At 42.9% G+C, this 57,671-nt stretch carries 52 protein-coding genes (1 of these 52 running past the window's edge); 36 read left to right on the plus strand and 16 right to left on the minus strand.

The window, feature by feature from the left end:
- The first annotated feature begins 477 nt into the window (after positions 1-477).
- The 16 genes from AACW75_RS06170 (at position 478) to AACW75_RS06245 (ending at position 15,758) form a co-directional block, all read left to right on the plus strand.
- Positions 478-987 carry a hypothetical protein gene (locus AACW75_RS06170; RefSeq protein WP_017076026.1) on the plus strand — a complete coding sequence of 170 codons (510 nt, stop codon included), beginning with the start codon at positions 478-480 and terminating at the stop codon, positions 985-987.
- A 77-nt stretch (positions 988-1,064) separates the two neighbouring features.
- The gene (locus AACW75_RS06175; protein ID WP_017076027.1) at positions 1,065-1,562 is read left to right on the plus strand and encodes a hypothetical protein; all 498 of its coding nucleotides are present in this window, start codon (positions 1,065-1,067) and stop codon (positions 1,560-1,562) included.
- Positions 1,563-1,676: 114 nt separating this feature from the next.
- Positions 1,677-2,402, plus strand: coding sequence for a molecular chaperone (locus AACW75_RS06180; RefSeq protein WP_145565680.1), 726 nt, complete (start codon positions 1,677-1,679; stop codon positions 2,400-2,402).
- Positions 2,403-2,404: 2 nt separating this feature from the next.
- Complete coding sequence (locus tag AACW75_RS06185) at positions 2,405-3,091, plus strand: fimbria/pilus periplasmic chaperone (RefSeq protein WP_017080974.1); 687 nt, start codon at positions 2,405-2,407, stop codon at positions 3,089-3,091.
- Positions 3,075-5,567 carry a fimbria/pilus outer membrane usher protein gene (locus AACW75_RS06190; protein WP_445329513.1) on the plus strand — a complete coding sequence of 831 codons (2,493 nt, stop codon included), beginning with the start codon at positions 3,075-3,077 and terminating at the stop codon, positions 5,565-5,567. The genes AACW75_RS06185 and AACW75_RS06190 overlap by 17 nt, the downstream gene beginning before the upstream one ends.
- On the plus strand, positions 5,557-6,438 hold the full coding sequence (locus tag AACW75_RS06195) for a hypothetical protein (protein WP_145565678.1): 882 nt from the start codon (positions 5,557-5,559) through the stop codon (positions 6,436-6,438). Before AACW75_RS06190 ends, AACW75_RS06195 begins: the two co-directional genes overlap by 11 nt.
- A 95-nt stretch (positions 6,439-6,533) precedes the next feature.
- The gene (locus AACW75_RS06200; RefSeq protein ID WP_017076032.1) at positions 6,534-7,229 is read left to right on the plus strand and encodes a helix-turn-helix domain-containing protein; all 696 of its coding nucleotides are present in this window, start codon (positions 6,534-6,536) and stop codon (positions 7,227-7,229) included.
- Positions 7,230-7,871: 642 nt separating this feature from the next.
- Entirely contained in the window at positions 7,872-8,840 is a 969-nt protein-coding gene (locus AACW75_RS06205; RefSeq protein WP_145570809.1) for a DUF2860 family protein, read from the plus strand.
- Between the two features lie 434 nt (positions 8,841-9,274).
- Positions 9,275-9,748: a hypothetical protein gene (locus tag AACW75_RS06210; RefSeq protein WP_237297684.1), complete on the plus strand. Its 474-nt coding sequence runs from the start codon at positions 9,275-9,277 to the stop codon at positions 9,746-9,748.
- 4 nt (positions 9,749-9,752) lie between these two features.
- Positions 9,753-10,781 carry a hypothetical protein gene (locus AACW75_RS06215; protein WP_237297686.1) on the plus strand — a complete coding sequence of 343 codons (1,029 nt, stop codon included), beginning with the start codon at positions 9,753-9,755 and terminating at the stop codon, positions 10,779-10,781.
- 96 nt (positions 10,782-10,877) lie between these two features.
- Complete coding sequence (locus AACW75_RS06220) at positions 10,878-11,918, plus strand: amidohydrolase family protein (RefSeq protein ID WP_145570807.1); 1,041 nt, start codon at positions 10,878-10,880, stop codon at positions 11,916-11,918.
- Positions 11,852-12,106, plus strand: coding sequence for a hypothetical protein (locus AACW75_RS06225; protein WP_145570805.1), 255 nt, complete (start codon positions 11,852-11,854; stop codon positions 12,104-12,106). The genes AACW75_RS06220 and AACW75_RS06225 overlap by 67 nt, the downstream gene beginning before the upstream one ends.
- A gap of 30 nt (positions 12,107-12,136) precedes the next feature.
- Positions 12,137-12,868 carry a winged helix-turn-helix domain-containing protein gene (locus AACW75_RS06230; RefSeq protein ID WP_145570803.1) on the plus strand — a complete coding sequence of 244 codons (732 nt, stop codon included), beginning with the start codon at positions 12,137-12,139 and terminating at the stop codon, positions 12,866-12,868.
- Positions 12,859-13,353: a hypothetical protein gene (locus AACW75_RS06235; protein ID WP_145570801.1), complete on the plus strand. Its 495-nt coding sequence runs from the start codon at positions 12,859-12,861 to the stop codon at positions 13,351-13,353. Before AACW75_RS06230 ends, AACW75_RS06235 begins: the two co-directional genes overlap by 10 nt.
- A gap of 179 nt (positions 13,354-13,532) precedes the next feature.
- Positions 13,533-14,468 carry a ribosome biogenesis GTPase YlqF gene (gene ylqF, locus AACW75_RS06240; RefSeq protein WP_145565673.1) on the plus strand — a complete coding sequence of 312 codons (936 nt, stop codon included), beginning with the start codon at positions 13,533-13,535 and terminating at the stop codon, positions 14,466-14,468.
- Positions 14,469-14,732: 264 nt separating this feature from the next.
- A complete protein-coding gene (locus AACW75_RS06245) occupies positions 14,733-15,758 on the plus strand; it encodes a GGDEF domain-containing protein (protein ID WP_145565672.1) in 1,026 nt (341 codons plus the stop codon).
- Between the two features lie 137 nt (positions 15,759-15,895).
- On the opposite strand, the gene AACW75_RS06250 is transcribed toward AACW75_RS06245, so the two are convergent.
- Positions 15,896-16,441, minus strand: coding sequence for a GNAT family N-acetyltransferase (locus AACW75_RS06250; RefSeq protein ID WP_135455114.1), 546 nt, complete (start codon positions 16,439-16,441; stop codon positions 15,896-15,898).
- Positions 16,442-16,607: 166 nt separating this feature from the next.
- Here AACW75_RS06250 and AACW75_RS06255 point away from each other — a divergent pair, with 166 nt between their 5' ends.
- From AACW75_RS06255 to AACW75_RS06265, 3 genes are all read left to right on the plus strand, one after another.
- Entirely contained in the window at positions 16,608-17,750 is a 1,143-nt protein-coding gene (locus tag AACW75_RS06255; RefSeq protein ID WP_135455116.1) for an acyl-CoA desaturase, read from the plus strand.
- A 280-nt stretch (positions 17,751-18,030) separates the two neighbouring features.
- The gene (locus AACW75_RS06260) at positions 18,031-19,401 is read left to right on the plus strand and encodes an endonuclease/exonuclease/phosphatase family protein (RefSeq protein ID WP_145570800.1); all 1,371 of its coding nucleotides are present in this window, start codon (positions 18,031-18,033) and stop codon (positions 19,399-19,401) included.
- Between the two features lie 203 nt (positions 19,402-19,604).
- Positions 19,605-19,895, plus strand: coding sequence for a putative quinol monooxygenase (locus AACW75_RS06265; RefSeq protein ID WP_145570798.1), 291 nt, complete (start codon positions 19,605-19,607; stop codon positions 19,893-19,895).
- Between the two features lie 231 nt (positions 19,896-20,126).
- On the opposite strand, the gene manA is transcribed toward AACW75_RS06265, so the two are convergent.
- The 4 genes from manA to mngA all read right to left on the minus strand — a co-directional run bounded on the left by manA (position 20,127) and on the right by mngA (position 27,370).
- Positions 20,127-21,314: a mannose-6-phosphate isomerase, class I gene (gene manA, locus AACW75_RS06270; RefSeq protein ID WP_145570795.1), complete on the minus strand. Its 1,188-nt coding sequence runs from the start codon at positions 21,312-21,314 to the stop codon at positions 20,127-20,129.
- Between the two features lie 2 nt (positions 21,315-21,316).
- The gene (locus tag AACW75_RS06275) at positions 21,317-22,483 is read right to left on the minus strand and encodes a glycerate kinase (protein ID WP_145570793.1); all 1,167 of its coding nucleotides are present in this window, start codon (positions 22,481-22,483) and stop codon (positions 21,317-21,319) included.
- A 45-nt stretch (positions 22,484-22,528) separates the two neighbouring features.
- A complete protein-coding gene (gene mngB, locus AACW75_RS06280; RefSeq protein ID WP_145570791.1) occupies positions 22,529-25,198 on the minus strand; it encodes a mannosylglycerate hydrolase in 2,670 nt (889 codons plus the stop codon).
- Positions 25,199-25,435: 237 nt separating this feature from the next.
- Positions 25,436-27,370, minus strand: coding sequence for a PTS 2-O-a-mannosyl-D-glycerate transporter subunit IIABC (mngA, locus tag AACW75_RS06285; RefSeq protein WP_145570789.1), 1,935 nt, complete (start codon positions 27,368-27,370; stop codon positions 25,436-25,438).
- A gap of 318 nt (positions 27,371-27,688) precedes the next feature.
- Here mngA and AACW75_RS06290 point away from each other — a divergent pair, with 318 nt between their 5' ends.
- The 4 genes from AACW75_RS06290 to AACW75_RS06305 all read left to right on the plus strand — a co-directional run bounded on the left by AACW75_RS06290 (position 27,689) and on the right by AACW75_RS06305 (position 31,672).
- Positions 27,689-28,405 (plus strand): GntR family transcriptional regulator, encoded by a 717-nt coding sequence (locus tag AACW75_RS06290; protein ID WP_017076046.1) that lies wholly within the window; start codon positions 27,689-27,691, stop codon positions 28,403-28,405.
- Between the two features lie 220 nt (positions 28,406-28,625).
- Positions 28,626-29,522 carry a hypothetical protein gene (locus AACW75_RS06295; protein WP_017076047.1) on the plus strand — a complete coding sequence of 299 codons (897 nt, stop codon included), beginning with the start codon at positions 28,626-28,628 and terminating at the stop codon, positions 29,520-29,522.
- A 179-nt stretch (positions 29,523-29,701) separates the two neighbouring features.
- On the plus strand, positions 29,702-30,526 hold the full coding sequence (locus AACW75_RS06300; RefSeq protein WP_102447735.1) for a DUF481 domain-containing protein: 825 nt from the start codon (positions 29,702-29,704) through the stop codon (positions 30,524-30,526).
- Positions 30,527-30,760: 234 nt separating this feature from the next.
- A complete protein-coding gene (locus AACW75_RS06305; RefSeq protein WP_145570787.1) occupies positions 30,761-31,672 on the plus strand; it encodes a 2OG-Fe(II) oxygenase in 912 nt (303 codons plus the stop codon).
- A gap of 185 nt (positions 31,673-31,857) precedes the next feature.
- Here AACW75_RS06305 and AACW75_RS06310 read toward each other — a convergent pair whose 3' ends face one another.
- The 4 genes from AACW75_RS06310 to AACW75_RS06325 all read right to left on the minus strand — a co-directional run bounded on the left by AACW75_RS06310 (position 31,858) and on the right by AACW75_RS06325 (position 39,898).
- The gene (locus tag AACW75_RS06310; protein WP_145570785.1) at positions 31,858-34,935 is read right to left on the minus strand and encodes an efflux RND transporter permease subunit; all 3,078 of its coding nucleotides are present in this window, start codon (positions 34,933-34,935) and stop codon (positions 31,858-31,860) included.
- Positions 34,922-36,274: an efflux RND transporter periplasmic adaptor subunit gene (locus AACW75_RS06315; RefSeq protein ID WP_237297687.1), complete on the minus strand. Its 1,353-nt coding sequence runs from the start codon at positions 36,272-36,274 to the stop codon at positions 34,922-34,924. Before AACW75_RS06315 ends, AACW75_RS06310 begins: the two co-directional genes overlap by 14 nt.
- A 194-nt stretch (positions 36,275-36,468) precedes the next feature.
- Positions 36,469-37,662: an outer membrane protein transport protein gene (locus AACW75_RS06320; protein ID WP_145570780.1), complete on the minus strand. Its 1,194-nt coding sequence runs from the start codon at positions 37,660-37,662 to the stop codon at positions 36,469-36,471.
- Positions 37,652-39,898: a lipase gene (locus AACW75_RS06325; protein ID WP_145570778.1), complete on the minus strand. Its 2,247-nt coding sequence runs from the start codon at positions 39,896-39,898 to the stop codon at positions 37,652-37,654. Before AACW75_RS06325 ends, AACW75_RS06320 begins: the two co-directional genes overlap by 11 nt.
- A 356-nt stretch (positions 39,899-40,254) precedes the next feature.
- On the opposite strand from AACW75_RS06325, the gene AACW75_RS06330 reads away from it, so the two are divergent.
- The 3 genes from AACW75_RS06330 to dcuC all read left to right on the plus strand — a co-directional run bounded on the left by AACW75_RS06330 (position 40,255) and on the right by dcuC (position 43,302).
- Entirely contained in the window at positions 40,255-40,959 is a 705-nt protein-coding gene (locus AACW75_RS06330) for a winged helix-turn-helix domain-containing protein (RefSeq protein ID WP_145570775.1), read from the plus strand.
- Positions 40,952-41,458, plus strand: a complete 507-nt coding sequence (locus AACW75_RS06335) for a hypothetical protein (RefSeq protein ID WP_145570773.1) — start codon at positions 40,952-40,954, stop codon at positions 41,456-41,458. The genes AACW75_RS06330 and AACW75_RS06335 overlap by 8 nt, the downstream gene beginning before the upstream one ends.
- A gap of 476 nt (positions 41,459-41,934) precedes the next feature.
- Positions 41,935-43,302, plus strand: a complete 1,368-nt coding sequence (gene dcuC / locus AACW75_RS06340) for an anaerobic C4-dicarboxylate transporter DcuC (RefSeq protein WP_016785306.1) — start codon at positions 41,935-41,937, stop codon at positions 43,300-43,302.
- A gap of 230 nt (positions 43,303-43,532) precedes the next feature.
- On the opposite strand, the gene AACW75_RS06345 is transcribed toward dcuC, so the two are convergent.
- On the minus strand, positions 43,533-44,165 hold the full coding sequence (locus AACW75_RS06345) for a response regulator (protein ID WP_017076057.1): 633 nt from the start codon (positions 44,163-44,165) through the stop codon (positions 43,533-43,535).
- Positions 44,152-45,882 (minus strand): nitrate/nitrite two-component system sensor histidine kinase NarQ, encoded by a 1,731-nt coding sequence (narQ, locus tag AACW75_RS06350; RefSeq protein ID WP_017076058.1) that lies wholly within the window; start codon positions 45,880-45,882, stop codon positions 44,152-44,154. Before narQ ends, AACW75_RS06345 begins: the two co-directional genes overlap by 14 nt.
- A gap of 253 nt (positions 45,883-46,135) precedes the next feature.
- Between narQ and napF the strand changes: the two genes are divergently transcribed.
- The 6 genes from napF (at position 46,136) to AACW75_RS06380 (ending at position 50,777) form a co-directional block, all read left to right on the plus strand.
- A complete protein-coding gene (gene napF, locus AACW75_RS06355) occupies positions 46,136-46,615 on the plus strand; it encodes a ferredoxin-type protein NapF (protein WP_102447742.1) in 480 nt (159 codons plus the stop codon).
- A gap of 23 nt (positions 46,616-46,638) precedes the next feature.
- Complete coding sequence (locus tag AACW75_RS06360; protein ID WP_017076060.1) at positions 46,639-46,944, plus strand: chaperone NapD; 306 nt, start codon at positions 46,639-46,641, stop codon at positions 46,942-46,944.
- The gene (gene napA / locus AACW75_RS06365; RefSeq protein ID WP_145570771.1) at positions 46,941-49,430 is read left to right on the plus strand and encodes a periplasmic nitrate reductase subunit alpha; all 2,490 of its coding nucleotides are present in this window, start codon (positions 46,941-46,943) and stop codon (positions 49,428-49,430) included. Before AACW75_RS06360 ends, napA begins: the two co-directional genes overlap by 4 nt.
- 125 nt (positions 49,431-49,555) lie before the next feature.
- Positions 49,556-50,017, plus strand: coding sequence for a nitrate reductase cytochrome c-type subunit (locus AACW75_RS06370; RefSeq protein WP_004731324.1), 462 nt, complete (start codon positions 49,556-49,558; stop codon positions 50,015-50,017).
- Positions 50,018-50,046: 29 nt separating this feature from the next.
- A complete protein-coding gene (locus AACW75_RS06375; RefSeq protein WP_004731326.1) occupies positions 50,047-50,628 on the plus strand; it encodes a NapC/NirT family cytochrome c in 582 nt (193 codons plus the stop codon).
- An 11-nt stretch (positions 50,629-50,639) separates the two neighbouring features.
- On the plus strand, positions 50,640-50,777 hold the full coding sequence (locus AACW75_RS06380; protein ID WP_004731329.1) for a TIGR02808 family protein: 138 nt from the start codon (positions 50,640-50,642) through the stop codon (positions 50,775-50,777).
- 236 nt (positions 50,778-51,013) lie between these two features.
- Here the strand turns inward: AACW75_RS06380 and AACW75_RS06385 are convergent, their stop codons facing one another.
- A complete protein-coding gene (locus tag AACW75_RS06385; RefSeq protein WP_145570769.1) occupies positions 51,014-51,694 on the minus strand; it encodes an SH3 domain-containing protein in 681 nt (226 codons plus the stop codon).
- 95 nt (positions 51,695-51,789) lie between these two features.
- Here AACW75_RS06385 and AACW75_RS06390 point away from each other — a divergent pair, with 95 nt between their 5' ends.
- Both AACW75_RS06390 and AACW75_RS06395 read left to right on the plus strand, forming a co-directional pair.
- Positions 51,790-52,365, plus strand: a complete 576-nt coding sequence (locus tag AACW75_RS06390) for a hypothetical protein (RefSeq protein WP_186437194.1) — start codon at positions 51,790-51,792, stop codon at positions 52,363-52,365.
- Positions 52,366-52,601: 236 nt separating this feature from the next.
- Positions 52,602-52,844 carry a hypothetical protein gene (locus AACW75_RS06395; protein WP_145570764.1) on the plus strand — a complete coding sequence of 81 codons (243 nt, stop codon included), beginning with the start codon at positions 52,602-52,604 and terminating at the stop codon, positions 52,842-52,844.
- A gap of 169 nt (positions 52,845-53,013) precedes the next feature.
- On the opposite strand, the gene AACW75_RS06400 is transcribed toward AACW75_RS06395, so the two are convergent.
- Positions 53,014-53,472, minus strand: coding sequence for an Lrp/AsnC family transcriptional regulator (locus AACW75_RS06400; protein WP_017076065.1), 459 nt, complete (start codon positions 53,470-53,472; stop codon positions 53,014-53,016).
- Positions 53,473-53,621: 149 nt separating this feature from the next.
- Between AACW75_RS06400 and AACW75_RS06405 the strand changes: the two genes are divergently transcribed.
- Together AACW75_RS06405 and AACW75_RS06410 are read left to right on the plus strand one after the other, a co-directional pair.
- The gene (locus tag AACW75_RS06405; RefSeq protein WP_145570823.1) at positions 53,622-54,551 is read left to right on the plus strand and encodes a DMT family transporter; all 930 of its coding nucleotides are present in this window, start codon (positions 53,622-53,624) and stop codon (positions 54,549-54,551) included.
- Positions 54,552-54,709: 158 nt separating this feature from the next.
- Positions 54,710-55,165, plus strand: coding sequence for an exoribonuclease R (locus AACW75_RS06410; RefSeq protein ID WP_145570762.1), 456 nt, complete (start codon positions 54,710-54,712; stop codon positions 55,163-55,165).
- 33 nt (positions 55,166-55,198) lie between these two features.
- On the opposite strand, the gene AACW75_RS06415 is transcribed toward AACW75_RS06410, so the two are convergent.
- From AACW75_RS06415 to AACW75_RS06425, 3 genes are all read right to left on the minus strand, one after another.
- On the minus strand, positions 55,199-56,572 hold the full coding sequence (locus AACW75_RS06415; protein ID WP_145570760.1) for a sensor histidine kinase: 1,374 nt from the start codon (positions 56,570-56,572) through the stop codon (positions 55,199-55,201).
- Positions 56,573-56,638: 66 nt separating this feature from the next.
- Positions 56,639-57,370, minus strand: coding sequence for a response regulator transcription factor (locus AACW75_RS06420; protein ID WP_145570759.1), 732 nt, complete (start codon positions 57,368-57,370; stop codon positions 56,639-56,641).
- Positions 57,371-57,459: 89 nt separating this feature from the next.
- Positions 57,460-57,671 carry the final stretch of a spondin domain-containing protein gene (locus tag AACW75_RS06425; RefSeq protein ID WP_145570757.1) on the minus strand. The gene runs 469 nt beyond the window's last position, so the window shows 212 of its 681 coding nt (coding positions 470-681); its start codon lies beyond the right edge, outside the window; the stop codon is at positions 57,460-57,462.

Here is a 57,671-nt window from a genome sequence, read left to right on the forward strand (position 1 = left end):
TTGGTTGTATTGCTTCCAGTTGGTTGTTTTGTAACGAGGCTTAGGCATAGGGCTACGAGAGAGAGTGGACGTAGCTGATCAGATCGTAGGTTCTTGATTTAGTTCCATTGAATTACGCAACAAAGCCGCGTACGTTTTAAAGTCGTATTTATATTACTAAAACCATCGCGTTGAAGACGATTTGTAGGAAAAATTCGCCACAACCTACGACTTTAAACAAACGCGTAGACCATAGTTTTAATTTTATCAATTCAATAAAAATGCCTAATCAAACTGGTACTTAGGTAAAAGCTATGTATCTAATTGAATATAAAATTATTATCTAAGTTTTTGTATCACTCTCCCAACTAAAAATCATACGAAATCTCATACTTATGGATAATAATCAACTTTTTTTACTACTTCGCCATTTTTTTTAGCTCTTATAGTTTTGTTAGCCAAGCAACACGTTACATTCAATTAGGGAGAGGTGAGCTTATGTACAAAGTATGTTGGTTTCTTCATAGCTTCATCATCTCCACGTTAATTTTGGCTCTGTCACTTTCATTTAATGTCAGTGCCAATACTTTAACGTTAGGAATTAACGGCAAGATCAAAGATCGATGCGAAATAAATTTTTTCTCTGGCAACATTATGAAGTTTACCGAACATCTCGATGAGCAATCGTTGCCTTTTAATGTGTATTGCAACCGCCCGTTGGGTATAACGATTAACTCAAAATACGGTGGCCTAAAATATCAACAACAAGGCGTTGATATTATTGAAACTTATAATTTGTCATTACAAATAGATGAGCTCCGTCTTTATGAAAGTCGACACAGCAGCCAACTTATATCATCAGTAATGATAGACAGTTCTGGTGTTATTCCTTTCGCTCAACATGGGAGCCTTAGGGTAGCACTCGAAAATAGCTTGCGTTTCGCAGGTTATTATCAAGACGTTATTGAGATCGAAGTTTACCCTTCGATTCATAGCGTGACAAAGTGAAAACTCTGCAATGTATCTGCAGAACAACAAACGCTCAGCAGCATTCGAGCCAATCATTTAAGATAAAGGAATTTCTAATGAAAAAGCTAACACTCTACGCAGCAACAGTTACTGCTATTTTTGGTGCTCAAGTCCAAGCCGCTCCTGGTGATGTCCAGCTAGTTGGTTTTGTTTCACCTGTATGTGAAGTTACTGGTCTTTCAACGCAACTGATGGACTTCGGTAACGTATCTCAAATTCAAAATCTTTCTGTTAGTGGTCTTAACATGAAATGTAATGACGTCGATGGTGCAACTGTGACACTGACAAGTGCTGAAGGTGGTCTAGAGTCAGACGATAGCGAAGACTACGCTCTTACATACGATGCAACATTTAATCCTTCAGGCTTAGCTCCTTTCACGCTTAATGCACCAGGGGGCCCAGGTCAAAATGACGTTTCAGTCAGTAATTCTTATGGTGGTTCCGGAGTATTGGCTACTGGTGTTGCCGCATCTATTGATATTGTGACAACAGAAACCTCCCCATGGGCAGGTGGCTACTCAGATACATTAACCGTCAATATCACCTCAAATTAGAGGTTAATAAGTCGGGGGCTCTTATTTGGCCCCCGGCTTAATCTCAACCTCAGTTTTAAAACACCTTAACCTCAGTTGCATCACTGACTTTAGTTTAATTTGGAGCTCACCGCGATGTGTAAATGGATCATGCATAAATGGACTGTTCTCTTGTTATTGTCACTCACTTGTTTGTCAGCTCATGCGTTCAAAGTAGAGCCGATGTCTATGGAAATGACACCACTAGGAAAAAGAGCTCAAATGACGATGAGGGTTGAGAATTCGTCTACCGAACCACTCACGGTTGAATTGTCTCCAGTATTTATGACAATGAACGAATATGGGAAAGAGACCACGACGCCTGCAGATGACGAGTTATTAGTGATACCGGTGACCGCAATAATAGAGCCTGGAAGATCACAATCCATTATGGTGCGGTATTTGGGCGATCCTTCCATCACAGAATCTAAAGCGTATCGCATTGCTGTTAAGCAAGTAAAAGTTCAAAGAGCGAGCAGTAATCAAGGGCAAGTAAGTCTTTTGCTTCAGTTTAATACGCTTATCAACGTACGACCTCAGAACACAGCTTCTCAGCTAGAAATTAAAAGTATCGAACAAAATGACAAAAAGAACAAATGGGTTCTTGAGGTACTTAACAGTGGTAATAGTTATGGTCGATTAACCAATACAACATGGAAGATATCTGATGGTAAAAATTCAACATATTTAAAAGGCGTAGAAATCGCTAAACGTATTCCGGGTACTTTAGTCCTTCCCTACTCCACTCGCTTTTTTGAAATGCAGCCTCTTAAAAATTATGACGTGAACACCCTATCTATTGAAATAGAGCAGGATCAATAGCAATGAGACGTTATATCTTGGGTGGGCTCATTTATTGCTTTTTGTGTGCACAAACGTTTGGCATAACACTGTTTCCGACCGTCATCGAGCTCAACACAGATCACCGGGCAACATCGCAACTGGTTGTAACTAACAATTCAACACAAGCTCTCCCACTTGAAGCTAACGTTCGTCGTTTGAACTTCTTATCTGATGGCACGTTTCAAACATCAGATCTATCGAGTGAAGAGATGTTTGTGTTTCCACCTGCCGCAATGTTGGCACCCGGTGCACGCCAAGTATTCCGTATACAGTGGTTGGGAAACCGATCACTCGAAACCTCCCAGAGTTACTTCGTTCGCTTCAGTACCGTGAATATTGGCCAGAACAACGCGAGAATAGACAAACCCATCGGTTTAACAACCGGTATCAATTTACAAGTTCACTACAATGCGTTGTTGCACATTCACTCGTCCTCTTTAGAGCCTGACGTGAAATTACACATAGATGAACAAGGCAAACTAACACTCACTAATTCTGGGTCACGATTTACCTATACATCGTTACTTCATTTTGCGGGGCTCGAATCTCAGAGCCAAAAAGTACATGAGGCCTTAGGTGAGCAGTTTATTCCACCACGCTCCATTATTACTTTGCCTTCTTCTTTAAATTATTTACCAGTGGGCACTTACCATGGGCATGAAAACTGAAACCTATCCCAAGATATGGCAAGTTTTGTATGTCTTGGTATTAGTACTTTTTTATTGTGCTGCCTTAAGCCCTGCTGCTTGGGGTCAAGAAATGGTCTTGAACCCGACAGGACGAGATATTCAACTTACCTCTTTGTTAAGGATAAGTGACACCATACTTGGGGAGGCGGACATTATCATTACCGCAAACAACGAGATCTTGTTACCGAAGGAAAGTACGCTTTCTCTCCTTTCGTCCGTCGTAACTCAAGAAGGTATTAGGAATCTCAATGACACGACAAACGATAAAATGTTGTCTCAGCACCATTTTGAGAGCGTAGGATTAGGTCTTAGTTTCGATTTTTCTTCATTAGAATGCATCGTGACAGTACCGCCTGAATTTAGCTTAACCCAGCAACTGTCTATGAACGGCGCAGATGATTTTTATAACTATGCTGAGCCAAGTTTGTTTAGTGGATACGTTAACTTTGCTCTTTCGGCTAATGAGAGCCAATATGTCGATCAGAATTCGTCAAGGCAGGACCTCTATCGCAGTCAGTTTGACTCAGCACTTAACATTGGTTTTCTAAACTTTGAGTATGAATCTTATTTAGAAAACAGCTCATCACAAGATTCGCGATACGTAAGAGAAGGATCTCGTCTTAATATTGACTTTGCAGAACAAGGCACACGACTTGTGCTCGGCGATATGTACAACAGTGGTCAATCTTTTCAGGACAGCACCGACATACTTGGTATTGGCTTAACTCGAGATTTCACACTCATTCCAACCAGAAATGCACGACCACGAGCCAATCAATCATTCACACTTCAAAGAGCTTCAAATGTCGATGTCTATATAGATGGGATTGCAGTCCAGCGATTAACGCTAGGCGCTGGTAGCTATAACCTTAGTGACATACCTCTAGCGCAAGGTAGCAATGATATTGTACTCGTCATCACCGACCGCTCCGGGAATGAAGAACGCATCGAGTTTTCTATTGCGACCGGTAACGACTTGCTCAATAGCGGTGAGTTTGAATATAGCGTCATGTATGGAGCGCCTTCTGAATTACGGAATGGGCAAATAGAATATCTAACCGACGAACGCATTTTGCATGGTTATGTCGATGTGGGTATTAACCCTTGGTTAACGTTAGGTACCAACTTCCAAACCCGTGAAGATCTTTACCAATATGGAGCCACCGCTTTACTCGCTTCTACATGGGGCGTCACTGAACTCAATGCTTCGCGTAGCGAACACCCTACATTTGGAACTGGCGACGCTTACAAATTTGCGTTCGATGCGGAATTTTCTAATACGAACACGCTGTCCCCACAACTGAGTGTAAGTTATGAATATCTGACCAACAATTTTACTGGGGTCTCAGGGTTTGATGCTTCCGATATCGATATCAATTTAACCACCCATTATGTATCTGCATTCAGCTCTATTTACCTTGGTCAGTCTTTACGTGCCGCCATGACCCTCAATTATCGCTCAGGAGTAGACAAAGAGAACGATTATTGGTTGATTAGCCCGAGTTTATCGGACGGACTGTTTGATACTCCCGCCACCTGGAGTGCACGCGTTAACTATCGGCATAACGCAACCGAAGACGATGATATCAGCACTACTGTCACCATAAGCTGGCCTCTCAGTCGACAAACTCGTGTTGTCGGTCGTTACACCACAGAACTTAATGAAGCCGCCTTAGATTACAGCTATCAGAATAATATTGGTAACACAGGAGGGATGTCGGCGTTTGCGAGTGTCATTACTAATGAAGAAACGGATGCCGATATGGATGCTGGTATTAACTACACGGCCAACCGTTATGAATTAAACGCGACCCACGCTTCGCGGCTTGAAGACATTAATGGTGAAACACGAAATCACAGTACTGACGTGACTATAAGTAGCGCCCTTGCTTTTGCAGGTTCATCTGTGACGATCGGCAGACCGGTGCGCGAAGCATTTGCTATTGTTAGCAAGCACGAAAGCCTCGCAAAAAATGACGTCGCTGTCGACCCAACAAAAGATGGTGAGTACGCACGCGTTTACCTTAAAGGGGATGCAGATGCCATGGTTCCTGATCTTGTTGCTTATAATGGCCAAGTCATCGGTTACGAGGTCGATAACTTGCCACCAGGCTATGACTTAGGTGATGGTGCTTTTTGGATTAAGCCTGGTTATAAACGGGGATTCCAGCTACAGATCGGATCGGATGCGGTATTAACGGTTATTGGCAAGCTATTCGATCGTAAAAGTAACAACCCTATTTCACTTGTCGCGGGTGTGGCACATTACCTTGGCGAGGCAAAACAACTGCCGATTGACTTCTTTACCAATCGTAACGGCATATTTGCAATATCTGGATTAAAGCCAGGTAAATATCAGTTGGTACTAGACACTAAAGGACAAGAGTCCGTCATCATTACCCTCAGTGAACGCAGTGACAATTTGATAAGACTAGGAGATGTGTATGTGGAATAAACAAGTTCTTTGGGGAACATTAAGCCTCATCGCCATAAGCCATGTTCCTTCTGCATTTGGATGTGAAGCCAGTGCGTTAACTATTCAACCCACCTCATCCCAAACACAATATGACGTTTTCAGCGCAGGAACTTTTGCGACAATAAACACTTACCGTATAGAAGCGAATATAATCGGCGAACCCTGCAAGTTGAGTCTAGTTTTGCAACTTAACGATACCAGTCGATCGCTTAAAGGGTCAAACCAAGACAAACTTAATTTTGAATGGAGTGGGTTCGTTGGCATGCCAGTGGCTAATCAGTGGCATCTATCATTAACCGACAGTCAACCTTCCGCAACGATACAAATGCGTTTTCCGAGCAAACAATGGTTAGAGTCAGGAACCTATCGAGGGCTTTTAGAAGTCTCGCCTTCTTATACTTCAGATAACAAACAAATAGAAATCAGCCCTAGCTCACTGCCTATTGCCGTTAACGTCCCACCCGCTGCAAAAATTCACTTTTATGGGTTAACCCAGCAACATTATGACCTTGATCTAGGGACATTATATTCAAACAAGGTTGTTCGTTCGGCACCTAACCTATGGGTTCAAAGCAATACTGCATATACCATCGTTTTGGAATCATCTCATCAAGGAAAATTACGCCATGAATCTAACGACACTAAATGGGATATTCCATATCAACTTGCCCTCGATAGCGACAGAGTAAACCTTGCACAACTGGATGCCCGTGTTCAACGTCTCGCGGCTACGATTGGTCAACCTATTCCTTTGAGTTTTATCATTGGTGAAACTGAAAACAAACCGGGAGGACAATATGATGATACATTACAAATTTCTATTGAACCTCGACTTTCACAGCAGCCGTAAATATGTAATTATATAAATTCTTAGATATGTAACATAATTATATAAAACGCAGCATCATATAATCAAAACATAATTCGTCAGTTTCGGAGTAAGTTATGTATGACCATAAAGATAATTTAAAACACATACTCCTAATTGGTGACAACGGTATTAACAACCAGTTTATCCAACGAGAAATAGAAAAATACAGTGATTTTTCTTTCAATAGAGAATGTATTTTGGGTGTTGAGCACTCACGTAATCATAAAAAATTTGATGTCGTTCTCATTAGCTACTTACTCTTGACCGACATCAAAGATATCAACAGCACCATATCAAAACTAGAGTCAAGTAAATGGGTGGTTTATGATGTTCCCGAAGATATTACAGGACAAAGCATTACTGTAATGCAATTATTCAATGTATTTAATTTAAAAGGGGTGATTTATCAAGATGCTCCTATTGAGCACCTTACACGTTGTTTGAAAACGGTATGTGACGATGATTTGTGGTTACCGAGAAAGTTAATGTCACATATTTTATCTAATGCACGCTCATATACTGTCAAGTCGGAGGTAATACTGTCCAGCCTAACCAAAAGAGAGGTTCAAATATTTAAACGAGTCATTAGAGGAGATTCAAATTTAGAAATATCAAGCGACCTATTTATTTCAGAAAGTACGGTAAAAACGCACGTATACAACATCTATAAAAAAATCAACGTTACTAACCGAAAAGAAGCAATAAAAAAAGCAAATTTTATCAATAGCTTAGAATCTATTATACAACCAGATGTGAAATTCAAAGCATGACTATAGATATAAAAATCAATTGAAGCATTAATCTGTAACTCCATTAGACGGTTCACTATTTTTTCGTTAAACAAGCATCCTTCACGAATGTTTTTAAAAATAGCCAACGTACAGATTCATACACTGACATGACGAAGGCTAAACTAAGCCCATAGTTGGAACAAGATTTAAAATATGTTACCGCTACTTATGCTTCATAGGACCGGTAATATACATAAACCCATCTTTCTCTCGCCTTCCTACTAAGCGTTACCCTTCGAACCGTTTGTAACGACCTTTTCGAAACCAAACATCTAAAAACAACTAAATCCTGTCTAAATAGGTGTTCTCCCACCTACCCTATAAAAGTGACATTAAATAATTATTATTAATAATCAATAACTTAAATAACTTAAATAACTTAAATAACTTAAATAACAATCGTAAAGTCATTTTTTGTAATTAGCCTTACCTACCTGCACCATGAATAATTAACTTCCCATTCATTAGCTCAAGCGAATGCGTCGAGCTTTCTAAGGTGATGTCGATACCGGCAATCAAATCGACTCAGGTCGAATCGCATGCTTTTGAATTGATTTAATGGAACGGATTTCTAACCATACGACAAGGAAAGTTGAAGGTAAGCCTAATATTGAGATTGTTATGAACGCGATAAAAATGTCTTTAATTGCCCTGACAGCTATAACTACAGCTTCAGTAACAACGACTGCATATGCAGTAGAGTGGGATCAACTCAGCGGCGAAATACTTTTTGCTACTCTCTACACACATTCAGATTCAAATCTCTATACCGAGGGCAACCCAAATTTAGGTGCAAAATCAAACCGTGGCGACGATGGTGACAAGGTAATTTTTACTCCTCTGGGAAATTTGAATTTTGATTTTGGTGCAGATCGAACTCACCGCTTATATGTGGGTACGTCTCGTGATGACTTATCGGTCGGTACGCTTGCATTCGAATTTGGTTACCAAAAACAATTAGACTCGGGCACAACTTTTGATGTGGCCTACTTACCAACCGTGATTCCAGGTGAAGTATGGACAAACCCATATGAAGTCGAAGAGAGTCGGACGAAAACCGATGTTGATGGCGGTGCTGTACGCGTAAAACTGAGTAACCTTGCACAGACGAATATCTCGCTAGATATGGCATACGCCTATGCTGACGTAGATGAAGACAATGCTCCCAATCAGCTTTTAAAGCGCGATAGTCAAGCGTACTTTATTAAAGCTAAGTATCTTTCGATGTTAAGCCCTCAATCGGGTATCAATTACGGTTTAAGCTATACGTTCCACGATGCTGATGGCAAAGCAAATCAACACAATAGGTATGGTGTTGAGGCCTCGTACTTTTTTGCCTCTTCTGCTTACGCCTTAGCTGTGACAGGTAACTATGTGCACAATGATTACCGGGCAGATAATCCAATATTCGCTCGAAGCAGAACTGACAATAGTTATAGGTTATTCATCGCTTATGAGTACAAAGATCTTGGAAGTTGGGACAATTGGAGTATTGCGACCTTTACCGGAACTCGAAAGAACCACTCCAACATAGACTTCTTTACACATCGGGAATGGTTAGTGTCAGGTTCACTGAACTACACTTTCTAGTCCCCTTCACTTCAAAATCTCTCGTATTATATTGATAACAAAACAAGCCGTTAGCTCCTAGAGTTAGCGGCTCGCTTCCTTATAAACACTGTGCTTCTGAACAATGACCTCATGATAAAAACACACTCCGACAATGCCGCACTGATTATACCGAGCACCTCAAAAACGACCTTGATCGCTTCTTAATCGCTCTAACCTACAATACTTTTCCTTACCCAGTATATAACTGTGATCTGTGCCGACATAAGCAGTAAACCGCCCAATAACGCCATAGAACAAAAAGTGACAAAACTAAATTTACCTCCATAAAAACAGCTAGTTACAAAATCATGACACCTTATTTTTTGTTGTTAGCGCTCTAGCCTCACCCACCTCAATACTAATCATCAGTTCGACACACTATTCAAATAATAAACTAATAATCGAGGTATCTGATGAGTACAACTCTTGACGCTGAAATCAAAGGGACTGCAGGCAAAGCCAAATGGCTGAGCTTAGGCATCCTAATACTTGCCCAGTTAGGTACGATGCTAGATAACAGCGGTTTTGCCGTTGCGACCGAAGCATTAATTACACAACTAGGCGCTACCATGCCTGAAATTCAATTCGCTAATGCCATGTACCCCTTAATTGCAGGCGCAGGCATGATTGTGGGTGGCTTAACTGGCTTATTCTTAGGATGGGGACGCCAACTGCGCTTGGGTGCTCTACTGCTTGCTGTTTCTGGTGCGATTGCTGCTTTATCACCAAACATGGATGTACTAATTTTTGGTGGACGTGTAGCGGCAGGTTTTGGGGCTGTGTTCCTTGTTCCTGCGATCTTGGCGCACGTTGCTGGGCTTTACCATTTCTTTCTTTGGCGTAACGGCTTACTTCATTTTAGTTTTCCTTGCGACGTTCAAGCTTGAGGCGATGCCAAAAACTAAATTTGAAGGAAAGTTCGATATTGTTGGCGTAGTTCTTTCTTCGGTTGGCTTGTTGTCAACGATTGTAGGCCTACTCAAAATTTCAGATTGGGGACTTGTTACTCCAATATCTGACGTCTCTTTCATGGGTATTTCCCCTGCACTACCGCTTGTATTTTTCGGCTTAGCAGCGCTATTCATTCTTCTAAAATGGGAAGCCAGTTTTGAAGCGAAACATGGCACCGCTTTGATTCCATCTGCATTTATCAAGAATAAACAAGTGCTTATTGGCTTGTCCCTGTGTGCCATCGTGTTCCTGATGTTTGGTTCTTTGTTCATCAACATTGCCTATGTTCAAGTCGTTGGTGGTGCAAGTGCAATGGCCGCTGGTTTGCTCATGACAATGTTTGCCGTCGGCATGATCTTAGGTACGGTTATCGCTCCCGCCAAAATGTCTAACCTGACAGTAAGAACCGTTTGTCTAACTGGTTTCTCTATCTCGTTTATCGGGTTGATCATCGCTACATTAGGCATCACAGAAGAAGGCGTCAATGCGCTTCAACATGTCGGTTTAGCCATCTTTGGTTTCGGTGTGGGCGTACTCATGACTCAAGCATCGATCACGGTAACATCTGCACTGGAACAACGTGATGCGGAGCAGTCTGGTGGTATCCAAGCAACATCACGCAATGTTGGTCAAGCCTTTGGTGTTGCTATTCTTGGTTCCGTGTTGATGTTTTCATTAACTGGCAATCTAAAGAATGACGTCAATTCCCACGAAGCACTATCAACTTCAACCAAAGAAGCGGTTCTCAACATCCCAGCGCTTCCTTTCACAAGCAATGACGACTTCCGAATATTGATTACTGACATTACTTCAAACGTTGAAGAGCAAAACATCATTCTTGCAATCAACGCAGAAGCACGACACAGCTCAGCGATCAAAACCATGCTCGCTCTGATGCTGATTGTAGCTTCGGGATTAGTTATCTGTCGTGGATTGCCACGTCGCTCTCTCATGCAGAACAAGAGTTAACCTCACCCCATAAACCTATTTCCAGATAAACCAATATTGAAGGTCACGCTTGTCAAGAGTGGCCTTCCATCGGCAGCACATAGCGAGGCAAAAGTCATGATCGCAAAATTATTTAGAAAGCTGCTTAGCAGCGAAACCAATACGTCTTCACGCTCTTCATCAAATACACAGGTATCGACTATGAATCACAATCAAACTCTCTATTTTGGCGGCTCTATCCTTACAATGAACGACAACAACCCAACGGTCGAATCTGTCGTCATAGAAAACGGTCATATTGTTGCCCTAGGTGGAGAGCAAAGCCTGAAAGCACAATTTCCTCGTGCATCTCTGCATGACTTAGCCGGTGAAACTTTAATGCCGAGCTTTATTGAAAACCACAGCCATATATTGTTATGTGGCAACATAGAAGCTATGCACGACCTTAGCTTCTTCAAATACCAAAAGCAGGACGAAATGATTGCTGCATTTCGTGAAATGACACCCAATAAAGATGGTTGGTTAATGGGGATAGGCTGGGATGTTAAAAAGCAAGAGATCCCATCATTAGCAGAAATTGACGGAACTCATCCAGATCTACCGATGTTTATTACTATGCAAGGCCATGGTGGCTGGTTGAACAGCAAAGCAATGGAAGAGTTAAACATCACTAAAGACAGTGAAGTACCACCAAACTCGGAATACATCAAAGATGAAAACGGTGAGCTCACGGGTATGATCTTAGGTCAGGCTGCCGTTATGCACGCATACAAAGGGACCTTCCCAACGCCCGAAGTCAAAGATGTCGTCGCTGCTTCTCAGCAGTATGCCCGCCAAGGCATCACTGTCACTTCTGACCTTATGATCATGTCACCAAAAACGTTAGCTACATTGGTCGAAGCCTCTCGCGAAGACAACTTTAATGTCCGTGTCGTGGGTGGCATCGTGAATAACTACCCAGACTTTGCACAAGTGATCGCCCAACGAGCTGAATATCAAACCGATAAATTCCGTATCGGATTCTTGAAAGCTTTTACTGACGGCTCAGTGCAAGGCGGTAATGCAGCCACCAAAATGAAGAGTTCAAACACTTGCCTCGCCCACTCTGGGGAACACAGGATATTTTCAACCAAACAGCTGGGGCTGCTGCTCAGTTAGGCATCGACTTTATCTTTCATGCTAACGGTGAACAAGCATTAAGCGCCGCGTTAGACGCCGTTGAACACGCTCGCAATACTGCCGAAGAGAACGGCCACGATGTAAGTAACTTCATGTCGCTGGCTCACCACCTATCCTTAACAGAGACACCGCAATTTGAACGTATGATAATGACTAAAATGCGATAATAAAATCAGTTTCTATTCAGCCATTTACCTATGACCAAACTCACTTTAGAACCACCTGTTTACCTAATTGGTGAATACTTGTATTCATCAACATCAGGGGTTTTGTCTAAAGACAATAACCTCACTCGATTAAGAGCAAAAGAATCCGCTTTGCTGAATGTATTGATCAAACAGGTTCCTGAAGTGCTTACTCGTGAAAACATCGTTCAAGAGCTGTATGAAAACACCTATGCGACGGATGCGACGATTAACCAACTGGTCAAACGTTTAAGAAAAGCTATGGGAGACGACCAACGCTCACTTATTCGTACTATTCCCAAGCAAGGATACTTATTAGCAATAGCGCCTAAACTCATTGAAGAACACCTCCATGTTTCGCCAGAAATCCCAGCAAAGTATTTAGCTGTTGAGCACGGTGATTTCGATCCTGTTGACGTCAAAGTCGAGGAACTGAACCGTGTAAACAAGAGTAAGATTCAGCCTCGTGATGAAAGTCGTTTACAACGCTTTGGGGCGGTGACTGTAATCGGTTGTTTATTGGCAGTAGCGGTAGGTTACGGACTAGGCTCTTCATTCGCCCCGTCGGCACGTTATCTAGAGCAAGTTTCAGTGGTCGAAGCAGAAAACCAACACATAGATACACTATCCCAGGCACCAACAGTGGTTATCGACAAAGACCAACAGGTTATGGCCATCTACTTAAAAGACGATGAAGAAACCGTTCATTGTGCTTACCAAGAACAAGTGACCTTATGCAATTAAAATCGAAACACTATAAAGTGCTCGTGATGTGGGCTATCTGTGTCGCGTTTGGTTATCTATTATTCCAACTAAACTATACGCCAACTAAACCGTTTACTGGTTTTTGGAGCGGACACTCGACCGTTAATTATGGCGAGCGCTCATTAAGCATCAGGACTCAACTCATCATCGATGGCCCCGAGTCTGAGAGTGCGCGGTTAATTACCACTTTTGAGCCTAAATCGGATTATGCAACACCATTTCAAACCAGTGTAACTAGCAATATCCAAGTTCAAGGACGAGTTGACTCAAAGATCACCTTCTCGTTAACCGAATTGAATTACACCAACAAAGAAGCACTAGAAACTTATTTAAATCGCGAGTTACCACAAACGGGTAGCTTGGTTTCGGGTAAGTCGTGGGCCGTCGATGACAATGAGATATTCATGTATTTAACCCTCGCGTTCGGCGAGAAGATGGGGGTGATTCTTAAACGTCGTGAGTAATTGTTCAAAAATTCGCACTTACCGATGTAATACCACTCCTTAGTTCAGCCAACATCGACTAAAATCATTGTGAGGTAGTGATAAGTCCATATCTTTATCGTCCCTTTATAGATATGGCTTTACACGCCCTATCGAACCCTTACAATGTGCAGCAAATATATTTATCAAGGTTTATCTCTATGTCTATTCAATGGTTTCCGGGTCACATGCATAAAGCCCGTAAAGAAATCGAAGAAGTTATCCCACAAGTTGATGTGATCATCGAGGTGCTGGACGCTCGTATTCCGTTTAGTAGCGAAAACCCAATGATCTCTTCACTGCGCGGCGATAAGCCTTGTGTAAAAGTGTTGAACAAACGCGACCTTGCCGATCCGGAATTAACTCAACTTTGGATTGATCATTTCGAGAAAGAGCAAGGCGTTAAAGCGATTGCGATTACCACCAGCGTAAAAGAAGAAGTTAACCATGTCATGGAACTAGTTCGTAAACTAGCACCGCACCGTGAACAAATGGGTAAGAACATTCGAACGATGATTATGGGTATCCCGAACGTGGGTAAATCGACCATCATCAACTGTTTGGCTGGACGTACGATTGCGGTAACGGGTAACCAACCTGCTGTAACTCGTCGTCAACAACGCATCAACCTTCAGAATGGCGTAATCCTTTCTGATACTCCTGGAATCCTTTGGCCTAAAGTGGAAAACCCACACAGTGGCTTCCGTTTAGCTGCCACTGGCGCTGTTAAAGATACAGCAATGGAATACGATGAAGTGGCCTTCTACACGGTGGAGTACCTAGCGAAACAGTACCCGAACCTACTTAAAGAACGTTACCAAATTGAAGAACTACCAGAGTCTGACATCGAATTGATGGAAGCTATTGGTCGTAAGCGTGGAGCACTTCGAGCCGGTGGTCATATAGACATTCACAAATGTTCTGAAATCCTTCTTCACGAACTTCGCAGCGGTACTTTAGGTAAAGTAACGCTAGAGCTACCAGAGATGATTACTAAAGAGTTAGTCGAAGTTGAAGAAGCGGCTGCGCTAAAAGCCGAGCAACAAATAAAGAAAAAAGAAGAACGCCGTAAGCGTTACTTAAAGAACAAGCGTTAATCTCCGCTAGTTTCTATAAACCACTCTTACACCAGCCTTTAAGATATCCACGTTCTATTTTCGGTAGAACGTGAATATTTCCCCTCAACGTTTGTTGATCTAGCTAACATACTGACAAATCGATATAAACTGCCGTTTACAATAACAAACACTGTGACATACTACGCAAATTATTGTGTATCAATTTCGGCTAACTTCTCAATGCGTGCTTATTCTGGGTTCAAAAATCAGAGATTTAAAACCTATTTCGACAATGAAATTTATTTGCCGTACGTAAAATCCATCTACATACCAATCACAATATTTTTTGCATTCATGGTCACCGACCTCATACACTTCGGCGCTGAATGCATCATGCCAGCTCTTCTTAGAGCAATAATCGTTATTGCCATGTGGTTTAGCGCATCCTACTGCATTAAACACCGCCCCAGTTCGTTGCAAAGGTTAGAAGCCGCATTCTTAATCATCAGTGCTCTATTTTTAGTTTACGTAGGCCGTTTCGCTATCGAATTAGGGGATTTTGATTATCAAGGTGGCATCATTCTCGTCATGATCTATGTGGGTACGTTTTCAAGAATGTCGGCGCGTTACAGTATAACGGCACTTACCTTTATATTTTTGAGCTATATTATTGGCCTATCACCGTCCTTGTATGCAGCTGAACCTAATCATGAAATTGAAACTATTTCAGTATATATATCCGCTTATATCTTGATTGCAGCTGCTTGTTTGAGACGAGATTTTGAAGTGCATAAACGCTTTACTCAATCAGAACAACTGCGTAAACAAGCGATACAACTGCGCAAACAGTCTAACGAATATGAAGCTCTTTCATATAAAGATGCGCTAACAGGTTGTTACAACCGATTATATTTGCATCAAGTTATCGAACCTAATATCGACCGACAACTTTCAATGACCACAATCATGATCGATGTCGACCACTTCAAATCAATCAATGACACTTACGGCCACCAAACTGGTGATTTTGTCATAAAAGATCTAGCTGAAGCGATTCAAGGTACGTTACCAAAACACAGTACTTGCTTTCGTTACGGCGGCGAAGAGTTTTTGATTATCATACAAGGTGAGAACAAAGCAAATATTCTAACCCTTGGAGAACATCTCTTAACTTGCGCCAATAAACTCAGATTTGAAGTGACCGTTTCAATCGGAATTAAACACGTTTCTCAGGCACTAGGCTCTGTAGAGCAATTGATTAACGATGCAGACCAAGCTCTTTATTTGTCAAAGAAAAATGGACGAAACTGCATTTCATGGACGGAATAAAGATAGCTTTCCTGTACTTCCAAACTCGCTTTATCAACTATGCGAAGCTTAAAAACAAAAAGCCCCAGACTTAATCAGTCTGGGGCTTTTTCATTTATCTGGTCTCAAACACGGTACGTCAATCGTATATACTCGTTTTAGGAGAATACCGTACTCATCGTATTTTTCTCTAGCTCTTGTGGAGAACTCCAAGAGATCACTTTCTCGGTAATTTGACTTCCACATGGCGCATTCCAAACCTTTTCTAGCTCTACTTTCCCACCAATAGCTTGATAAAAACCAATGGCTTGGTGATTCTCAGACATCACCTCTAGATAAAGCCCTGAATCCGCATAATATTGCTGTAACCATTTAGTCAGTTCAGATAGTAAACGTTTGCCGATACCTCTTCCGCGGTAATTGTTGTCTACATGTAATGCATCAATGAACGTACCACGTTCAAAATTGTGATTACCAAACGCGCAGACAAAACCAACCAGTAAACCACCTTCTTCAAGCAATAAAACATGTTGGTTGAAAGGAGGATTAATCAAACGAGTCTGCCAAATAACAGATCTGTCCTCCAAAACATCATTTTCTAGGTAATCATCAGCAAGAATGCCACGGTAATATAGCTTCCAGCTATCTGCGTGTAATTGGGCAATCCGCTCATAATCTTTATATTCAGCTACCTTAATTTCCATTTATTAGCCCTTAGTACTTCCATTTATGACTTGCTACTACATTTCACACTACCTTTATACAATATTTAAGCAAAACATACTAATACACGTTTACACTTTCAATATTGACTTACACGTGTACGCTGATATTCTAGCGCACAGATGTAAGCCCAATGGAAATTTGCTAATGAATAGTGCCGACAAACCATCAACCAAAAAGCCGCCGTTAATCTGGCTAAATATTTTTGTATTCTCTTCTAGTATGCTGCTTGCTGTGGTCGCGGCTCCCGTTTATGGCTACTTTTTTGGCTATGGTATGGAGCACTGGATATGGCTAGCGATCTGTTTTACTTTTTGTAACCTGTCTATCACGACAGGCTATCACCGCTTATGGTCTCATAAAGCGTTTGAAGCGCATTCAAGCCTAAGATTCCTGTTTGCTTTGGGCGGTGCTTTTGCTCTGCAAAACAGCGCGCTGCACTGGTCTTCTGACCACCGTGTGCACCATAAGCATGTCGACAACAACGACAAAGACCCATACTCAGCCAAACGTGGCTTCTGGTACTCACACATCGGCTGGATGATCCGTAACTACAACACTGCAATGTATACAGATTACGAAAATTGTCGTGACCTGAAAAAAGACAAAATCGTGATGTGGCAGCACAAGCACTACGTTCTGCTAGCGTTACTGATGAACATTGGTGTTCCTATCGCATTAGGTGTTATTTATGGCGATGTGATTGGTATGTTGCTAATCGTGGGTGCGGTTCGTTTGGTACTTAACCACCACACTACATTCTTCATTAATTCTCTTGCTCACATTTGGGGTAGCCAACCTTTTACTGACAAAAATACTGCTCGTGATAACGGTGTGTTGGCAGTACTCACTTTTGGTGAGGGCTATCATAACTTCCACCACATTTTTGAAAACGACTACCGCAACGGTATTTACTGGTGGCAATACGATCCAACTAAATGGTTGATTAAGAGTGCTTCATTGATGGGCCTAGCAAGTAAGCTTAAGAAAACGCCTCAAGCTCGCATCGAAAAAGCAGAAGCGACAATGCTACTTAAACGCACACAGCAGAAAATCATGCACCGTGCCGACAAACAACAAATCGCGGACAAGCTTCAGGCAGAGTTCGATGCACTCGTATCAAATATGAACGAATATTACGAAGTTAAAAAGCAGCTACTTGAAAGTAAACGCGAAGACGTTGTGAAGAAATACGAGCATTCTGTACTTAAGGTTCGTTACCAACAAATCAAAATGAATTTCGAGCAGCAAAAGAGAAATTGGGCGATGACAGTGGAACAATATGCTTAAGGCAAAACCATACGCTTAACACCCCAATAACAACGCTGTTTGATTCTTATTCAAAAGCTCTCATCTTGCTATGAGGGCTTTTTTATTTCACAGATCTAATTAAATACATGAATTTTAAGTCTTTATTCTAATAACAGACACTAGTTCCAAATGTCACATTTTCAATGCAACACAATGTCGACCTAGATCTTTCATTGTGACAAGAGTCACTTACAGCACGATGTTCATCCCATAAGATTTGCCTCCCTAAATTCTTTCAAGCAATTAGCGGATCCATTTTATGAAATTGTTAAAAACATCTATCGCTTTCGCCATCTCTTCTGCTCTTTTAATTGGTTGCAGCAGTGACACTGATTACGTTCAACCTGAAGAAGTTAAGATTGCAACTTACAATCTGTCTTTTGATCGCACAACCTTTGAAGCTCTTGTTGCAGAAATGCAAATTGAGCCTAGTGTTCAAGCGACGTTAGTGTCCGATTATTTGGATAATACAATTAGCGCCGCTGACAAAGAAACAGCTGCAAAAGTTATTCAGATCCGCAACGTCGCAGCTGTGATTCAAAAGAATCGCCCTGACGTGCTTATGATGGCTGAATTTAACAATGACGGTACAGGTACTGATAAATCAGCGTTAGAAGGTTTTCAAAAGAACTACCTCTCTGTCGCTCAAAGTATTGAAGGTGCAGGCGGCGATGCGAACCTAGAGCCAATCTCATACCCATACTTTGAAAGCTACTCAACTAATACAGGTTTACTGAACGAATTTGGTTTTGATTTAGACAATGATGGTAACGCTGGAACATTGCCAGGGGATGCGTGGGGCTTCGGTTTGTATCATGGGCAATACGCATTTGCTCTAATGTCAAAATATGAAATCGATACAGCCAACACTCGTACATTCCAAGAGTTCAAATGGAAAGACCTTGAAGGTGCGACGATTCCAACGATCACTGTTTGCGACGATCCTAGTAAATTCCCTGTCGGCATGGACTGTGGCGACGAGTGGTACACAGCTGAAGAGTGGGCAGAAGTTCGTTTATCTTCAAAGAACCACGTTGATGCGCCAATACTTATTCGTACCAAAGATGGAACAGAAACCGTTCACTTGCTGATGTCTCACCCTACTCCACCTGCTTTCGATGTGGGTAAGAACATTGAACAGAATGCTGCAGAAGTCGACTTCTGGCACCAATACATCCAAAACAAGTCGTTTATCTATGATGATTCTGGAAAAACTGGCGGCTTAGAACAAGGCAAACATTTTGTCATGATGGGCGATCAAAACCTAGACCCAGTGGATGGCGACGGTATTAGTTCTATGATGCAAGACTTACACAACGATGCATTAGTTAACCAAGATCTCACCAACGGCAGCTTATATCCGACAAGTTACGGTGCTGCTGAGCATGCCGTCGATAAATCATCATCTCACCCACAGCCAAACCGTATCACTTCGACGTTTGGACTTGCTGTTGATTACGCACTGCCGTCAGCTTCATTGAACATTGTTGAATCTGGTGTTTATTGGTCAGCTTCGTATGAAGAAGGACGCAAGCTATTCAATGACTCACGAATTGGTGATAATGGTAACGGAAAGGATGTTTCTTCTGATCACCGTATGATTTGGATCAAAGCTGACTTCAATAAATAACCCATTCAATTGAGAGCCCAAAAGCCCTTAATTTGCTTTGAGGGCTTTTTATGAGCGTAACTTACTCGCCACTAGCTTTACGCTTTCAAACTTGAATTGTGGATGCCAAGAACCATAGTTATTGGATCCCAGAACTCTTTTTTCTATCTGAATTTATACTTATATTACTTGCACTTATTGAGTGGAACGCCGAGGAATAAAGAATGGGTAAGCTAACTATTATTGCAACAATCGTCTCTAAAGAAGATAAGATTGAGTTAGTTAAATCAGAGATGATTAAATTGATCGACAAAACCCGTGTTGAAGACGGCTGCATCAACTACGATCTGCACCAAGATAACAGTAACCCGGCTCACTTTGTTTTTCATGAGAACTGGGAGTCTGAAGCTCATCTAGAGAAACACTTAGCGAGCCAACACATCGCTGAGTACATAGCTGCGACCGAAGGTTGTATTGAAACCTTTGAGCTTAATAAAATGACGCACATTGACTAACCAGTCACTCAGTGCTAATTCAATAAAAAACCCTGCTCTAATCGCAGGGTTTGTCTTTTCTACAGGCTTATATCTGCTCATTCTAATCATGAAAAAACCCGCCAGAGTAGCGGGTATGGTCAATAATCATGACTGTCAAAGACAGATAGGTAACAACCATCAATCCAATATTGAGTACCACTTTACAATGGCACTCTGACATTTCTTTTGCTGATCGCTAGCACGGGGGCACTAGTTAAAAGCGCGAGCCAAAATGCCATTCCCTTGATATTGGTAAACACTTGAATTACTACTTACAAAGACTGATTCTCCGGGCTTAAGAAAAACAGTGTGACCTTCTGAAGTCACTGTCGCCTCACCTTCCACACAGAACAAGATCTCTGCACTACGTAAATACTGTGACTTACTTTCATCGGTCGCAGACAAGATATCAAAGCCAAAGTCATCCACTGGAATTGGATAGCTCATCTTGCCCTCTTTTAATACAGGCTTAAGGCGAATATCTTCTGGCTTAATCGGCTCAAAGATCGTGTTATCGATAAGCTCAGGAACATCTATATATTTGGGTGTGAGGCCAGCACGTAACACGTTGTCTGAATTTGCCATGATCTCCAAGCCTGTACCTTGAACATAAGCGTGTGGGGTTTCTGCGAATAGGAACATCGCTTCACCAGGTGCCAGTTCAACCGTATTAAGCATCAATGGTGCAAACAAACCAATATCACCCGGGTAATGTTGTTTGAACTCTTTGCTATATTGCAGAGCTTCACGCCCCATAACCGTTTTGGCTGGTCGCGCATGTGCAGCATAAAGCTCATCAAGTGCGGCTTCTTTACGTTCACCTTCAAGCGACATAATTGCGCTAAAGAAAGACTTCAGAGAATCACTGTCGGCATTGGCTTTAAGTACATTAAGCTCAATCGCTAACGAAGAAATATCCGCTTCTTCGAATAAGGCAATAATATCGTCGATTGGACGAAAGCCATTCATCGCTTTGTAGAAGGTTAGCGCATAGACAAGTTCAGGCTTATGGTTTGGATCTTTGTAATTACGATTAGACGCATTCAAAGGGATACCAAGTGCATTCTCTCGCTCGAAACCTAATTCAGATTTACGTTTATTTGGGTGAACCTGAATCGACAACGGTGTTTCAGCGGCCAACACCTTAAATAAAAAAGGTAGTTCACCGAAACGTGCCGCCGTGTACCCGCCTAAAACATCGATTCTATTTTCATCAATCATGTGAGAAAGCGGCTCACCTGTATCGCCTACTTTTGAGCAACCATTAGGGTGAGCACCCATCCAAATTTCAGCTTGAGGCTCTTGTTTTGGGTTAACAATACCAAACAATTGGTTTATGGAGTCTTTGCTGCCCCATGCGTAGTTTTGGATAACGTTGTCGAGTTTGAATAGAGACATAATTACTTCTCATTAAAAATCTGGCCGCCAAGCTTGAGCGTGGCTGCGATATTACGGGCAGTACGAGTCAGATTATGGCTCGCTTCTGATAAAACTTGGTCTAAAGGCTGCGGCGAGCGTACGGTACCAAATAAGCTAGACATTGAGTCATAAAGCTTTTCAACGTCTTTGCCCAAGGAGCCAGCAATACCAATGGTTGGAATGTTCTGCTTAAGAGCTCGCTGTGCGATACCAAAAGGTGTTTTTCCTTGCAGAGTTTGGTTATCCATCTGTCCTTCTCCGGTCACGACCAGTGAAGCGCCTTCAAGCACCTTATCCGCATCTAAAGCGTCGAGTACCATCTCAATACCCGCTTTAATTTGGATATTGAATGCCAGGCTTAACCCTAAAGGCGTACCACCAGCAGCACCAAAACCCTTGCTGTCGCGATGATTAACGCCTATATGGGTTTGAGCGATATCGGCAAAGTGCCCAATGGCAACATCAAGTTGTTCAACTTGAGTTTGTGAAGCCCCTTTCTGAGGACCAAACACGGCACTTGCTCCGCTTTCGCCACACAATGGATTATTCACATCACACGCGACCACGAACGTGACTTCTTTGCATCTCGGATGCAGCCCATCAAGATCGATGTTTGCTAGCTGACTTAATTCGCCGCCGCCACCAGATAACTCGTTGCCTTGCTGGTCTAATAACTTGCCTCCCAACGCTTGTAAAATGCCAGCACCTGCATCATTGGTTGCGCTACCACCCAAGCCGATAATGATTTGTTCAACGCCTTGATCTAACGCATCTTTAATCAATAGCCCTGTACCAAACGAAGACGCGGTTAAAGGTGCTCTTTCTCCTACCGTTAATCGGTCTAAGCCCGACGCTTGAGCAAATTCCAACAAGGCAGTTTCCACCTTAGTTCCATCAAAAGTCTGCTCTAACGATGCCCAGTAAGCTGTGCATTCACGTCCGATTGGGTCCATCGTTTGCAACCGTTGTTTCTTACCATTGAGCGCCTCTAGCAACACGTCTACCGTGCCTTCACCACCATCAGCGAGAGGCAGTTTGACGAACTCTGCATGAGGGAAAACGTCAGCAAATCCACGCTCGATACAAGACGCAACTTGATGAGCGTCGAGTGATTCTTTAAACGAATCAGGGGCAATTACAATTTTCATTGTCGTTCACCATTCCCGCCCACCAAGGTGAGCGGGTTATTGAAATTAGAATTTGATTTGGAATGTTTTTGCTTGGCAAGATGCCAATTCACCAAAAGATAAGTCGCCAAAAGACAAATCACCGAAGGTTTCAATTGCTACATCACCTTCACGAACGCGCTCGTCCATGCTTGTCTCTTTCCAACTTGAAACCGCTTGAGTGAAAGAGATTGAATCTGACACTGAACCTGTTTCTGCCGGGTTATAGATACGCATGATCAACGCATCTTCATCTTCCGCTTTCTTCAATACACTCAGCACAGCACCTGATTGTTGCTTAGACAGAAGGCTGAAGCTCATCGGAAGGTTCTGTTCACCCACGTTTAGCTTCATCGCGTTGTAAGGGATCTTGTTGTAGCATTCGATTTGAGTGACATTGTCACGTGCTTGCGCCATGACGTTTGCGTCAATGTGGTTACCAGAGAAACCACACAGCGTGAATTCACACACTAGCTTGCCGCGCACTTGTGAATCAGGGGTCGGAATCTTGATACCTGAAGGACGACCCGGACGAAGCAATAGCTCTTCTTTGCCTAACACGCCGATACCGCGGAATAGTGTCAGTGCGAAGGTATCTCTATTTTCGTCACCTTGAGATGCAATCACTTCAAATTCACGCAGACCATTCGACATAATAGCCATACCCGCTTTGCCGTTTTCTAGCGCAGCAAAGTTCATTAACTGATACACAGGAACTGGCGCTTCTTTCCACTTCTCTTCTTCCCAAACCGCCATTGCCGGGTCATTGGTTGGTCGAGTAATGCAACCGAACTGATTATCAGCAACCACAGTTTCAGATACGAATGGTGTTGGTACTAGCACACGTACACGGTGGTCGTCGGCTTGGTTGTCTAGTTCCATGCGCACTTCAATGCGGCGAGAGCCTTGCTTCAACACCACTTGGCATTGCGCTTCTACAAAACCGTTTTGACCGATGCGTTCTTCACGCTCCGCCAGGTTTGCAGGCACGTTCATGTGGAATGCGATGTTCGCGACCGATTGGAAGCCTTGATGGTCAATCGATGTTTCTACCGGGAATTCATCTGAGTACAGTAACCATTCTTGACGAGATGGAGAGTAGTCGTACTCATCGCCGTCATCAGAACCCTCTTCTAAACGGAGTACTTGATCGAATACTTGCTCTGTCTCTTTATCGAAAATAGTCAGAGTACCGTTGTCGTTTACATTAATTCGGTAGTATTCGTTTTCTAATAGGTAGTCCTTCTGCTCAGCAACTTTTACTGCACCCTTTTCGTTACCTTGAATGTGTAACGTGGTGAAGCCCATCGCAGGAACAGTGCGTTTGATTTGAATATCAAACTCCATGAACGGGTCATAGTTACCGTAGTGAACGATTTGACGGTCTACTTTACCCGGGTCGATTTGGCGCTTGTCTTGGATGAAGTATTCAACTGAGTTTTCGTTTTCATCAAAGATAGAAAATTCTTGAGCACGGATCGTGATGGTTGTGTTAACCACTTCTTCACGTTCGTACGGAGAAAGGTTGAACATGGCTAGTTTGTCGCAACCTTCACGATCTGGCATGTGGTCGACAATCTTACGCTTGTAGAAGTGAATCAGATTTGTCGCCATGTCCTCCGCAAGGATGTAGCGGTTTAGGATTTCAGCGTGCACCTTGTCAGAACAACAACAACCAATCGAGTCATGAGCGTGGTTCTTCATGCTCTCTTTCCACATTTTTTCAATCAAACCGTGGTGGTATTCAAAGCCTAATGTCCAAGCGATAGATGCTAGAGGCTCTAAGATGTTTACAATCTTGTTTTCTATTTCTGCGTGGATCAATTTGATGTCCATACGCGTAGAAGAGATCGTACGGTGAACACGCATGTATTTACCATCGTTGAACTCGCCTTTGATTGTGTCGAGCTGATCGCGCGCTGCTTCTACTTTTTCGAATACTTCTTCAAAGCGACTCATTGAGAATTCGCGATCTGGGTAGATTTCGCGAAGCTTGTCCATTACTTCAAAGATATCTTTCTGAATAGGCATTTGATCATGGCCATTAGGCAACAAGATGTCTTTCGTTACCGATGGTTTTTCTAGCACTGGGAAGTACTTATCTAAACGAGCACGCAAGCCTTCTTCATCTTGCGGAAGGTATTTACCAATCGCGTAACCCAGAGGGAGCACTTGTGCGGTTACTTCACTGCCGTCATTTGACTGCCATAAGAATTCTGTTTTGTTGGTGCCGTGACGCTCTGAACAACCACGCCAGAACATTGCACGCGTGATATCGAATCCGTTGTAGATCATTGGCAGCTGTGAGCTCATGCTAAATGAATCTGGTAGGTAACCTATCTTCATTGCATCGCCAAACTTCATGCAGTCACGAATGCCATACATCATGTTACGTACAATTGACTCACCAGAAACTTGCATTGTGTCGGTTTGAGAATACCAAGGGCCAATAATTAGCTTGCCCGCTTCAACCAATGCTTTTACGCGTTCTGTATTTTCTGGTTTGATTGCGAAGTAGTCTTCTAGAACGGCTGTTTGACCATCTAGAACGTAGTATTTGTATTCTGGATCGCTCTCCAGACGGTTCATGATTTCTTCCATGTTGTTCACAAGAAGGATGCGAGACTCTTCTGTTGTGAAATACCATTCACGATCCCAGTGCATGTGAGGAGTAATGTGTACGCGTGATGTAGTCATAATCATTTACCTAAATGTATCGCTTCGAGTAAAACTAAAGTTCGAACTCAAATACGACTAAATTAATTTTTTTCAAAGGGTTAAAATTGGCTGCCACTAAATTTAGGGTGCAGAAAACCACGCCCAGAATCTGTGTGAATAAAACCGCTAGGAGCACAGGTATTTAGGACAGCCAAGTTGTTCGTTATTTTTTATATGGTGTTTTAATTGCGAGCTAGAAGTGAGCTCAAAATTCAGTTAGTTCTGTGTTGCAGTACTTGCTTCAAACTTACCCTTTTTTACAGCGTGACCACGCCACATCAGAAGAGTAACAGTTGAAATCACTGTGCCGACAATCGCAGCACCGAACCAAATTGCAGCAGCAGAGAATGCGCCCAAACCTGAATCGTGTAACAAGAAGATAGAGAAGATACCTGCGCCCGGAGTCGATAGACCAATACCTGCCGCACCAACCATTGCACCTGTAACGACAGAGCCTAGTAAGAATGAGCCGATTACACGGATTGGATCTTCAATCGCCATTGGAATTGCACCTTCGGTAATACCCGCTAGGCCAAGTAGCCATGTAGATTTACCGGTTTCAATCTCAAAGTCTTTGAATAGACGTGGAGCAATCATGGTTGACGCCGTTACAGTGAACGCCGAAACCATTTTTACTGAACCGAAGATTGCATATGGGCCATAGACACCGTTCGCCATTGCACCTAAACAGAATGCGTAAGCAGCTTTGTTTACCGGACCACCTAAGTCGAATGATACAAACAGACCAAGAATCGCACCCAATAACAGCGCATTGGTGCCTGACATACCGTTCAGCCAATCCGTCAGACCTTGGTTTAGGAACGCTACAGGTTTACCGATAACAAACAGCATCAAGCTACCTGCCACCAAAGTACCGATTACAGGGTAAAGGTAGAAAGTGAGGAAGCCGTTAAACGCAGGGCCTAAGCGAACATGCTCTTTCACCCAACGCATCACGTAACCAGCAATCAAACCACCAACAACACCGCCTAGGAAGCCAGAGCCAATGATGTTTGCTGCAATACCCGCGGCAAAGCCAGGGCCAAGTGCCGGTTTGTCTGCTAATGAGTAGGCTGTATAAGCTGCTAGAACGGGAACCATTAATGTACCCAGTAGGCCGCCACCTAGCTTGCGATACATCCATAACCAAGAATCTTTTGTTGCGTAGAGCTCTTGCAGGTCAAAAATTTGCGCGATAAGAACAGCGACCGCTAGAACAGTACCACCAGCAACAATTAGAGGAACTGCATAAGAAATACCAGAAAGTAGAGCTTGTTTTAGCTCAGTTTTCAGTGGCAGTTTCTTTGGCTTGTCGTCAGTAGCAACTTTGCGCTCGGCACCGTTACCTTTTTTCGATTCTTCAACCGCTTCATTTAGAATGCTCTCAGCGTGCTTGATAGGCTTCGCTACTGGTGTTTCTACACGAGGTATTCCGTTGAAACGCTCAACTTCTTTAATCGCAACTTCGGCAGCAAAGACACACGCTACTGCATTGTTTAATTGTTCAGCTGTTAAGCGATCTTCAATACCGTTTGCGCCCTGCTTTTCAACATGCACGTTGTAACCAAGCTTTTTTCCTGCTTTTTCTAGGTACTCTGCTGCCATATAGGTATGAGCGATGCCTGCAGGGCAAGCAGTAACACATACAATTGTCGGTGCATTTGTATCTAATTTGTCTTGTTTATCTTCTTGCTGGTTGTCGCCATCAAGCAGCGCAAAAATTTCATCGGCTGTGGTCGCTCTTAATACCGCTTCGCGAACATCGTCGTCAACCAATGTAGTTGTCAATGCAGTAAGCAGATGCATGTGGGTAGAACCCGCTTCTGCATTTGGAATCGCAATTAGGAAGATAAGATTTACATCTTCGTCTTCATCCAAGCCTTTCCATTTCATGTCTTCTTTAAGCGTTGCTACAGCGAAGCCAGCTTCTTTAACCGCGTCAGTCTTGCCATGCGGTACTGCTAGGCCTTCGCCAAGCGCTGTCGGGCCTTGCTCTTCACGAGCAAATACTGCATCAAGATACTCTTGCTTGTTATGCAGTTTGCCTTGCTGATCCAGTTGGTCAGCAAGTGCGTAAATCGCTTCTTCTCGACTGCTAAACGTAGTTTGCAGATTTACGAGCGACTTATTAGTTAGAGTAGTAAGTTTCATAACCTTTTGTCCCATAGTCACGGATTAGTACGACAGTCGTCCCTGCCGACGCCATGAATAATACAACTTCAAGACATTTAATCCGTGATCACGATCTCATCAATACATATTTGTATCTAATTTGTATTTGAATGGTATTGGTAAATCCTTTAAGAAAGCTTGTTATGTATCATTTAATTTGTATTATATATACTACAAGATACCGATACGATGCTCACCCTAACCTTTTGAATTAGGATTATATAGAGCAAATCTACGCGTTTAAGGTACAGGTTCTTAAACAAAGTCTAGTTGTTCTAGCGTACAAATGAGGCAAAAATGGCAAGACTCCCGATGTATCGCCAAATCGCAGATGCAATAAGAGAAAAGATCAGCTTAGGTGAATATAAAGTTGGCGAAGCACTCCCGACAGAAGCTCAGTTGCGTGAAGTCTTTTCTGTAAGCCGTGTCACCGTAAGGCAAGCACTTAAGCTATTAATCGAAAATGATGAGCTTGAAAGCGTTCAAGGCAGCGGTACTTACGTGAAAGAGAACAAAATCAATTACGACATCTATAAGCAGTCTAGCTTTCAAGAAAAGTGGGCGCATTTGGATGTGGTAACGCACAGTGAGGTTTTAGCCTTTGAAATGAAACCCTGCTCTTTGGCAATGTCTGAACATCTAGATATCAAAGAAGGCGAATTGGTTTTCTACGTAAAGCGTGTCCGTTTCATAGACAACAGCCCAATCACGGTTGAAGAAACCTGGTTGCCAGTTGCCCTATTCCCGGATCTTACCTATCAAGTAATGCAAACATCAAAATACGACTTTATTGAAAACACCAAAGGCATGGTGATTGATAGAAGTGAGCAAGAACTGGTTCCGATTCTTCCACCTGAAGACGTGGCTAAACAATTAGATATCGACCCAGCTCAACCGATTATTGAAAAGCGCACTCGTGGTTACCTTGCCAATAACACGGTATTTGAATACAGCCGAAACTACTTCACATCAAACGATTACCGATTCACTTTGGTCGCAAGACGCCAAAGATAAAACTCAATCAAGTAACGCTATGACTAACACAGAGGACGCCCGTCCTCTGTGAAAACCCTCATTCCCTAACCGATCCCCCCCAACGCTACCACTACAAATATTCCTAAACCAATATCAAACAACCTCACGAAAGATCATTCACATTCATTGAAATATTCCGAGTGTCATTTGGCCATAAAATAAACGCCGAATTACAAAAACAACAGTCACAGGAATGTAGATGAATACTAAACAACTTGAGAGCGCGGTAAATGAGGTGACTTTGTTCAACCAGCATCTGCACTTAATCCAATCAGTCCATACCCTTCCGACACCAAAAGTGAACTGGGAATCTATTGCTATGGAACCCGCGCCGACAATGCCAACAGTTCGCTTCGACCATAAAGTCAAAGCCATGGAAGCGCTTGATGAATACAAACCATACTGGCTGGATATGCTGTTGGGTAACAAATCTAAGTTGCACACCCTCACCACGAATATTGAGCGAGCAGCAGAAAAAGACATCGAACAATACAAAACTGAATTTGTACATTGGGTTCAGAACTACAACTACTGGGCAAAAGGCAATCAATTATCGAAAGGCGTTTTAAATAACGATAGCCAAGCAAAGCTGTCTGCCCTTTCTGAAGCTCAGCAGAACCCGATGAACGCGACAGTGGTCGACACCAAGCTGATAAACCACAACTTTAATACCTACAAGAATGGTCACCTCTTAGAAGTCAACATTCAGGTTAATAAGCACAACGTCATCCCTAGAGAGAAAAAGGTGTTGTGCCAAGGCGAAGTAAAGTTAGAGACCCTATCCCTTTCTGAAAGTAACGCCTTATATCGTGAGTACGTGTGCAGCTGTATTCTTAAATGTGCGCTGGACTCTTTCAATGTCTTACCCGAGACAAGCGTCGTGATCAATGTTGAACAAGTTTCAGCAGACCATTCCAACGAAACTATTCTTTCGTGTCATATCGAAAAAGGATTACTGGAATTCTTATTGATTGAGGATGACAAGCCCTCTGAGATTCTTGAATTCTTTGTACATATTGAAGATTTCAACCCTCATCGAGGCAACGGGTTTTCTGCGATTAAAACCATCTTCTCTCCTTTGCCTATCGCGTCGTAACTCACTCGATCTTTCGGTTAAATCATTGACTACTCATCACGACTAACCTTTGGTTGGTCGTGTTACATCACTTTATATACCTAACAATTATGTCGACAAACGCTATTTCAAAAACAACACATCCATTAAGAAAGACCGCTCTATGCAAACGATATTGCAACCCGCTACCTTTAGTCGCGATGGTTCTGTCTGTGCAGGTATCCGCTGAAGAAACGGTACTGAAGGAAGAAGCAGCTTCAATTGAAGAACCTGTGCTTACAGAACCACACGAGCTTACAGAAGAGCAAGCCTTCCTAGACGAAGCGATATTGGCAGAAAAGTCGGAATCGGAACAAGAAGACGAGTCGCCCTTCACTACGTTAACCAAACTGGGCTTTATCTACTCTCAAAACACCAGCTCATCTTTATCTATCAACTCAGGTATATCGGTAGGCTATAAAAAAGAAAACTGGGGACAACGTATTCAGTTCGATACGTACTATACCGATGCTGAAAACGATGAAGATGGTACTAATCGTTATACCACCAATTATGGCATTAGCTATGACTTGAACGAAGTCACCTATTTGGTCGCGACAACACGTTTTGAGCACGATCACTTTGGTACTTATCGTAAGCAATTCATAACAGCTACAGGGCTGGGTCGCCATTTTTATGATACTGAAAGAATCAAACTCCAAGGATCTGCCGGTCCGGGTTACCGAATCAGTAAACGACAGTCTTCTGATGAAGAGTTTCCAAACAAAGAGAACTATGAACTGATCGTCAATGCCAATATTGATGGATCATTAACCCTTACAGAAACGTTTTCTATGGGGGCAACGGCTAACATGGCTTACGGTGAAGAGAACACCAATTACAACCTCAAAGGCTATCTAAAGAATATCTTGATGGGTAATTTGGCGCTAACTTTTGATACCGAATACATCTACAACACCACCGTTGCGTCAGACCAAAGTAACGCCGAAATCTACAGCTCAATGAACCTAAACTACGATTTCTAAATAACGCTTCCCCCATCGCACATGCAAAAGGATTTGCATGTTCGTCTAAGCTTCCCATCACTCCGCAATTTGTTCATCACTAACTATTCCGGCCGCTTATTTACTTAAGCAGAACCGCTAAGCCGCTATTTGATTATATAGAAAACGTTAATTCTGTTTTGCCCAGCGCCCCGTTTATCTCCAAACCTTGGTGTAATAGATTGGTCGCAAGCAAACAAAAGGAGCGAACACATTATGTTATCTAATCAACTAGAGCGCGCACGAACCATCGATTTACCAACACGAGAAGCGATGCTTCAACGAGCTCCTTCTGTACAACAGTTTTGGGACAACAATAAGGGCTTGTTCAGCGAGGCTTGGAAAGAATGGGAAGTGAGTGCCGAAGGCAGCCAACTGAATTTCGATGATTCAATATTAGACTCTCGTCTGCGTGAAGCCGTTAAACAAGCATGGCAAGACCCAACGAAAGAAATCGCAGTACAAGACTTGCTCGAAGAAGTCTCACCTGGCGTATTTAAATTCCAGTTCTTTGACCCGGAGCGTTTGGCCGGACTGCGCGATTACTTAGAAGAAGTATCCAAGGCTCAAATCCCGCTACGCCCACCATATGGCATAGTGCTTAACCGTGGTGGAGCAATGTTAGACAGCCGCTCTGAAGGTTATTTAGCCGCGCCAAGTTTCCAAGCGTTTTACCGAGATTTACTCGACAGCTACATGCGTCCTATCGCTCGTTTATTGTTCCCAGAAATCATGGGATACGATACGCAAACTTTTGGGTTCTCGATTCAGTATCAAGCGAACAAAGACACGTCTTTACGCCTTCATTCTGATGCGTCTTCTGTCACGCTCAACATTAACGTAAATATGCCTGATGAAGAGTTTTCAGGTTCAGAACTTAACTTTTATGATCCAGCTACGGGTAAGATGAACGAAACGACATTTACGCCCGGTGTCGCTATGATTCATAGAGGAAACGTTGCCCATGCGGCGCTGCCGATAACAAGTGGTGAACGTTCAAACTTGGTATTGTGGTTGTATGGTGATCGTGGACAAATACCACACCACAATTCGCTACCAGAGCCTATAGATGCGCATCAACGTTGGATGGTACCAACAGTAGTACATGACAGTTGGGTACCGTTCTAGACTGTTTCGTACGGTTCTAGACAGCTTCGTACCGTTCTGGACAGTTTCGTACCATGTTAAATGATACAAACTCTCTTAGCCTTTCTCGGCAATTGAGAGAATAAAATACACAACGCGCCCACCATGGTTCATGGTAGGCGCGTTTTAGTTTTCACTTCCATTGACTCGTCAATCTATATGGCGATTTATGCGGATTTCGTTCTCAATCGAGTCAGTATGTCCATCTGTTTTAGGTTCGCCATACCGACGTAAGCCACTGGCACTAAGAACAGTGAGAAAAAGGTTCCGGCAGTCAAACCTCCGACCAACACTAAACCAATATTGATACGGCCTAATGAACCCGGACCATCCGCTAGTGCCAGTGGCAATGAACCGAGGATCATGGTGAGTGATGTCATCAAGATAGGACGCAATCTTGAACGCGCACTGCTGATCGCCGCCTCTTGAGCACTTGCACCCGATTTACGTTTCTCGTTAGCAAATTCCACCAGTAAAATACCATGTTTGGTCACTAGCCCAACCAGAGTAAGCAAGCCGATTTTTGAGTAGATATTAAGGCTTTGGCCAAAGATCGATAACGTCAGAATCGCACCCACGATACACAACGGAACCGTTAGCAAGATGATCATTGGGTCGACAAAGCTTTCAAATTGCGCCGCCAAAATCAGGAAGATGAAAATTAACGCCAATACAAACAACACCTGTGCACCGGCTGTTGAATCAACGAGGTCTTTTACAATTCCATTGAACTCGTAGCTCTGTGCGGGCTTTAACAAGCTCGGCACCGTGTCGTCGATATAAGCTTTTACATCGCTCGCTGTGTATCCGGGCATCAAATCTGCGGTAATTTCAGCGCTGTCTTTACCCATAAACGTCTTAAAGTTAGATTCTGATGTCACTTGTTTGATCGAAACAAACTGAGACAAAGGAAGCCTTTGCCCCGACTGTGAATCCACATACAGCTTATCGAGCACCTTGAAATCGCCAAGATCACTAAGATTTACTTGAACTTGAATTGGGTACGTATAGCCATCATCGGCTTGTAAATCTGCCGCTTTCACTGAACCTAAGAAAGTAGATAGCGCATTGGTGACATTACTGTAATCCACACCAGACAATACGATAGCATTGCGGTCAATCGACAAGTCATAACGCAATTGGTCACGCAACATCGAATTTTTAATGTTGGTCACGCCCTCATAACTCTCAAGCGCCTCCACCACCTCATTCGCCGTTTCCGACAATACGGTGGTATCACGGTTAACCGTCGTTAACTCTAGGATCATATTAGTGGCAATGTTCAAGTTATCTGCCGAGCGAACCTTGAAAGACATGCCATAAGCAGAGACCGAACTTTGCGCTTTAGCGATAAACTCGTTCACCAACTCATCAGCTGACTGGTCACGCTCGCCCCATGATTTCAATAAAACGTGATTGGTCGGAGTCCCTTCGATGTAAGATAAATTTGCTTCTACTGAATTATCACCTTTGAACACACTGTTTAGTTGCTCGTTGTTGTCTAGGTGATACTGACGTCCGACTCCTGTAGGAGGCGTTGAAGTGACCTCAACAAAACCAGTATCTTCCGTTGGAAGCAACACTTGAGGCATTGTCCAAACCGCCAAAGCAGATAGAGCAATCAATGCCAAGGCAATACCACTCATCAGTGTTTTACGCTCAAACCATTTGCTAAGTTCCTTGGTGTACAAGTCAGACAGAACATTCAGCTTCGCATCAACTTTTTTGTACCACCTTGCCGGCTTTGTAACTGGCTTCATTAAGTAAGCACACATCATGGGTGAGAGCGTTAGAGCCACAAACCCAGAGATGATCACTGCTGCAGCTAACGTGAAAGCAAATTGTCTAAATAGGTCGGCGGTTAAGCCCGACATCAAACCAATAGGGAGATACACGACCGCTAAAGTCAGCGTCATCGCTATCACAGGAAAGACGATCTCTCGGCACCCTTTGATTGCCGCATTAAAAGGGGTTTCTCCCTCTTCGATATGTCGGTAACAGTTTTCAGCCACTACAATGGCATCATCGACGACTAAACCAATCGCAAGAATGATGGCCAAGATAGTCAGCACGTTGATACTAAACCCGAGCACATGCATAACTGCAAACACACCAATCACACAGACTGGGATCGTGATAATAGGAATAGACGCCACACGAACTGAACCAAGGAACAACACGACAACGGCTGAAACAAGAACAATCGCCTCAACCAAAGTCATGAAACCTTCGTCAATTGCGGTTTTAATGAAATCAGCTTGGTTGTAGACCATCTTCATCTCAATGCCTTCTGGCAACTGAGGCTGAATCACATCTATTTGCTTCTTAACCTTATTGGCAACAGTCACTGGGTTTTCACTTTTCAGTGGCAGTACCTGAATCGACATTGCTAAGTTGTCATCGACTCGAAGAATACTCGGGGTTAGGCTTTCTTCTCCCATTTTAACTTCTGCAATATCGCCTACACGAATGATCTTGCCGTTATCAACACGAATCACCAAATCTCGCACATCATCAACACTGGTCACTTGGTTGACCGGGTTAATAGAGAAATCTCTCACCTGACCTTTGATAGTACCCGCGGTAAATGTCGCGTTGTATGAGCTTAATGTACCAACTACATCCGATGCACTCATGTTAAGCGCCATCATGCGATCGGGTTGAAGCCAAACACGCACCGCCTTTTCACTGCCGCCGTACGGTCCCCAAATACCGCCAACGCCTTGTATATGCTTAAACTGAGGCACAACCTGTTGGCTAATGTAGTCGTACATATCTTGCTTCGACATCTTGCCAGTATTGACAAAAGTGATGATGTTACTGGGCATACTGGTGTCAGAAGAGTCATCCGTTACCGTTGGCTTATCCGTCATACTTGGCGGGAAATCACCAATCGCTTCGACACTGCTGCGCAGATTGTTCATCAAACTGGTGTATTCGACATCATCAATGTCATCTTCAAAGATGATTTTTAGATTACACGTACCTTCCTGACAGTCCGTCGTCATGGTTTTCACACTGTCGAGACCGGTTGCAGCGGTAATCAGTTTGTCGGCCACGTTACGTGACATGAACTCTGCGCTCGCACCATTAATCGCCGCGGTTACGGTCGCTGACGGTGTTTTATGTTCAGGGAAATATTGGATCGATAGTTTCTGAAATGACAGCATGCCAAATAAAACAATTGCGATACTCAGTACTGAAGCAAAAACTGGATGCTTAATACAAATCTCAGGAAGCTTCATTCAGATTCTCCTTCGTTACGGCTTCCTTGCTCTGGGTTTCCTTACTTTGGATTTCCTTGCTTAAAGTTTCCTGGCTTAGGGTTTCGCTCGATAACGGCTCAACAGTCGCGCTTGCCTCTGCTTGCTCGGTGTTTTCGTTGATCGCTTCGTCCACATCTTTCGATGCATCTGTCCAATCAACCGAAGGCTCTACCGGATGTGGTTCATCCACCTTTGTTACGCTCTTTTCTACTTTAGGCTCAACAATCTGCTGAGTGTTTTCTTTGTCTGTCGGTTCCGTTATTAGCTCAACCGTTTTCTGCTCCGCATTAGGGTTCATTACCTTAACTAGAGACGCTTTCTTTAGGTTCTGTTGTCCCGTCACTACGACCTTATCACCCAGTTTCAAGCCTTTCTCGACAACAACGTATCCGTCGTTAGTATTTACGCCCAATTCAACAATGCGTTGTTCGATCTTTTCGCCATTCACAACCCACACAAAGCGCTCAGCATCTTTTGCTTGAACGGAATTTTGGGAAACCACCATCTGCGTTGTGTCTTCGCTCGTCATTTGGCTTACTTTGGCAAACATACCTGGAACCAAGCGATGGTCTGGGTTGGTTACGTGCGCGTGTACTTCTACACGGCCTGAACTCTCGTCCACCGCGGGGGCAATGTAATCCACTACGCCTGAAAAGGCTTCATCGACAAAAGCATCAACTTGGATGGAAACGTTCTGTCCAAGCTGCGCGTTACCTAAATCCGACTGTCCAATGGAATACTGAACTTCGACAGGATCGAGTTTGATCAAACTCACCAACGCGGTTGCGCTATCAATCTTACTGCCCACTGAGTGGGTAAAATTAGTTAACTGCCCATCAAATGGCGCTACCAATAAATAGTCATTCATCAGCGCTTCTTTCTGTCGGTAATCCGCGGCTGCTAGATTCGCCTGCTCTCCCAGTTCTTCCACATCTTGTTGAGACATAGAGTCAGGCTGTTTCTTTAGTAATTCTTGTACTCGCTTTAATTTCGACTTTGCTAGCGCGAGCGAGCTTCTTGCTTTATCTAAATCAGCTTTCGCTTTGGTATTGTCCAATTGAGCGATCAGTTCGCCTTTTTTAACTGAATCTCCATCTTTGAAATGGATGTTGAGAATTTTGTCGGAGGCACTAAATGTCAATGCAGCAGAGTCCGTTGCCCTGATTTTTCCAACTTCGTTGATTGAAGAAGTGAATGCTTGTTTGTGCGCTTTTTCGATAGTCACAGGAATCAAGTTAGAGTCTTGGGCAAACGATGGAGAGATATGTAAGGTAAACAGTGCCAGACAGATTGTTTTACTAAGCTTTGTAAATTTCATTTTTAATAACCATAACCGTTGAATTCGTCTGAATTAAAACGTTTTTCTAAGCAGCTATTTCTTACTTAATGAGCTTCCAGCTATTTAAATAATGCTAAAACAGCTAATAATGAGAAAAGGGCTCAACTCACTGTCGAGCCCGGCAATTTTTATATGATTCCTAAATTTTTACGTTCTGAACTCCAAAGTAAAAGTTAAAAACGATGCTGATATTGAACACCAAGCAAGAGAGCATCGGCAGTCACATCAGCACTTATATTGGAACTCGTTCCTGGAATCGTCGTCAGGTTTTCGTCAATATCTTGTGATTCTCCGATGATAAATCCGACTCCAACGTCCACAGAACTGGCAGCCGTGAAGCTATATGTCCCTCCGACTGTGAGCCAGTGACGGTTAACATCAGGAATAGACAAGGATGTAAGTTCATCGGTCGGCGATATGTCGTACATGTAGCCCGCTCGTAAAACGATGTCTTCTGACATGGTGTATGTACCACCGACAGAAACATGTCCTGCATCTTTCCATTGATACTCTTTGATCGATTCGTCATAAGAGTCAGATGTTAGCGAGTCAAATTCAGACCAATTCACCCATTGCAGGCTGTAGTGAAAAGCCCACTGATCGTTGAGTTGATGCCAACCGGAAAACTCCAAAGTATCAGGTAACGGGACGTTCATTTTGTCAGCAGAAACGCCTGCTTTAGTGATGTCACCTTCAACTTCGATATCAGGGCTGTAGCGATAAGAAATACCGAACCTGTTTCGCTCATTCACTTGATAAGTCGCACCAATGTTGGCTCCCAAACCAAAGCCGTCCGCATCTACATTCAACAAGCCCTGACGGTAGATCTCACCTTCACCGTAAATAACGTCAAGCCCTGCACCTAAGTTGATTTTTTCAGACAACTCATAAGCCACAGCAAAGCCAACGTTGATACTGGAAAGCGCCGTTTTGCCCCCAAACTCATCTGCTTCGAACGAGTTATCAAATTCAACATCAGTGCCAAAGTTGGAGTGAACCGTCGCACCTAATGTGAACTTTGAATCTTCGATAGGATGAACATAATGAATGTTTGGAACTAATGTCCCTGCGTCTAATGATTGGTCATCCAACATTTCAGTATCACCAATCATTGGCGTGTAGCTAACACTAGACACATCAATACCACTATCGATATAGATAGCGCCGACAGAGAGTGTTGGTTGCTCGATGTAAGCCATCGCAGCACTGTTCTTAGCAACAATCGCAGCGCTATCGGCCATCACAGCATCACCCGCGAATGCACGACCTAACCCTGTTGCGGACTGTGCGTTAAGTTGAAAACCGGCCGCGTTAGTCAGGCAAGGAGCAAGAGCAACTGCAGTACCCAATAAAAGTTTATTCTTCATTTTGAGGCACCTCTGTTTCGATATGATCTTCGTTGTTGATGACGACGACTGAACCGTCACTCATTACCATGGAAGCAACGGCAACTTGCTGAGTGTCCACTGCTTCACGCACGTCTGACATGTTTTCACCCGGTGTACCCGGTAAGCCATTTTCATCAACGGGGCCTTCATAAGGAAACAAATACGTACCGTGGCCACCAGTTGTGGTTCTTACCGCTCCACGCTTAACATTTGTATTTTCTGATGTGCCTGTTATTGGGTCTAATCCAAGAGCTGTAATAAGTGGTTCAGTACCTGTGCGAATGTTATCTGGATCAGTATTCGGAATTACACTATCCGGCACATAATCAACGCCAACATCACAGGTTTCTCCGCAATCTCCCACGGCAGCTAACAAAAGAGTCGGTTGCTCAGCCTTAACTTGACGAGAGATGAAACTAGCAGGGTCTGAACTATCAATTGTTGCTTGAACCCCTTGTTTAAGGTCAGTCACAACTAAATCGAAGATGTCATTCTCTAACTGACTAACAAGCAGCGCGTTATCAGATGAAAGTGCGACGAACTCTCGAAGTTCTTCAATACATTGTTGATTTGTTGCTTCTACTGTACAGGTATCAGGTATTACCGTTTCAGCAATGCCTCTCTGAACATCTGGAGACTTCTTAACTCCTTCGGACATTTCAGGGCCTAAGGTTTGAGAAGACAAGACCAAGTTCGTTAGTCCCTGCCCCGGAACAACAAAGTTCACCGTACTAAATTCAAAATCTGAATTAGAGTGAAAGTCAGGGCTAAGTTGGCTAAATTCACTGACCATCACAGCCATGATGCCGCCCAGCGATTGGCCAATTAAGTGCACATCATCTTTTTTCACCCAACGTTCTTGGCTCAACGCGTAGCGAAGACCCAAAAAGTCAGACACTGATTGCTGAAGATTAGATCGCAGTGCCAATGGCGAATCGATGTTGATGAAAAACGCTTTGTTTGCTCTGGCACTGATTTCTACTCCTTTTCCTGGACCATCGCCGTCTGGGTCGGTGTTGTCATACCGCATTCGTTCCCCGTGATATGGCATATCAATCGCAACAACGGCATAGCCTTTTGTGGTGTAATCTTTAGCCATCAAAGAAGCGGTGCCACGCTCAGCTGTAACACCATGGATAAAGATCGCGGTCGGCAACTCTTCGCCTTTGCTCCAATCCCAATTATTTGGGACATAAATATCAGCTGTTATCTCAAGGTCCTCAGTTATTTGAGGCATAGATTTATCTGCTGTAGGAAAGCCCCCCGAAGTGTTGGTAATCCATTCATAAAGTGGAGGGCAATTTTCTTTCGGATCAAACTCATCGACGATGCACTCAGCTTCCCTTTCTTTAGTAAATGGCAAGTAAAATGGTATTTTCAGCGTCTTTGTATATAAGTCATAATCTGGTTTTAGTCCCGTGACTTCAGTTCGAGTGCCAATGAACGAACTTCCATATAATTCATGATTAATTTTCATTGCATCAATTGGAGAATAAGCGCTCTGAGTTTTAAATTGAGCAGCGTATACCGGAAGACCGTTACCCGGATATAACTCTTCATATGAGCTAACGGCATTAATTATCTGCACATGAAGATCTTGCTCTTTGTCATTCTCAAACTGTGTCTCTGAGTATATTAATTTATCAAAGCTAGAATCCGCTTTTAAAGGTTCGTTAAACTCTGTTTTGACTCCATCAGTAACGACAATTGAATACGTCGTGCTAGCGACTAAACCTGATTCACATTGAATTTTAATATTTGAACCGTCAGCCGATATCTGAGTATCAACTTCCAAACCTGATGACTCATCAATTAATACAACGTTTCCTTCCAAAGTTTGGTTGTTTAATGCATAACGTTTATCGGAATTAACACTTTGTAGAGGAATTAAAATCGGTTCTGCACAAAGGCCCCAGCCATCTAGTGCTGCGTATGAATTGTTGTAGTCCTGATAATAGGCGTCATTCTTCGATGACATAGTCACAGCGTGTTCACCGACTCCGGTAATAGTTCTGTCCTCGTCATACCCATAGCCATCGTTCGGTTTTGGTAGTTCGTTAAGGTTGTAAGGAACCAAAACTGAAACAGGTTCTTGAGTCGAGTCTTCAGACTGACAGCCGAGTAAGGCAAGCGTCATTAGCCCACATAGATATGGCTTATTGAATTCTTTCAAAACAGCTCCTTCGTAGCTTTCGCATTTAACTGGTGTGGTCATGCGTTTATCGTTATTTGAGTTGCCGATTGAGTCGGAGGTAAACTCGACTTTTATTCGCAGAGAGCAAGGCAACACAGAGATGGAATGACACGTTGATAGAACTACGTAAGAAATTTGAGCACTTTACCCACACCCACTAAATCAGCGTCACCAGTTAATGATCTAATAGCAACTGACACCAAGCACCTGAAACCGCATTAAACAACCTCAAAAAGGTTTATAAGGGAATCTAAATAGGGGAATAAAATAAATTTATTCAATAACTTAAATATCAAAGGAGACAAAGTCAGCGAGTTTATATTTGTAGCAACATTTGTTATATTTAGGTTAGAACGCTTACAACAATGAGAACCCAGATGTCTGCTGAATTTATTATCAATGATGATATACAAGTCAATTTAGAAGAGAGTGAAATCCATCACTTTAAGACAGGTCGTACATACCCAATAGGTTCGAATGAATCAGAGCTACTCAAGTTTTTTATCTCTCGACCGAATGAAGTAATCACTCGCCAAGTTCTGATCGAACAAGTGTGGGTTTCTAAAGGTATATACGTTGAAGATGGAAGCTTAATGCAAACCATCTCTATCTGCCGAAAAGCTTTGGAAGACAAGAGTGGAATGATCATCGTTACTGAACGTGGTAAAGGCTATCGATTTGCAGGCCAAGTAACCCAAGACAAGCAACGCGCGCTTAGTAAAATTCAATCGCAGTTAAAACAAGAAGCTCAACAGCAAGCCGAAAACATTGTAAAAGAGAGTACAACGACAGAAAAAGCAGTTCATACAAAGAAAACAAACAATGTATTAGCACTCATTGCTTTATTTGTGGTTACCACGGGTTTATCCCATTACTTGTTCTCCTATTTAGATAGAAACAGCTTAGGTGAAGATCTTACAGGTCAACATTTTATCTCCTGCAAAATAGAATCAGACGAGTTCACTTTTAAAGAACTCTACAACGTCACTCTTTACGAATATAAGGGTCGAAAAATCATCATCGATAATTCAGGAAAATCTTTGAGCTTCCCTAGTGAATTTAAAGGAGTTACTTGTGAATAAAGAAAAACAGATCTTCGTTGCCATCGCCATAATCGGTATTTTAGTCGGCTGGCTGACAACCCTTATTCCTCAAACTCACCTTAAAGGTCATTATTTGGCCAACACAGCCTCGGTGGTCAATCCGCCAGAAAAAATCATTTACAATCAGGCTGCCGTTAACATCGAGTTTAAGAAAAATAACAGCTATGAGTTGTTATATGTCTCAACCAAAGAAGCTGGCTTTGCATCATCAGGCACTTATGTGGTTACCCAACACGATATTTCGTTAGACGAAACTCAACATGAACAGATCATGCCAAATAGAGAACTCACATTTTACGAAAAGGTAATGATCAGTGAAGGTGCAGTGTTGTCTTCGGATGCCATGACTTATATCCCATTAAATGATGAAGAACTGTTATTGGTCACTCAGCGCGGAATGATTCATTTCTGTAAAAAAGTAATCTGTGCTGATCTGCCAGCTTACTCGAATTCGGCTCCTGAATTGAACATCAACTAATCGTTTTGACTGTCAGCTATATCGGTCGACAACTATGCTTCAATCAATACGCTAAGTTGACGAATAAACCTATGCTTTTACACACCGACTCAATTTTCTCTGACGCCTACTTATTTTCTTAATCAAGTAGGCGTTAGCTCATTAAATGCTCAATATTAATGTGAAAATACCCCTTTCCTTATGATTATTCTCGCTAGCCCCGAAAAGTCACAAATTTATAAATCCAAACCTTAATATGCAACCCTTCACATCAAAAGTGATCCAAGTTATATTCTAGCGAGTGATATAATTTGTTTATTAACATCTAAACAACAGTAGTTATTCATGATTTACAACCACAATTAACATCGAAGAAAATGTTTGTTTTAGATCATATCAACCTCAACTATGCCTCGTGCCACAGTGCAGTTTTCTGTACATTCATTGTCATATTCTGAAACACTTTCTTATATTTTTTAAACTTTGTGGAGATTTCTATGTTAGAGCTCTTGATCGGATTAGTGATTACCATCGCTGTTGGTTACTTTATTGTTAAAGGCTATAAAGCAGCAGGCGTATTACTAACTGCTGGCCTTGCCCTACTTCTTATTACTGGCCTTATTGGTCACACAGTCTTACCAGCTAAGGTCGCTTCTACAGGTAACATGGTTACCGACTCACTAGAATTCGTTAAGTACATGCTTCAGTACCGTGGCGGCGGCTTAGGCATGCAAATCATGCTTCTGTGTGGTTTTGCTTCTTACATGACGCACATTGGCGCAAACAACGTAGTAGTCAAACAGTTCTCTAAACCGCTTGCTGCTATTAAGTCTCCTTATGTACTGTTAGTTGCGGCATACATTGTGGCTTGTTTGATGTCACTTGCAGTAAGTTCTGCAACTGGCTTGGGTGTGCTACTTATGGCAACCCTATTCCCAATGATGACGGCAATGGGTATTTCTCGTCCGGCGGCGGTTGCGGTTTGTGCTTCACCTGCAGCGATCATTCTTTCACCAACGTCTGGTGACGTTGTTATTGCAGCTGAAAAATCAGGAATGTCTCTTGATGTGTTTGCCGTTCAAACGGTACTACCTGTTTCTATCTGTGCAATCATCGTGATGGCTGCGGCCGCTTTCTTCTGGAACAAGTATCTGGATAAGAAAGAAAACACACCAATGGAAAAAGTAGACGTTTCAGACATTGAAACAACGGCACCCGCTTTCTACGCTGCCCTGCCATTCCTACCAATCATCGGTGTTTTCCTGTTTAACGGTCGTACTATTCCAGGCCTTTCACTTGATATCTACACCATCGTCGTCGGTTCTATCTTTGTGGGCGCTATCATCGATTACGTTGTGAAGAAGTTCGACGGTGAGAAAACATTAGAAGATCTAGACTCTTGCTACCAAGGCATGGCAGAAGCATTCAAAGGCGTGGTAATGCTGTTGGTTGCGGCGGGCGTATTTGCTCAAGGCCTAATGTCTATCGGTGCAATTGATAACCTAATCGGTCTTGCTGAATCAGCTGGCGCAGGCGGCATCGCGTTAATGCTAATCCTTACGGGTCTAACGGTTGCTGCTGCTATCGCGACAGGTTCTGGTAACGCACCTTTCTATGCTTTCGTAGAACTAGCACCATCACTTGCGGCTAAAATGGGGCTGAACCCTGCGTTCCTAATCATCCCAATGCTTCAAGCATCGAACCTAGGCCGTACCATTTCTCCAGTCTCTGGCGTGATTGTAGCGACATCTGGCATGGGTAAAATCAGCCCGTTTGAAGTCGTTAAACGTACTTCCGTACCAGTAATCTGTGGTCTTATTACGGTGATCTTCGGTACGCTTGTTCTAGTACCAATGGCAGCTTAATTCTCAGTATAATAGACATGATAATTCAGATATAAAATGCTTAAACAAAAGGCGCTGAACTTAATAAGTTCAGCGCCTTTTTAGTGTCTCTATTTGCTTATATGAGTTCCAGGTTCAGGTTTCAAGAAAAGCTATCGCAATTTGAATTGAGCATCATTACTATGCATCATCATTAAGCATCGAAATTAAGCAGTACGGCTTGAAATAGTTTCATTTCAAAGGAACAAGCCCTACTTCATGTCACCATAGCGTTCTAGATACAAAACCGTTGCAGCAGTACGAGAAGGAACTTGTAGCTTTTTAAGCAAGCTTTTCATATGTACCTTAACTGTCGATTCAGAAATAAACAGATGGTCAGCGATTTGCTTGTTGCGGTAACCTTTTGCGACTTCTTGAAGGATCTGCATTTCACGTTCAGTCAATTGGTCAAAAATGTCATTGCGGCTGTCTGCGTCGTTTAAGTAACGAGAAACCACACTGCTGTAGGCTTTGTCACCGCTATGTGCTTGCTTGAGCAATTCAATTAATTCATCAGGTTCAGTGTCTTTTAACAAGTAGCCATCAGCACCCGCTTTAACAATAGCTTCGATGTCTGCAGGGCTATCCGAAACAGTTAAAATGACAATGTTAGCGCTTGAACCATCGGTACGAAGAGCCTTTAAGGTATCGAGCCCAGACATGCCTTTCATATTAAGATCCAGTAGGATCAAGTCAGGCTCTTCTTCATGCGCCAGAGCGACCGCTTCAGTGCCGTTGCTTGCTTCTGCAATCACTTCGAATTCATCTTCAAAGCTCAGTAATTGGCTTATACCTCTGCGCATCAATGGATGATCGTCAACCAGCATTACTTTACAAATCGTCAACTTTAACTTCCTTCAAACTTTTATATTTTAATATGACTGTACAGCCTTTACCTTGCGCCGTTTCAATCGTTAGTTCGCCATTCAGTCTTGCCGCACGCTCCTGCATAATGCTCATCCCGTAATGGTTCATCTTCGAACTATTTGGGTCAAAGCCATCTCCATTGTCTTTAATCACGACGAGTACTTCACCGTCTTCATCGATACAGCATACATCTATCAAATCGGCATTGGCGTGTTTTATGGCGTTTATTGTTGCTTCACGAATCAATTGAAGCAAATGAACCTGGCTATGAGCATCAAGTTCAATGGATGAAAGATTATTGTTTAGATTGATCTTTGCATCCGTTCTTTCACTGAGTTGTTCGAGCATTGTGCTCAAAGCGTCCCCAAAGTTACCCTCTTTTATCGTTAATCTAAACGTAGTGAGCAACTCTCTTAATTGAGTATAGGCATCGGCTAAACCGTTGCCGATTTCTAATGCTATTTGTTCGGACTGTTCTCGGTGCTTATGTTCGGGTAGTTTACCAATAACACGCTTCAATAGCGTCACTTGGATTTTTAAATACGAGAGTGATTGAGCTAAAGAGTCATGCAGTTCGCGTGCGATCGTCGCACGTTCTTCCATGATGATCAGCTGTTCTGCTTTTTTCTGAGCACGATTATAATAAATTGCTCTCGATAACAGTTGAATAAAGCTTTCAATAAGCACCTTTGTTGTGTGCCCATGGTGATATGAGCAATAGAGGTAACCTAAAATGAGTTCATTATCATCAAGCTTCATTTCAAACTTTTCATAATCTTGACTCGGGTCGTAACCCTCATCCAAAATCAATGAACGACCTGAATTATCGACGATCTCTAGCCTTAACGATTCAATGCCTTCAAGGCTAACTAAATGCTGCAGAATCGCCCTAAAATTTTCTGGAGCGATACGTGTAACCGTCAATTCTTGTGAGGAATAATAGAGCGCCTGCAATGATTGATTTGCGTTTTGCAGCTCTATTGTTTTCGCGTCAACAACATCTTCGAGGTTACGATAAAGAACCCCCAAGTCCTTAGCCATGGAGTTAAAGGTTTTAGTCAAAATACCCAATTCGTTATTATTCGTGACCTTTAATTGCACCTCAAAATCACTATTTTTGATCCTCTGACTTGCTCGAACTAACGCATGTAAAGGTTTAACAACTTGCTTACGGACAAAATGAACAACAAAAAGAGATATGACTAAGATACCACCCAGACCAAATCCGCCAGCCCACGCCAACTTTATCAGTTTATATTCTGAGTACTCTTGTAACTTGAAAACGAAACCATCAATTTCAGCGACGAAGTTTTCAACCAAAACTAAATAGTGCTTTCGGTCTTCGCTATTTAATACACGCTTAAGTTCATGCCAACGACCAATAATCAAATAGTAGTCTTCCGTTATGTCCGTAGGAACATCCCAACTGACTAATTCGGCCATTGAAGGCGAATATAAAGACTTTTCAAATTCATGGATGTGAGAATCGTAATCAACTGATTCTATTTGAATATCATGCGCTAAACGGTAACTCTGCATTCGCATAGAACCTGCCACGTTAACTGCTTCTGCGTCGTTGAGACTAGACGCCAATGTGAAGATTGCAAAACCAGTGGTAGCAACCGAAAGAAGCAATATAAATAGCAATGATTTCGCTATTGTACTTGTTACAGATGAAACCGGTTTAATAAGCAAAAGCAATGTCCTAGATAAAGGTAAGTGGCTAGCGAGAACCTATTGTCACACATCAAAAAACAGAGCTCCATTCAATATGTGACCAAACGCTTCGTAATTTATTGATCTAAGACAATATAGGATCCTATTTAGCCCTTAAGGGGTATTTATACAAATATTTCTAAAACTACACTACTTGTGAGGATAAATGACAAGATATTAACAAAACAATGATCTACAATTACAACATCTTAGCAACATCAGTAGGCAATTAGTGGTAGACCTATCGAGACGCCGCCTATTTTCTAGGCGAAAAGTAGATTCAAGCCAACTCCGATTGCCTTGGATTAAAAGCCTAGAAAGCTTCGCAGATGACTGTACACGTTGTGGCAAATGCATCGAAAGTTGCGAAACGCACATCATCATTGTTGGCGACGGTGGTTTTCCTACTGTCGACTTTTCTATAGACGAATGCACGTTTTGTTATCAATGTGCTGACGTTTGTCCTGAACCAATTTTCAAACCCAAGGAAGAGACGCCTTGGTTAGCTAAAGCAAACATCTCTGATAAGTGCTTAGCGCAACAAAACGTTGAATGCCGAAGCTGTGGTGACTTGTGTGAACCTATGGCAATTCAATTTCAACTTAGAGCAGGCAGTGTTGCTCTACCAAAAATCGAGTCAGATAAGTGTAGTGGTTGTGGCGCTTGCGTAGCAGTTTGCCCTACTTCAGCTATTCTTGTGAGTAATGCATAAAACAAAAATAACGAGAGCAATTTATGGCACTAAATGAAGTGCATATATCAAGTTTAGTCGTGCATGTGAGCCCAGAGCACCTGAACGAAATCAAAGCTGAAATCGAGAAATACGATAATGCAGAGATTTACGGAGACAGTCCTGAAGGCAAAATCATCGTGGTCCTAGAAACCGAAAACCAAGGTTTTGTAACGGATACCATCGAAGCAATAAATAACATTAAGAACGTTTTAGGGACAGCTTTGGTTTACCACCAAATCGAAACTGAACTCGACGAAACGGATTTAGAAACTGGAAGCAACAATTCTCAACTTGAGGGTGAAGTATGAAAATGACAAGACGCGCGTTTGTGAAAGCAAACGCAGCTGCATCAGCGGCAGCCGTTGCAGGCGTATCACTACCAGCAACAGCAACCAACCTGATTGCTAGCTCTGATCAAACAAAAATCACGTGGGATAAAGCGCCTTGTCGTTTTTGTGGTACGGGCTGTTCAGTACTAGTAGGTACTCAAAACGGCAAAGTGGTTGCGACTCAAGGCGACCCAGAAGCACCTGTAAACAAAGGCCTTAACTGTATTAAAGGCTACTTCCTTTCAAAAATCATGTACGGTAAAGACCGTCTTGAAACTCCTCTTCTTCGTATGAAAGACGGTGAGTTCCATAAAGATGGTGATTTCACACCAGTATCTTGGGACACAGCTTTCGACGTAATGGCTGAGAAATGGAAAGCGGCTCTGAAAAAGAATGGCCCAACAGGTGTTGGTATGTTCGGCTCAGGTCAGTGGACAGTAATGGAAGGCTACGCTGCTGTTAAGTTGATGAAAGCGGGTTTCCGTTCAAACAACATCGATCCAAACGCTCGTCACTGTATGGCTTCAGCGGTAGGCGCATTCATGCGTACTTTCGGTATCGATGAGCCAATGGGTTGTTACGATGACTTTGAACACGCAGACGCATTCGTTCTGTGGGGTTCAAACATGGCAGAAATGCACCCAGTACTATGGACTCGTATTACAGACCGTCGTCTAAGCCACCCACACGTTAAAGTAAACGTACTGTCTACTTACTACCACCGTTCTTTTGAGCTTGCAGACACGGGTTACATCTTCGAACCTCAATCAGATCTAGCGATTGCTAACTTCATTGCTAACTACATCATTCAAAACGATGCCGTTAACTGGGACTTCGTGAATAAGCACACGAACTTCAAACAAGCAACGACAGACATCGGTTACGGTCTTCGTGATGACGATCCTCTACAGAAAGCAGCAGCAAACCCTAACTCAGGTGCAATGACTGCAATCACTTTTGAAGAGTACAAAGCTTCTGTTGCTGAATACACCGTCGAGAAAGCATCTGAAATGTCAGGTGTATCTCAAGATGACCTTATCAAGCTGGCTAAGCAATACGCGGATCCAAACATCAAAGTAATGTCACTTTGGACTATGGGGATGAACCAACATACTCGTGGCGTTTGGATGAACAGCCTTGTGTACAACATCCACCTTCTAACAGGTAAGATTTCTACTCCAGGTAACAGCCCATTCTCACTTACTGGCCAACCATCTGCGTGTGGTACAGCTCGTGAAGTTGGTACGTTCTCTCACCGTCTTCCTGCAGATATGGTGGTTGCTAACCCTAAACACCGTAAGATTTCTGAAGAAATCTGGAAACTTCCAGAAGGTACTATCCCAGCTAAACCTGGTGCTCATGCTGTTGTTCAAGACCGTATGCTTAAAGACGGCAAGATCAATGCGTACTGGATAATGTGTAACAACAATATGCAAGCTGGTCCAAACATCAACACTGAACGTCTACCAGGTTACCGTAACCCAGACAACTTCATTGTATGTTCTGACCCTTACCCAACAGCAACAGCTCAAGCTTCTGACCTTATCCTTCCAACAGCAATGTGGATTGAAAAAGAAGGTGCTTACGGTAACGCAGAACGTCGTACACAAGCATGGTACCAACAAGTTAAAACGGTTGGTGATGCGAAGTCTGACCTGTGGCAAATCATGGAGTTCTCTAAACGCTTCACTGTTGAAGAAGTTTGGGGCGAAGAGCTTCTTGCTAAAGCACCTGAGTACCGCGGTAAAACAATGTACGACGTGCTTTACAAAAACGGCAACGTTGATGCATTCCCATTGTCTGAAGCTCAAGAGCTTAACGACGATGCACAAGCTCAAGGTTTCTACGTACAAAAAGGTCTATTCGAAGAATACGCAACCTTTGGTCGCGGCCATGGTCACGATTTAGCACCATACGATACTTACCACAAAGTACGCGGTCTACGCTGGCCTGTTGTTGATGGTAAAGAAACACTTTGGCGCTTTAAAGAAGGTTCAGATCCATACGCTAAGAAAGGTTCTGACTGGGACTTCTACGGCAAGCCAGACGGTAAAGCACTGATCATCAACGCACCATACGAAGCGCCACCAGAAGTACCAAATGATGAGTACGACATGTGGTTATGTACAGGTCGTGTTCTTGAGCATTGGCATACAGGTACTATGACTCGTCGTGTACCAGAACTTTACAAAGCAGTACCGGATGCACTTTGTTACATCCACCCTGCAGATGCAAAATCTCGCGGCCTTCGCCGTGGTGATGAAGTTCTTATCGAAAACAAACGTGGTGAAGTACGCGTTCGTGTTGAAACTCGTGGTCGTAACCGTCCACCACAAGGCTTGGTATTCGTACCATTCTTTGATGCAAGAATTCTGATCAACAAGTTGATCTTGGATGCAACGGATCCTCTGTCTAAGCAGACGGATTATAAGAAGTGTCCAGTTAAGATCACTAAGGTTTCTTAAGCGCCAATTGCTTTTAGAACCTAGATACAAGATCTAACGTATTTAATATTGCGACTACTTTTTTCATCACTTTTTGAAGGAAGTAGTCCACTCAAAGAATTAGCCTTTAGGCGGAGAAATTAACCATGAAAAAACTGATTACTGCCCTACTATCAGCTGGTCTTTTGCTAGCTGGTGCAGTTCAAGCTCAAGCTGAACTGGATAACCCAGGCGGCATTGGTGGCGTAGAATCTCTACGTGGTGCAAGTGAACTTGAAGCTACTCGCGCAGCGGATGACTTCAAAAAGTTCCCTCGTGACCAAGTACTTGAGAGTGACTACGTATACCAACCACCTCTAGTGCCTCATACTATTCGTAGCTATGAAGTTTCTCTTAACGCTAACAAGTGTCTTTCTTGCCACAGCTGGAAAAACGCAAAAGAAATGGGTGCGACTAAAGTGAGTGTAACTCACTACATGAACCGTGAAGATGCGGTACTTGCAGACGTATCACCTCGTCGTTATTTCTGTCTACAGTGTCACGTACCTCAAGCTAATGCTAAACCACTAGTTGAGAACGAGTTCAAACCTGTAGATTCACTGCGTTAATCGTAGCCAGACGGTAAGAGAGGCTATATATGATAAAATTACTTAAAGCGTTTTGGAAAAGACTCGCGACACCAAGTAAAGCAGCGGTAGGCGTTGTACTTTTCTTGGGTTTCGCTGGCGGTCTTTTATTCTGGGGTGCATTTAACACAGGTATGCAAGCAACTAACACGGAAGAGTTCTGTTCTGGTTGTCATGCGCCTATTGTTGCTGAAATCCAAGAAACAATTCACTACTCTAACCGCTCAGGCGTCCGTGCTATCTGTTCAGATTGTCACGTACCTCACGAGTGGACAGATAAAATTGTTCGTAAGGTTCAGGCATCTAAAGAGTTGTACGCGCACTTTATTGCAAAAACCATCAACACTGAAGAGAAATTCAAAGCACGTCGTGCCCACCTTGCTGAACGTGAGTGGAAACGTATGAAAGGCAATGACTCACTTGAGTGTCGTAACTGTCACCAGTTCGATTACATGGACTTCTCAGAGCAGAGCCCTCGTAGTGCGAAACAACACTCAACTGCGCTAGCTTCTGGTGAAAAAACGTGTGTAGATTGCCACAAAGGTATCGCACATAAACTACCAGACATGCACGGCGTTGAAGGCTGGCAATAAGGAGCGATTGAATGAGTACTTTAGAAAGCGTAATTTGGCACATCCTAGGTTACAGTGCTATGCCAGTTATCATTCTTGGTGGCTTTGCAGGTGTTGCAGCCGTATCTCTTTGGCTTTTATCTATGACTAAAGACAAAGAAATCGATTAGAAATCGAAATTGCGTCAACTTTTACCAGTTATTTTTGATCCGTTCTGATATGGGTTGACGCAAAAAAGCCACTGAATTCAGTGGCTTTTTTATTATCTGACCATTTTATGTCTACAAGACACACAACCCCCCCCCTATTGCCGAAGAGGCATCACCTACAATTGATTTATTTTTCTAATCGACCAAATAGTGGATTTAGAAGAGAGACACAGCTTATCGCCCTAAGCGGCTAATCACTACAGTGTAAAAGTCTTGCCGGTCTTCACATCAAGATAAATCTTATTTTCAAGAGATAACCCACCGCAGTAAATAAAATAGACATCTCGGTTACTGTATTTAACAGATTTAACCCAACCACCTAACTCTTCAAAGTCACTTGGATCGCACTCTCCTTCAGAAATTAGCTTAGCTACCGTATTTCGAAATGTCTCTTGGTGGATCTTCAGATCGTCGGATTTAACCAAGTAAGAATCCAGTATCTCTTTTTTTTCTTGAGCCGAAATAATCACTTCGTCATTCGACAGTCCAGACATAGCAATCCATTCAGCAATCTGAGGGCCGCCCTCTTTTAGAACAATGTAATCTGAGATTCTGGCCCACTCGCCTTGCTTCTCGAGTACTTCGACTTTTTCACCTTTATAGAGGTAATCTGTTATCAAGCCATCAATTTCCGGCTGCTCTAATACTTCAAGTTTTCTATCCAGAACGTAAAACTCCGTTTGTTCTGGCTCAGGTTTAAGGTTCATGATGGAGGTTAGATCAGATTCAGATTGTTGAGTTACATCTTCAATTGGCTCTTCGGTTTTCTCTGGTGGTGTTGGGTCTTTTTTCATAACAAGGAAGTAGTACGCCGCTCCCCCTCCGCCCAGTATTAACAATATAAGTAAAGCGATCAGCGCTTTTTTCATCAAATCCACCAGCTCTTCCGTTTTAGGTATGCTTCAGTGTACATCAACTCCTGCCACCACTCATCTATACTCTCTTTAGAGAACGCGCTAAGTAGAGGAAAGTCATGAGTTTTAGGGTGAAGGTTCTAATGGTAAGTGTATCTTTAAGCGCGAGTGTCGCGTCAGCAAATCATTGTGACCCCAAAAATTGGCAAACACTTTTGGATCGTCAACTCTCAACTGAAAACCGCTACAATCAATACACCAAAGAATTCAACCAAGCTCTCTCCAGTTATGAATCGCAAACATTGCTCTCTAAACATTTCACGGAAACGCAGATCATCGAGCTTTGGGCAAAGTACGAAGATAGATTTAATGTACAGCTCAATAGTCACATGAACACTGCTTATCGTATCTCTGAAGTATTGTTAAAGCGGGCTTATGTTGTCTCTACCGAGTTGGAAGACGCTCAATCTCTAATACGTTCGTGGCAATCTATGACTAAGCACTGCGAATCGTCAACGTTACCAAGCCAATCAGAGAGTGCATCGTTACATGTGAAAGGCTCACAATCACTGGCTAAAGACATCAATACACTCAGTGAGAAGTTTCGTAAATTGTCTGTAAGATACCGTAACGAAGCAACCATGATCGATAGTGCACGCCACGAAAATGGGCCTATTCAAGAAATATTTAATTAGGACTTTTACGTTTGCTCCTATACGTTCACGCTTAAATATTCAGATAAATAACAAATCAACGCTTTATCAATGAGTTGTAAAACTGTTGTTCTAACTATCAACAATAAAGTTCAATTTACGACCAACGCAAGCGCTTATATGAGATATTCATCACAAAATAGATTTACAAACGCCAGAAAATTGTTATCATGATTCTTCATATAACTTAATAACAAGAAACATTTTGGCTAGGTAATATGCAAAAAAATATGGCTTTCAACTGCTTGAGTAACACGGAAGGAACTGCAGAGGTAAGAGGTAAACTTTTATCTGTCGCTAAACACATGGAAGAGTTCGGTTCAGTAAGTGAGCTAGAGCTATGTAAGATATTTGGAGAAACAATTTGGAATGATGGCGTGGATTATCATTCACATGCTTTTTCATTCAGAATAAATATAAAAACTGGAGATTGTTCAATCTCTAACTTTAAATATCACTAGTTTTGCACCTATTATATACGGAGTACCTTTCACGAGGTGCTCCGTTTTTTATTGCCGCACGTCTTTCAATTCGTAAGTGATCTTTGACAACAACAACGTTGTTCTTTCGAGATTAAACTATTTCGTTTTCAGCTCACCCAAACCGATACATTAATGCCAACCTCTCAGTTTAATCAATGTAAACGGGAAGCGGCGCATTGCCTTTCACTTGTCTTATAGCAAGGTGAGTATGTATGTCTTTTACGTTAGAGAGCCGTTGTAACTTTCGGGTAAACGCTTCGTAAGCCATAAGGTTAGGACTAACAACTTCCAACAGATAATCATAAGCGCCAGACACCACGTGGCAACTTATCACCTCTTCCATATCTACAATTGCGCCTTCAAATTTATCGATCGACACTTCTTGGTGGTTGTTTAAACTCACTTCAACGAACACACTCATCGCAATGCCAACGTGCTCTCGCGACAAGCTCACGCGATAACCGTCAATGATTCCTTTCTCTTCTAGCCTTTTAATGCGCCTTGCGCACGGTGAAGCCGATAAGCCAACCTCATCAGCTAGCTCAGCCGTGGTTAGCCTGCCGTCTTTCTGAAGCAACTCAAGAAGATGTCTATCAATCCTATCCATAGTAAATACCGATCATTGGTTAAATTCATTAACAATTAGGAAAATATTAGCAGAAATCATCAACCATGACTCAAGTTAGAACAAAGCTTGCCAACCTGTGGCACACCAAGTACCCCATAATGAGTCATCATCCACTTTCCTTGTTTATTATGAAGCTTGGCTATCTATCTATTATTGTCACTCTGCTCATCTGGGCGAGCTTTTTCCTTTCTCTTAAAGGCGGCGCAAATTCAGACTTAACACCTGCAGACATAGCACTGACTCGATTCCTCATCCCTGCATTGGTGCTATTACCTTTGATGTGGAAAGCACGCAGCACGATCGCTACTGTCCCGAATCGATACTTGGCCGGTATGTTTGTGGGGTGTGGGTTGCCTTATTTACTCGTTGCAGGGACAGCCATGCAGTTTGTTCCGGTATCACATGGCAGTGCTTTGGTTCCGGGAACGCTTCCTCTGTTCGTAACAGGAATCGCGGTACTCCTTTTTAAACAACCGCTTAGCCGACACCGTGTCGTTGGTTTAGGTCTTGTTTTACTCGGGATATTATTGTTTCTAGGAAATAGCTTAAGCAGCTTCAACTTTGAATACACCAAAGGTCACTTGTTGTTTTTGTGTGGCAGCTTAATGTGGGCGACTTTCACCATCTCAGCACGTGTTGCCAACCTTAATGCACTTGTGAGTGCGGGTTTCATTTCATTCTGTTCTACTTTGCTATTGCTGATCCTTATCCTTACAGGAACCCTCCCTAGCCATTTAATGAGTACACCAATTGCTCAATGGCCAGTCACAGAGCTTGCCGTACATTCAGCGGTGCAAGGCGTCGGCGCAGGCCTAATAGCGGCATTCACTTATCTCTATGCTGTTAATACACTCGGAGCAGAGCGCTCAGCCGCTTTTGGCAGTGCAACACCCGCCGTTGCAACGTTGTTGGCGATCCCACTGTTCAACGAGATTCCGGACACGATGACTTGGTTAGCACTTGGTTCAATTTGTATCGGCAGCTTGGTCGCGAGCAACATTTTCATGAGAAACGACCAGTCGATGCAGTATCAACCGCCAAGCCATAGCAAAGCCTGACACTGCGTTCAAACCTACATACAGCTTCCCTAAGCATTGATTTTAGGGCTCGTAGTACGTAGATAAGCCTACAAACGTAGGCTTATCTAAAATCTCCTTTTTATGAGCCCGCTTCTCCATTAAACTGTCCGACCTTTTTGCAGATCCAAGAGAACACCATGCAACGCGACTACACATTAACTTGCTTAAACACTATGCCTCGTGAAGAACTAGAAGAATTTAGTTTAAGAATGATTCATCGCCTTGTCCCTGAAGATGCAATGACGGAACTGTTTACGTTCGAGCAGGAAGAAGTGACCAATGAAGAGCGTATGCAATCAGCGAAGTTTGATGCGATGCTTCGAATGACTGCAATCGCGCTGAGTGAAGTGAATCTTGCGTTTAGTGAGTCGGATAACTCACAACAAAACATCGAGCGTATGACTCGACTATTGCTTTGGCACTTCTATGCAATGTCGTTCAACCTTGAACAAGCGATCGGCCTTGAAACTCACTGTGACAAAGTCGAGAAGATTTTGTTGAAAGCACCGACAGAAGCATTTGGTTGGGTAAAAGAGCTCACAGAGTTGCTGCACTTCTATGCTGAAGTGAATGACGACAAAGAAAACGGATAGACTCGAATATCTCCGAACCGAAGGCAGACAGAACTATACCGAAGGCAAGTAGAAACTTTGCTGAAATGAGTTCTCTGCCTTTGTTGTTTCTAACACGCTGTGATGCAACATCAGTATCGACTGAGCGATTTTAGTCCCAATACCTAGCGATCCATTGGGTGCTTCCAACTCGATCTCATTGTGTATAACCACTTTCACCCGTTTTGAATCAGCTTCTAGACCAACATTCATCGATACCACCGTTCCACTTGGACTATGCCTCAATGCATTATCTAACAGATTCAAGATCAATCTCTCAAGCAGAACACTGTCACCTACAGCCTTAATCCCATCTGTTATTTCGATATTGATCTGAACATTTTTCTGCAAGTATTGGGTTTGTATCGTCTCTAAGCACTCGCTCATCAGCCCATTGATATCAATCGAAGCATACTGATAGGTTGGCACAGGGTTATCAAGTTTGGCGCTGTCTAACAGAGAATGCAGCTGTTGAGATAGCTTGTTACCATTACGGTAAGCAACGTCGATCAACGGATCCGATTGCGGATTTTGAATCTTCCACGTTTCTAAATAACCAAGCACACTGGAAAGCGGCGTTTTCAAATCATGACTGAGCTGTAATAAGCTTTGTCTACGATGCGAGGATTGGTATTCAAGCTGCAAGAATTGTTGTTGAATGTGTTTCGCCATCAATTGATAAGAACGTGCGATGGGCACTAATTCTGGTACTTGGTGTGTGAAATTAGGTTCTAACCTAAAGTCTTGTTCAGCTTGTTGTTGTAATTTATTGGTTACCGCCTCTATTGGGTTCAACAAGCTGCGTTTCACTAACAGATACGCACCAATCGCAAAGCCCAAGATAGAAACCAGCACAAGCCCTGCTAGCGCGATATATGGCGTATCAACCTGAGAGTTGGTGATTACAGTATGGCGATTACTTCCAATAACCACGTACAAATAGCCGACAGTAGAGCCAAGCTCTTCAATCGCCGCAACAGAAAAGACTTTAGGTGACTTGGGGTTAATCGGGTCCTCTCCTAAGATAGGATAAGCCTCTTCATTTAAAAACTGTTGAATAGGCGCTAAATCGATTTGGCTCGATAATTGGGTACCTTCAGGCGCCGCATGTGTAGTGATATTGCCCTGACTATCAAGAAAATAGATGTCGAAATCAGGTCCTATCAACATCAATGTATGGAATATAGATTTGAGTGCTTTGGGGTTGTAATCGGTACCAATCATGAGAGGATTATCATCACGCATATGAACTGCCAGATCTTTATGTAAGCTCTGCTTGGTTCTTTGTTCTATGGTCTCTTTTTGCCAATGATAAGTGTAGGCGATGACCACACTCACCAACAGAAACCACAAACTTGTGAACAATACTAAACGCGATTTAAAACTCATGTTCTCTCCTCTATGGCTCGTAGATCTTACTGGCTTTTTAATAAGCTTAGAAAGCGACACATAAACCTATACTTTCGATTCAAACTTGTATCCAACACCCCAAACGGTTTTAATGAAATCGTCATCGCTATTGGGCATGGCAAGCTTGGTTCTTAGACGGTTGACCGTGCTACACACAGTGTGGTGGTAGCCAGAATGATGAGTGTTCCAAACATGATCGAGCAACTCGTCTTTGCTGTATACGCGTCCCGGTCGGGTGGCTAAAAAGTGAAGTAAGGTAAATTCTGTTGCAGTCAACGGGACATCTTGGTTATTGAGTGAAACCTGATGGCGTTCAGGTTGAATGGTGAGCCCACCAAAACTCATAATCGATTCTATTGTTGAGGTAAACTGGCCAGTTGATTCAACATGGTTTAGACGGCGTAGTACGTTCCTCACGCGAGCTTGAAACTCCAGCACGCTAAATGGTTTAGTGATGTAATCATCGACACCAGCTTCTAAACCCGACACCTTGTCTAGCTCCGCATCTCTTGCCGTTAGCATCAATACAGGAGTCCAGTCCTCTTGCTGACGTAACATTCGACAAAAATCGAGCCCATCTCCATCAGGCAAGCCTCGGTCAAGTACAACCAAATCAAACTGAGCATTACTGTACAACGCGTTAGCTTTATCAATTGAGTTGGTTCTTGTTACGTCATGACCTTGGAACTTGAGATGCATTTGCACCAGTTCTGCCAAGTCATCATCGTCTTCGACCAACAATATGTTTGCCATCAAATTTACCGCAGCACTATTCATGATCCCTGCTCTATTCGGAGTCTGCCCACCTAAGATTGACCGGAACAGAACAGGAATTCTTTCATTACACCTTTAACTCAGTTAATCAGTTACTCAGTTCGAGTAATAGTGATTCTTGCGCCTGGGTTAAGGAAGCGGTGGTTGCCACTTAGTGCCGACGTCGTCAGGCCATCATCTTGGCTTATTACGCCTGCATGGAAACTCACTACATCCGTGTCATTTCTTGTAGTGTTAAAGCCTTCACCACCACCGGCAGGCCCTGGAATAGTCGCAGCAAGCTCGTCGTTCAGCTCAGTCCCCG

The sequence above is a fragment of the Vibrio sp. L3-7 genome (assembly GCF_963898195.1).
Taxonomy (GTDB): domain Bacteria; phylum Pseudomonadota; class Gammaproteobacteria; order Enterobacterales; family Vibrionaceae; genus Vibrio; species Vibrio echinoideorum.

Excerpts from the sequence above, each read along its gene's own strand:
- AACW75_RS06170 (WP_017076026.1), top strand. The coding sequence starts at position 478 with ATGTACAAAGTATGTTGGTTTCTTCATAGCTTCATCATCTCCACGTTA.
- AACW75_RS06175 (WP_017076027.1), top strand. The coding sequence starts at position 1,065 with ATGAAAAAGCTAACACTCTACGCAGCAACAGTTACTGCTATTTTTGGT.
- AACW75_RS06180 (WP_145565680.1), top strand. The coding sequence starts at position 1,677 with ATGTGTAAATGGATCATGCATAAATGGACTGTTCTCTTGTTATTGTCA.
- AACW75_RS06185 (WP_017080974.1), top strand. The coding sequence starts at position 2,405 with ATGAGACGTTATATCTTGGGTGGGCTCATTTATTGCTTTTTGTGTGCA.
- AACW75_RS06190 (WP_445329513.1), top strand. The coding sequence starts at position 3,075 with ATGGGCATGAAAACTGAAACCTATCCCAAGATATGGCAAGTTTTGTAT.
- AACW75_RS06195 (WP_145565678.1), top strand. The coding sequence starts at position 5,557 with ATGTGGAATAAACAAGTTCTTTGGGGAACATTAAGCCTCATCGCCATA.
- AACW75_RS06200 (WP_017076032.1), top strand. The coding sequence starts at position 6,534 with ATGTATGACCATAAAGATAATTTAAAACACATACTCCTAATTGGTGAC.
- AACW75_RS06205 (WP_145570809.1), top strand. The coding sequence starts at position 7,872 with ATGAACGCGATAAAAATGTCTTTAATTGCCCTGACAGCTATAACTACA.
- AACW75_RS06210 (WP_237297684.1), top strand. The coding sequence starts at position 9,275 with ATGAGTACAACTCTTGACGCTGAAATCAAAGGGACTGCAGGCAAAGCC.
- AACW75_RS06215 (WP_237297686.1), top strand. The coding sequence starts at position 9,753 with ATGCCAAAAACTAAATTTGAAGGAAAGTTCGATATTGTTGGCGTAGTT.
- AACW75_RS06220 (WP_145570807.1), top strand. The coding sequence starts at position 10,878 with ATGATCGCAAAATTATTTAGAAAGCTGCTTAGCAGCGAAACCAATACG.
- AACW75_RS06230 (WP_145570803.1), top strand. The coding sequence starts at position 12,137 with ATGACCAAACTCACTTTAGAACCACCTGTTTACCTAATTGGTGAATAC.
- AACW75_RS06235 (WP_145570801.1), top strand. The coding sequence starts at position 12,859 with ATGCAATTAAAATCGAAACACTATAAAGTGCTCGTGATGTGGGCTATC.
- ylqF (WP_145565673.1), top strand. The coding sequence starts at position 13,533 with ATGTCTATTCAATGGTTTCCGGGTCACATGCATAAAGCCCGTAAAGAA.
- AACW75_RS06250 (WP_135455114.1), bottom strand. The coding sequence starts at position 16,441 with ATGGAAATTAAGGTAGCTGAATATAAAGATTATGAGCGGATTGCCCAA.
- AACW75_RS06255 (WP_135455116.1), top strand. The coding sequence starts at position 16,608 with ATGAATAGTGCCGACAAACCATCAACCAAAAAGCCGCCGTTAATCTGG.
- AACW75_RS06260 (WP_145570800.1), top strand. The coding sequence starts at position 18,031 with ATGAAATTGTTAAAAACATCTATCGCTTTCGCCATCTCTTCTGCTCTT.
- AACW75_RS06265 (WP_145570798.1), top strand. The coding sequence starts at position 19,605 with ATGGGTAAGCTAACTATTATTGCAACAATCGTCTCTAAAGAAGATAAG.
- manA (WP_145570795.1), bottom strand. The coding sequence starts at position 21,314 with ATGTCTCTATTCAAACTCGACAACGTTATCCAAAACTACGCATGGGGC.
- AACW75_RS06275 (WP_145570793.1), bottom strand. The coding sequence starts at position 22,483 with ATGAAAATTGTAATTGCCCCTGATTCGTTTAAAGAATCACTCGACGCT.
- mngB (WP_145570791.1), bottom strand. The coding sequence starts at position 25,198 with ATGACTACATCACGCGTACACATTACTCCTCACATGCACTGGGATCGT.
- mngA (WP_145570789.1), bottom strand. The coding sequence starts at position 27,370 with ATGAAACTTACTACTCTAACTAATAAGTCGCTCGTAAATCTGCAAACT.
- AACW75_RS06290 (WP_017076046.1), top strand. The coding sequence starts at position 27,689 with ATGGCAAGACTCCCGATGTATCGCCAAATCGCAGATGCAATAAGAGAA.
- AACW75_RS06295 (WP_017076047.1), top strand. The coding sequence starts at position 28,626 with ATGAATACTAAACAACTTGAGAGCGCGGTAAATGAGGTGACTTTGTTC.
- AACW75_RS06300 (WP_102447735.1), top strand. The coding sequence starts at position 29,702 with ATGGTTCTGTCTGTGCAGGTATCCGCTGAAGAAACGGTACTGAAGGAA.
- AACW75_RS06305 (WP_145570787.1), top strand. The coding sequence starts at position 30,761 with ATGTTATCTAATCAACTAGAGCGCGCACGAACCATCGATTTACCAACA.
- AACW75_RS06310 (WP_145570785.1), bottom strand. The coding sequence starts at position 34,935 with ATGAAGCTTCCTGAGATTTGTATTAAGCATCCAGTTTTTGCTTCAGTA.
- AACW75_RS06315 (WP_237297687.1), bottom strand. The coding sequence starts at position 36,274 with ATGAAATTTACAAAGCTTAGTAAAACAATCTGTCTGGCACTGTTTACC.
- AACW75_RS06320 (WP_145570780.1), bottom strand. The coding sequence starts at position 37,662 with ATGAAGAATAAACTTTTATTGGGTACTGCAGTTGCTCTTGCTCCTTGC.
- AACW75_RS06325 (WP_145570778.1), bottom strand. The coding sequence starts at position 39,898 with ATGACCACACCAGTTAAATGCGAAAGCTACGAAGGAGCTGTTTTGAAA.
- AACW75_RS06330 (WP_145570775.1), top strand. The coding sequence starts at position 40,255 with ATGTCTGCTGAATTTATTATCAATGATGATATACAAGTCAATTTAGAA.
- dcuC (WP_016785306.1), top strand. The coding sequence starts at position 41,935 with ATGTTAGAGCTCTTGATCGGATTAGTGATTACCATCGCTGTTGGTTAC.
- AACW75_RS06360 (WP_017076060.1), top strand. The coding sequence starts at position 46,639 with ATGGCACTAAATGAAGTGCATATATCAAGTTTAGTCGTGCATGTGAGC.
- napA (WP_145570771.1), top strand. The coding sequence starts at position 46,941 with ATGAAAATGACAAGACGCGCGTTTGTGAAAGCAAACGCAGCTGCATCA.
- AACW75_RS06370 (WP_004731324.1), top strand. The coding sequence starts at position 49,556 with ATGAAAAAACTGATTACTGCCCTACTATCAGCTGGTCTTTTGCTAGCT.
- AACW75_RS06375 (WP_004731326.1), top strand. The coding sequence starts at position 50,047 with ATGATAAAATTACTTAAAGCGTTTTGGAAAAGACTCGCGACACCAAGT.
- AACW75_RS06380 (WP_004731329.1), top strand. The coding sequence starts at position 50,640 with ATGAGTACTTTAGAAAGCGTAATTTGGCACATCCTAGGTTACAGTGCT.
- AACW75_RS06390 (WP_186437194.1), top strand. The coding sequence starts at position 51,790 with ATGAGTTTTAGGGTGAAGGTTCTAATGGTAAGTGTATCTTTAAGCGCG.
- AACW75_RS06395 (WP_145570764.1), top strand. The coding sequence starts at position 52,602 with ATGCAAAAAAATATGGCTTTCAACTGCTTGAGTAACACGGAAGGAACT.
- AACW75_RS06400 (WP_017076065.1), bottom strand. The coding sequence starts at position 53,472 with ATGGATAGGATTGATAGACATCTTCTTGAGTTGCTTCAGAAAGACGGC.
- AACW75_RS06405 (WP_145570823.1), top strand. The coding sequence starts at position 53,622 with ATGAAGCTTGGCTATCTATCTATTATTGTCACTCTGCTCATCTGGGCG.
- AACW75_RS06410 (WP_145570762.1), top strand. The coding sequence starts at position 54,710 with ATGCAACGCGACTACACATTAACTTGCTTAAACACTATGCCTCGTGAA.
- AACW75_RS06415 (WP_145570760.1), bottom strand. The coding sequence starts at position 56,572 with ATGAGTTTTAAATCGCGTTTAGTATTGTTCACAAGTTTGTGGTTTCTG.
- AACW75_RS06420 (WP_145570759.1), bottom strand. The coding sequence starts at position 57,370 with ATGAATAGTGCTGCGGTAAATTTGATGGCAAACATATTGTTGGTCGAA.